Origin of the sequence: Billgrantia desiderata, assembly GCF_900108215.1 — a bacterium.
Taxonomy (GTDB): Bacteria; Pseudomonadota; Gammaproteobacteria; order Pseudomonadales; family Halomonadaceae; genus Halomonas; species Halomonas desiderata.
Window position 1 is genome coordinate 1 of record NZ_FNVC01000026.1, and the last position, 56079, is coordinate 56079.

General features: G+C 66.9%; 52 protein-coding genes, 1 tRNA gene and 1 pseudogene (1 of these 54 only partly in view). 22 read left to right on the forward strand and 32 right to left on the reverse strand.

The genetic code is table 11. The annotated features are described in order from the left end of the window. Window positions 1-280 (forward strand): group II intron maturase-specific domain-containing protein (locus C4S71_RS18660; protein WP_304481819.1); only part of this gene is annotated, 280 nt, incomplete at its 5' end. A 180-nt stretch (window positions 281-460) separates the two neighbouring features. Here C4S71_RS18660 and C4S71_RS18665 read toward each other — a convergent pair. Further along, complete coding sequence (locus tag C4S71_RS18665; RefSeq protein ID WP_103970174.1) at window positions 461-1363, reverse strand: LysR substrate-binding domain-containing protein; 903 nt, start codon at window positions 1361-1363, stop codon at window positions 461-463. An 88-nt stretch (window positions 1364-1451) separates the two neighbouring features. Here C4S71_RS18665 and C4S71_RS18670 point away from each other — a divergent pair. Then, window positions 1452-2306: pseudogene (locus C4S71_RS18670) on the forward strand (DMT family transporter); the annotation flags it as partial. 10 nt (window positions 2307-2316) lie between these two features. Here the strand turns inward: C4S71_RS18670 and trmB are convergent. The 3 genes from trmB to thiS are packed head-to-tail and all read right to left on the reverse strand — an operon-like array spanning window position 2317 to window position 4133. Further along, entirely contained in the window at window positions 2317-3057 is a 741-nt protein-coding gene (gene trmB, locus C4S71_RS22800) for a tRNA (guanosine(46)-N7)-methyltransferase TrmB (protein ID WP_103970176.1), read from the reverse strand. A gap of 24 nt (window positions 3058-3081) precedes the next feature. Next, window positions 3082-3876, reverse strand: coding sequence for a thiazole synthase (locus C4S71_RS18680; protein ID WP_103970177.1), 795 nt, complete (start codon window positions 3874-3876; stop codon window positions 3082-3084). A 56-nt stretch (window positions 3877-3932) separates the two neighbouring features. Then, complete coding sequence (gene thiS, locus C4S71_RS18685; protein WP_086509171.1) at window positions 3933-4133, reverse strand: sulfur carrier protein ThiS; 201 nt, start codon at window positions 4131-4133, stop codon at window positions 3933-3935. A gap of 104 nt (window positions 4134-4237) precedes the next feature. On the opposite strand from thiS, the gene C4S71_RS18690 reads away from it, so the two are divergent. Further along, the gene (locus C4S71_RS18690; protein WP_086509170.1) at window positions 4238-4642 is read left to right on the forward strand and encodes a DUF423 domain-containing protein; all 405 of its coding nucleotides are present in this window, start codon (window positions 4238-4240) and stop codon (window positions 4640-4642) included. Here C4S71_RS18690 and C4S71_RS18695 read toward each other — a convergent pair. Then, on the reverse strand, window positions 4618-5031 hold the full coding sequence (locus C4S71_RS18695) for a PaaI family thioesterase (RefSeq protein WP_010625792.1): 414 nt from the start codon (window positions 5029-5031) through the stop codon (window positions 4618-4620). The genes C4S71_RS18690 and C4S71_RS18695 overlap by 25 nt on opposite strands. Before the next feature lie 132 nt (window positions 5032-5163). Further along, the gene (locus C4S71_RS18700) at window positions 5164-7350 is read right to left on the reverse strand and encodes a malate synthase G (protein WP_086509169.1); all 2187 of its coding nucleotides are present in this window, start codon (window positions 7348-7350) and stop codon (window positions 5164-5166) included. Window positions 7351-7655: 305 nt separating this feature from the next. Here C4S71_RS18700 and C4S71_RS18705 point away from each other — a divergent pair, with 305 nt between their 5' ends. Both C4S71_RS18705 and C4S71_RS18710 read left to right on the forward strand, forming a co-directional pair. Then, window positions 7656-8639: an alpha/beta hydrolase gene (locus C4S71_RS18705; protein ID WP_086509168.1), complete on the forward strand. Its 984-nt coding sequence runs from the start codon at window positions 7656-7658 to the stop codon at window positions 8637-8639. Beyond that, the gene (locus tag C4S71_RS18710) at window positions 8633-9112 is read left to right on the forward strand and encodes a hypothetical protein (RefSeq protein ID WP_103970178.1); all 480 of its coding nucleotides are present in this window, start codon (window positions 8633-8635) and stop codon (window positions 9110-9112) included. The genes C4S71_RS18705 and C4S71_RS18710 overlap by 7 nt, the downstream gene beginning before the upstream one ends. A 173-nt stretch (window positions 9113-9285) precedes the next feature. On the opposite strand, the gene C4S71_RS18715 is transcribed toward C4S71_RS18710, so the two are convergent. Continuing rightward, window positions 9286-10791, reverse strand: a complete 1506-nt coding sequence (locus tag C4S71_RS18715; RefSeq protein ID WP_086509166.1) for a YifB family Mg chelatase-like AAA ATPase — start codon at window positions 10789-10791, stop codon at window positions 9286-9288. Between the two features lie 221 nt (window positions 10792-11012). Next, window positions 11013-11342: an accessory factor UbiK family protein gene (locus C4S71_RS18720; protein ID WP_086509165.1), complete on the reverse strand. Its 330-nt coding sequence runs from the start codon at window positions 11340-11342 to the stop codon at window positions 11013-11015. Window positions 11343-11627: 285 nt separating this feature from the next. On the opposite strand from C4S71_RS18720, the gene C4S71_RS18725 reads away from it, so the two are divergent. The 3 genes from C4S71_RS18725 to glnK all read left to right on the forward strand — a co-directional run bounded on the left by C4S71_RS18725 (window position 11628) and on the right by glnK (window position 13796). Next, a complete protein-coding gene (locus C4S71_RS18725) occupies window positions 11628-11966 on the forward strand; it encodes a P-II family nitrogen regulator (protein WP_010625805.1) in 339 nt (112 codons plus the stop codon). Window positions 11967-11996: 30 nt separating this feature from the next. After that, window positions 11997-13322, forward strand: a complete 1326-nt coding sequence (locus tag C4S71_RS18730; protein WP_103970179.1) for an ammonium transporter — start codon at window positions 11997-11999, stop codon at window positions 13320-13322. Window positions 13323-13457: 135 nt separating this feature from the next. Further along, window positions 13458-13796, forward strand: a complete 339-nt coding sequence (gene glnK / locus C4S71_RS18735) for a P-II family nitrogen regulator (protein WP_086509163.1) — start codon at window positions 13458-13460, stop codon at window positions 13794-13796. Between the two features lie 85 nt (window positions 13797-13881). Here the strand turns inward: glnK and C4S71_RS18740 are convergent, their stop codons facing one another. Next, window positions 13882-14658: a ferredoxin--NADP reductase gene (locus tag C4S71_RS18740; protein WP_103970180.1), complete on the reverse strand. Its 777-nt coding sequence runs from the start codon at window positions 14656-14658 to the stop codon at window positions 13882-13884. Between the two features lie 146 nt (window positions 14659-14804). Between C4S71_RS18740 and C4S71_RS18745 the strand changes: the two genes are divergently transcribed. Then, on the forward strand, window positions 14805-15731 hold the full coding sequence (locus tag C4S71_RS18745; protein WP_103970181.1) for a LysR family transcriptional regulator: 927 nt from the start codon (window positions 14805-14807) through the stop codon (window positions 15729-15731). Between the two features lie 20 nt (window positions 15732-15751). On the opposite strand, the gene C4S71_RS18750 is transcribed toward C4S71_RS18745, so the two are convergent. The 6 genes from C4S71_RS18750 to phnD all read right to left on the reverse strand — a co-directional run bounded on the left by C4S71_RS18750 (window position 15752) and on the right by phnD (window position 21965). After that, on the reverse strand, window positions 15752-17815 hold the full coding sequence (locus tag C4S71_RS18750; RefSeq protein ID WP_103970182.1) for a methyl-accepting chemotaxis protein: 2064 nt from the start codon (window positions 17813-17815) through the stop codon (window positions 15752-15754). 133 nt (window positions 17816-17948) lie between these two features. Further along, on the reverse strand, window positions 17949-18377 hold the full coding sequence (locus C4S71_RS18755; RefSeq protein WP_086509159.1) for a host attachment protein: 429 nt from the start codon (window positions 18375-18377) through the stop codon (window positions 17949-17951). Between the two features lie 103 nt (window positions 18378-18480). After that, window positions 18481-19290 (reverse strand): phosphonate ABC transporter, permease protein PhnE, encoded by an 810-nt coding sequence (phnE, locus tag C4S71_RS18760; RefSeq protein ID WP_103970183.1) that lies wholly within the window; start codon window positions 19288-19290, stop codon window positions 18481-18483. Beyond that, entirely contained in the window at window positions 19284-20093 is an 810-nt protein-coding gene (gene phnE / locus C4S71_RS18765) for a phosphonate ABC transporter, permease protein PhnE (protein WP_103970184.1), read from the reverse strand. Before phnE (C4S71_RS18765) ends, phnE (C4S71_RS18760) begins: the two co-directional genes overlap by 7 nt. Then, window positions 20080-20889, reverse strand: coding sequence for a phosphonate ABC transporter ATP-binding protein (gene phnC, locus C4S71_RS18770; protein ID WP_086509156.1), 810 nt, complete (start codon window positions 20887-20889; stop codon window positions 20080-20082). The genes phnE (C4S71_RS18765) and phnC overlap by 14 nt, the downstream gene beginning before the upstream one ends. A gap of 74 nt (window positions 20890-20963) precedes the next feature. Next, window positions 20964-21965 carry a phosphate/phosphite/phosphonate ABC transporter substrate-binding protein gene (phnD, locus tag C4S71_RS18775; protein ID WP_086509155.1) on the reverse strand — a complete coding sequence of 334 codons (1002 nt, stop codon included), beginning with the start codon at window positions 21963-21965 and terminating at the stop codon, window positions 20964-20966. A 188-nt stretch (window positions 21966-22153) separates the two neighbouring features. Between phnD and C4S71_RS18780 the strand changes: the two genes are divergently transcribed. From C4S71_RS18780 to C4S71_RS18790, 3 genes are all read left to right on the forward strand, one after another. Further along, entirely contained in the window at window positions 22154-22744 is a 591-nt protein-coding gene (locus C4S71_RS18780; RefSeq protein WP_103970185.1) for a histidine phosphatase family protein, read from the forward strand. 119 nt (window positions 22745-22863) lie between these two features. Then, complete coding sequence (locus C4S71_RS18785; RefSeq protein WP_103970186.1) at window positions 22864-23292, forward strand: hypothetical protein; 429 nt, start codon at window positions 22864-22866, stop codon at window positions 23290-23292. A 105-nt stretch (window positions 23293-23397) separates the two neighbouring features. Continuing rightward, window positions 23398-24933 carry a sensor domain-containing diguanylate cyclase gene (locus C4S71_RS18790; RefSeq protein WP_103970187.1) on the forward strand — a complete coding sequence of 512 codons (1536 nt, stop codon included), beginning with the start codon at window positions 23398-23400 and terminating at the stop codon, window positions 24931-24933. On the opposite strand, the gene C4S71_RS18795 is transcribed toward C4S71_RS18790, so the two are convergent. The 10 genes from C4S71_RS18795 to C4S71_RS18840 all read right to left on the reverse strand — a co-directional run bounded on the left by C4S71_RS18795 (window position 24911) and on the right by C4S71_RS18840 (window position 36850). Next, window positions 24911-25639, reverse strand: a complete 729-nt coding sequence (locus C4S71_RS18795) for an amino acid ABC transporter ATP-binding protein (protein WP_103970210.1) — start codon at window positions 25637-25639, stop codon at window positions 24911-24913. The two genes, C4S71_RS18790 and C4S71_RS18795, sit on opposite strands and share 23 nt — an antisense overlap. Before the next feature lie 50 nt (window positions 25640-25689). After that, window positions 25690-26790 (reverse strand): amino acid ABC transporter permease, encoded by a 1101-nt coding sequence (locus tag C4S71_RS18800; protein ID WP_086509149.1) that lies wholly within the window; start codon window positions 26788-26790, stop codon window positions 25690-25692. 10 nt (window positions 26791-26800) lie between these two features. Beyond that, window positions 26801-27991 carry an amino acid ABC transporter permease gene (locus tag C4S71_RS18805; protein ID WP_086509148.1) on the reverse strand — a complete coding sequence of 397 codons (1191 nt, stop codon included), beginning with the start codon at window positions 27989-27991 and terminating at the stop codon, window positions 26801-26803. 109 nt (window positions 27992-28100) lie between these two features. After that, the gene (locus tag C4S71_RS18810) at window positions 28101-29129 is read right to left on the reverse strand and encodes an amino acid ABC transporter substrate-binding protein (protein WP_103970188.1); all 1029 of its coding nucleotides are present in this window, start codon (window positions 29127-29129) and stop codon (window positions 28101-28103) included. 297 nt (window positions 29130-29426) lie between these two features. Next, window positions 29427-30983, reverse strand: coding sequence for an alkyl hydroperoxide reductase subunit F (gene ahpF, locus C4S71_RS18815; protein WP_103970189.1), 1557 nt, complete (start codon window positions 30981-30983; stop codon window positions 29427-29429). A gap of 174 nt (window positions 30984-31157) precedes the next feature. Then, a complete protein-coding gene (gene ahpC, locus C4S71_RS18820; protein WP_010625824.1) occupies window positions 31158-31721 on the reverse strand; it encodes an alkyl hydroperoxide reductase subunit C in 564 nt (187 codons plus the stop codon). Between the two features lie 128 nt (window positions 31722-31849). Then, window positions 31850-32254: a ribonucleotide reductase subunit alpha gene (locus tag C4S71_RS18825; RefSeq protein WP_103970190.1), complete on the reverse strand. Its 405-nt coding sequence runs from the start codon at window positions 32252-32254 to the stop codon at window positions 31850-31852. A gap of 110 nt (window positions 32255-32364) precedes the next feature. Next, window positions 32365-34317, reverse strand: coding sequence for a M1 family metallopeptidase (locus C4S71_RS18830; RefSeq protein ID WP_103970191.1), 1953 nt, complete (start codon window positions 34315-34317; stop codon window positions 32365-32367). A gap of 8 nt (window positions 34318-34325) precedes the next feature. After that, window positions 34326-35495, reverse strand: a complete 1170-nt coding sequence (locus C4S71_RS18835; protein ID WP_103970192.1) for a ChaN family lipoprotein — start codon at window positions 35493-35495, stop codon at window positions 34326-34328. Between the two features lie 53 nt (window positions 35496-35548). Beyond that, a complete protein-coding gene (locus C4S71_RS18840; protein ID WP_103970193.1) occupies window positions 35549-36850 on the reverse strand; it encodes an MFS transporter in 1302 nt (433 codons plus the stop codon). Window positions 36851-37040: 190 nt separating this feature from the next. Here C4S71_RS18840 and C4S71_RS18845 point away from each other — a divergent pair, with 190 nt between their 5' ends. The 9 genes from C4S71_RS18845 to C4S71_RS18885 all read left to right on the forward strand — a co-directional run bounded on the left by C4S71_RS18845 (window position 37041) and on the right by C4S71_RS18885 (window position 46853). Then, on the forward strand, window positions 37041-37460 hold the full coding sequence (locus tag C4S71_RS18845; RefSeq protein ID WP_086509141.1) for a hypothetical protein: 420 nt from the start codon (window positions 37041-37043) through the stop codon (window positions 37458-37460). A 137-nt stretch (window positions 37461-37597) separates the two neighbouring features. Continuing rightward, window positions 37598-38191 (forward strand): molybdopterin-dependent oxidoreductase, encoded by a 594-nt coding sequence (locus C4S71_RS23075; RefSeq protein WP_086509140.1) that lies wholly within the window; start codon window positions 37598-37600, stop codon window positions 38189-38191. 12 nt (window positions 38192-38203) lie between these two features. After that, a complete protein-coding gene (fdnG, locus tag C4S71_RS18855; protein WP_103970194.1) occupies window positions 38204-40666 on the forward strand; it encodes a formate dehydrogenase-N subunit alpha in 2463 nt (820 codons plus the stop codon). A 22-nt stretch (window positions 40667-40688) separates the two neighbouring features. Continuing rightward, a complete protein-coding gene (gene fdxH / locus C4S71_RS18860; RefSeq protein ID WP_086509138.1) occupies window positions 40689-41636 on the forward strand; it encodes a formate dehydrogenase subunit beta in 948 nt (315 codons plus the stop codon). After that, window positions 41633-42322 carry a formate dehydrogenase subunit gamma gene (locus tag C4S71_RS18865; RefSeq protein WP_103970195.1) on the forward strand — a complete coding sequence of 230 codons (690 nt, stop codon included), beginning with the start codon at window positions 41633-41635 and terminating at the stop codon, window positions 42320-42322. Before fdxH ends, C4S71_RS18865 begins: the two co-directional genes overlap by 4 nt. Further along, window positions 42319-43257, forward strand: coding sequence for a formate dehydrogenase accessory protein FdhE (gene fdhE / locus C4S71_RS18870; RefSeq protein ID WP_200825328.1), 939 nt, complete (start codon window positions 42319-42321; stop codon window positions 43255-43257). Before C4S71_RS18865 ends, fdhE begins: the two co-directional genes overlap by 4 nt. Window positions 43258-43384: 127 nt before the next feature. Next, complete coding sequence (selA, locus tag C4S71_RS18875; RefSeq protein WP_217873797.1) at window positions 43385-44827, forward strand: L-seryl-tRNA(Sec) selenium transferase; 1443 nt, start codon at window positions 43385-43387, stop codon at window positions 44825-44827. Beyond that, window positions 44824-46749 carry a selenocysteine-specific translation elongation factor gene (selB, locus tag C4S71_RS18880; protein ID WP_103970196.1) on the forward strand — a complete coding sequence of 642 codons (1926 nt, stop codon included), beginning with the start codon at window positions 44824-44826 and terminating at the stop codon, window positions 46747-46749. Before selA ends, selB begins: the two co-directional genes overlap by 4 nt. An 8-nt stretch (window positions 46750-46757) precedes the next feature. Next, window positions 46758-46853: transfer RNA gene (locus tag C4S71_RS18885), tRNA-Sec, on the forward strand. A gap of 28 nt (window positions 46854-46881) precedes the next feature. Here C4S71_RS18885 and C4S71_RS18890 read toward each other — a convergent pair. The 6 genes from C4S71_RS18890 to C4S71_RS18915 all read right to left on the reverse strand — a co-directional run bounded on the left by C4S71_RS18890 (window position 46882) and on the right by C4S71_RS18915 (window position 53844). Beyond that, the gene (locus tag C4S71_RS18890) at window positions 46882-47541 is read right to left on the reverse strand and encodes a L,D-transpeptidase (RefSeq protein ID WP_086509121.1); all 660 of its coding nucleotides are present in this window, start codon (window positions 47539-47541) and stop codon (window positions 46882-46884) included. Window positions 47542-47789: 248 nt separating this feature from the next. Next, the gene (locus C4S71_RS18895; protein ID WP_086509120.1) at window positions 47790-48035 is read right to left on the reverse strand and encodes a formate dehydrogenase subunit delta; all 246 of its coding nucleotides are present in this window, start codon (window positions 48033-48035) and stop codon (window positions 47790-47792) included. A 7-nt stretch (window positions 48036-48042) separates the two neighbouring features. Then, complete coding sequence (gene fdhD / locus C4S71_RS18900) at window positions 48043-48867, reverse strand: formate dehydrogenase accessory sulfurtransferase FdhD (protein WP_103970197.1); 825 nt, start codon at window positions 48865-48867, stop codon at window positions 48043-48045. Next, the gene (fdhF, locus tag C4S71_RS18905) at window positions 48864-51779 is read right to left on the reverse strand and encodes a formate dehydrogenase subunit alpha (RefSeq protein ID WP_103970198.1); all 2916 of its coding nucleotides are present in this window, start codon (window positions 51777-51779) and stop codon (window positions 48864-48866) included. The genes fdhD and fdhF overlap by 4 nt, the downstream gene beginning before the upstream one ends. Window positions 51780-51796: 17 nt before the next feature. Further along, on the reverse strand, window positions 51797-53347 hold the full coding sequence (locus tag C4S71_RS18910; RefSeq protein ID WP_103970199.1) for a formate dehydrogenase beta subunit: 1551 nt from the start codon (window positions 53345-53347) through the stop codon (window positions 51797-51799). Continuing rightward, the gene (locus C4S71_RS18915) at window positions 53347-53844 is read right to left on the reverse strand and encodes a formate dehydrogenase subunit gamma (RefSeq protein ID WP_010625842.1); all 498 of its coding nucleotides are present in this window, start codon (window positions 53842-53844) and stop codon (window positions 53347-53349) included. Before C4S71_RS18915 ends, C4S71_RS18910 begins: the two co-directional genes overlap by 1 nt. A gap of 207 nt (window positions 53845-54051) precedes the next feature. On the opposite strand from C4S71_RS18915, the gene C4S71_RS18920 reads away from it, so the two are divergent. Next, complete coding sequence (locus C4S71_RS18920; RefSeq protein WP_086509115.1) at window positions 54052-55125, forward strand: substrate-binding domain-containing protein; 1074 nt, start codon at window positions 54052-54054, stop codon at window positions 55123-55125. An 18-nt stretch (window positions 55126-55143) separates the two neighbouring features. On the opposite strand, the gene C4S71_RS18925 is transcribed toward C4S71_RS18920, so the two are convergent. Then, window positions 55144-56079, reverse strand: the 3' portion of a protein-coding gene (locus tag C4S71_RS18925; RefSeq protein WP_086509114.1) for an FAD-binding oxidoreductase. The gene runs 171 nt beyond the window's last position; only the last 936 of its 1107 coding nucleotides appear in the window; its start codon lies off the right edge, out of view; it ends in the stop codon at window positions 55144-55146.

A 56079-nucleotide genomic window follows, 5' to 3' on the forward strand; every position in this document is an offset into this window, starting at 1 on the left:
CGACGTGAAGCGTCCACTGGAAGCGCTGGATGGTTGGATACGTCGCCGACTGCGCTGCGTGATCTGGCGGCAGTGGAAGCGCCCGCGGACCCGGCGTCGTAAGCTCTTGGCGCTGGGGCTGGACGACTATCGGGCGTGGAAGTCAGCGGGAAATGGGCGAGGCGCCTGGTGGAACGCCGGGGCCTCGCACATGAATCAGGCCCTGCCAAGGAAGTGGTTTGATGGACTGGGCCTGATCTCGGTACTCGATACGGTAAGAGGGCTTAGCCGTTCTTCATGAACCGCCGTATACCGAACGGTACGTACGGTGGTGTGGGAGGGCGCCGGGGGTGACCCCGGCCCCTACCCGATTTCAGCCCCCCCTCATTGCTGCTCTTTACCGGGTCAGGGTCTTGCCTGTGCCTCCTCTGGAGGCGCCTTTTTTGTGCAAAAAACACATCCCCTGTTTTTGTCCCCCGACTCATCCGGCTCCGCGCCAGGGGCCGCGTCCTCGCAGACGCTCGCGCAGCAGCTCGGCCAGGGCCTGGGCGGCAGGCTGCGAGGCGGGTGCAATGGCGCGGGCGAAATGCAGCTGCGCTTCGCAGCGGCCGAGAGCGGGCAGGCCTTCGGCCTCGCCCAGCTCGCGCATGGCAGGGGTCAGGCGTTCGCGGTCGAGCACGCTGATCGCCAGCCCCGTCTCCACCGCGCGCTCGATGGTGTGGATGCTGGTGCTGGTGAACAGCGCGTGCCAGGGCCTGCCGAGCCGCTCCAGGGCTTCGGTGGCCAACGCCCGGTAGGGGCAGTCGACCTCGTGCAGGGCCAGCGGCAGGCTGTCCCGCTCGGTCAGGTTGGCGGCACGCGGCGCGGCCCATACCGGTGTGGTGCGCCACAGCGGCTCGCCGCCGGGCAGTGCGATGGGCCGGTCCAGCACCACTGCCAGGTCCAGCCGCGAGCGCTCCAGTTGCCGCACCAGCTCGCCGCTGGTGGCCGTCACCGCCTGCAGCAGCACCTCGGGGTGGTGCGAGGTGAACTCGGGCAGCACGTCGCCGAGCAGCTCGCGGGCATAATCCTCGGGCAGGCCGAAGCGCACCTTGCCCCGCAGCCCGCGCCCGGCATAGCGGGCCAGGATTCCGTCGTGCATGCGCAACAGCTCCCGCGCCTCCTGCAGCAGTGCCGCCCCGGCGGTAGTGGGCACCACGCCACGCGGGTCACGCTCCAGCAGGCGGACGTCGAGCAACGCCTCCAGGCGCTTGATCTGCATGCTGATGGCGCTGACGGTGCGGTGCCGCTGCTCGGCCGCCGCCGCCAGCGAACCGAGCTGGGCCGCAGCCTGAAAACTGCGCAGCAGTTCGAGATCCAGCGTTGCCGACGAGACTTCAGCCATATTGAATCCTGCCTACAAAATATATCGCTTCATTGAAGCCGGGATGACCGTCAAGCTCAAGCATCGTTATCAATGAGGGAGCACGACGATGCCAGCACAGGTTCCTGCGCTACTGATCGCCATCGGCTTCGTGGTGTGCTGGAGTTCGGGCTTCGTCGGCGGTCGGCTGGCCAGCGAGCTCGACACGCCGGTGCTCGACCTGTTCGCCTGGCGCTTCCTGCTCGCTGCGCTGCTGGTGGCGCTGTGGTGTCGTCTGACGCTTGGCGCGCTTCCGGCAATACGCGACATGAGGCGCGAGATGCTCGTGGGCAGCCTGACCATGGGCGGCTATCTGCTGGGAGTGATCGTGGCCATCGATCTCGGCGTCAGCGCCGGCATCACGGCGCTGATCGCGGCCCTGCAGCCGCTGCTGGCGGCAGCCCTGGCCGGACGCTGGCTGGGCGAGCGCCTGGGCGCATACGGCTGGCTGGGGATGGTGCTGGCCACCCTGGGCGTGGCGCTGTGCGTGGGCGACGACATGCAGCGATCGCTGGCTGCGCCGGGGTGGGCCTATCTGCTGCCGCTGCTGTCGGTCGCAGCAGTGACGCTCGGCAGCCTGCTGGCGGTGCGCCAGCCCTCGGTACTGCCGCTGCCGACGGCGCTGCTGGCCCAGCTGCTCGCGGCCGGCGGCATCTTCCTGGTGGCCGCCTGGGTGATGGGGGGCGGCAAGCTGACCGCCCCCGGCTTCGAACCTGCCGTGCTGGTGGCCATGAGCTGGCTGGTGGTGCTGTCGAGCCTGGGCGGCTACGGCTTCTTCGTCGCCAGCCTGCGCCGGCTGGGCGTCACCCTGACCTCGGCGCTGGTGCATCTGACCCCGGGAGTGACGCTGCTGTGGGCCGCGGCGATGTTCGGCGAACGCCTCGGCCCCACCGGCCTGGCAGGCATGGCGCTCGCCGGGGCGGGCGCCGGCCTGGCTATTCGCAGCGCTCGAAGATCAGGTCCCACACGCCGTGGCCCAGACGCTCGCCGCGGGCCTCGAACTTGGTCAGCGGACGAAACTCGGGACGCAGCACATAGGGCGCCGTCGCGGGCGTCGCCGTATTGACGTAGCCCGGCGCGGCTTCCATCACCTCGGCCATCCACTCGGCGTAGGCCTGCCAGTCGGTGGCCATGTGCAGCTTGCCGCCCAGCTCGAGTCGGGTGCGAATCAGCTCGACGAAGGCGGGTTGGACGATGCGCCGCTTGTGGTGCTTCTTCTTCGGCCAGGGGTCGGGGAAGAACAGCTGCAGAGTGCTGATGCTGGCCTCAGGCAGGCACTGCTCGAGCACCGCCAGGGCATCCTCACGGTAGACGCGGATGTTGGTCAGGCCGCGCTTGTCGGCCTCGTCGAGCAGCTTGCCCACGCCCGGAGCGTGCACCTCGATACCGATGAAGTCGGTATCGGGGTGGGCCTCGGCCTGCTCGATCAGCGAGGCGCCCATACCGAAGCCGATCTCCACCACCCGCGGCGCCCGGCGTCCGAACAGGGCGTCGAGATCCTGCCGCCCCTCGGCCAGGGTCAGGCCCAGCCGCGGCCAGACCTCTTCCAGGCCGCGGGTCTGGGCCTGGGTCATGCGGCCGGCGCGCAGCACGTAGCTCTTGATGCCGCGACGATGCAGCGGGGCGTCCGGCCCTTCCGGGCCGGTGGTCGAGGGGTCGCGTTGCGGGTCACTCATGGATTCGTTGCGGCTCCGGTGAATTCAGCCGTTGATGCGGCCGGCAAAGGGAGAGGAGGGATCGGCGCTCTGACGGCGCGGCATGCGTCCGGCGAGGAACGCCTCGCGCCCGGCCTCGACGGCCTTCTTCATGGCGCTGGCCATCAGCACCGGCTGGCGGGCGTGGGCGATGGCAGAGTTCATCAGCACGCCGTCGCAGCCCAGCTCCATGGCCATGGCGGCGTCGGAGGCGGTGCCGATGCCGGCATCCACCAGCACCGGCACGCTGGCCTGCTCGATGATCAGGCGGATGTTGTGCGGGTTCTGAATGCCGTGGCCGGAGCCGATCAGCGAGCCCAGCGGCATGATCGCGCAGCAGCCCAGGCGTTCGAGCTCCTGGGCCACGATGGGATCGTCGCTGGTGTAGACCATCACGTCGAAACCGTCGCGGATCAGCTCCTCCGCCGCCTTGAGGGTCTCGACCACGTTGGGGTAGAGGGTCGAGTCGTCGCCGAGCACCTCGAGCTTGACCAGCTTGTGACCGTCGAGCAGCTCACGCGCCAGCTTGCAGGTGCGCACGGCGTCCTTGGCGGTGTAGCAGCCGGCGGTGTTGGGCAGCAGGGTGAAACGCTCCGGCGGCACCACGTCGAGCAGGTTGGGGCCGGCCTCCTGGCCCAGATTGGTACGGCGCACGGCGAAGGTGACGACCTCGGCGCCCGAGGCGGCGATGGCCTCGGCGGTCTCGTCGAAGTCCTTGTACTTGCCGGTACCGACCAGCAGGCGTGAGGTGAAGGCGTGGCCGGCAATCCGCAGCGGCTGATCCTGGAAGAAGTCTGTCATCGCGTGGGCCTGTAGTTGTAGCGGGTCTTGTAGCGGGAACCGTCGGCGGGCGGCAATCAGCCGCCGCCGATGGCGTGAACGATCTCGATGCGATCGCCGTCGGCCAGGCGCGTGGCACCGTGCTCGCTCTTCGGCACGATCTCCTCGTTGCGTTCGACGGCGATGCGCCGACCGGTCAGGCCAAGGTCGTCGACCAACTGCGCCACCGTAAGGTCGGGGGCAAGGTCGCGGGGCTCACCGTTGAGCTGGATCTGCATGGCGTCCCTCTCCAGTTGACGAGTGTCGCGGGCCCATATTGTAGCCCCTTAACGCCTCCCGGGGTACGGTAGGCGGCAATCCCAATCCCCCGAAGGAGAAAGAGATGCGCGATCGCGGATGGTGGTGCCTGGCAGCGCTGTCGGGCGGAGTGGCGGTCATGGCCGGCGCCTTTGCCGCCCATGCCCTGCAGGGCCAATTGCCCGAGCGGCTGCTGGCCGCCTTCGAGACCGGCGTGCGCTATCAGATGTGGCACACCCTGGCGATGCTCGGCGTGCTCGCCTGGCGCGCCTCGCATCCGCGGCGCGGGTTCGGCATCGTGCTGGGCCTGTGGGCCGCGGGGGTGCTGCTGTTCTCCGGCTCGCTGTATGCCATGGCGCTGACCGGGCTGCGCGGCCTGGGCATGGTTACCCCGTTCGGCGGCGTGCTGATGATTGCCGGCTGGCTGACGCTGGCCGTGGGCGCCTTGCGCGCGGGGCGCGACGCTCAGTCGGAGTCGGGAATGGCGTAGGTGGCGGTGACGTGGGCTACCGGGCGCTCGTCGCCGGCAGAGAAGAGCTGCACCTCGCCCACCGCCAGGCGCCGGCCCAGTTTGATCACGCGGGCGTTGGCGATGAGGTCGCGGTCGCCGCGGGCGCGACGCAGGAAATGGCAGTTGAGATCGGTGGTCACGGCCATCGGCTCGGGGCCGATCTGGGCCAGGATGGCCACGTAGAGGCAGACGTCGGCCAGCCCCATCATGGTGGGCCCGGAGACACTGGAACCGGGCCGCAGGTGCTCGTCCTCGATGGCCAGGCTCATGGTCGCCCGCATGTGATCGACCGCCTCGATGGTGCCGGCGCGCTGGGGGAAGACCTCGTCGAGAAAATCCTCGATGGCGGCGGCAGTCATCACGGTCATCGTCGGGCTCCCTGCTGGTTGTGATCGCGGATAGCGGTGGTGATCGTGGAGCCCAACATAACCCAAAGCGCCCCGGGCGGGTACCCGGGGCGCAGTGGATCAGGCGTTGGCCCGAGGATGAGACCTCGAGGATCAGCGCGCCTTGTGCACCGCCCGCCAGTGGTGCAACAGCGGCTCGGTGTAGCCGGACGGCTGCACGCGGCCCTTGAAGATCAGGTCGCTGGCCGCCTTGAACGCGGTGGAGGCCGCAAAGTCGGCGCTCATCGCGGTGTAGGCCGGGTCGCCGGCGTTCTGCTCGTCGACCACCTTGGCCATGCGCTCCAGGGTCTTCTGCACGCGCTCGGCGTCGACCACGCCGTGGTGCAGCCAGTTGGCGATGTGCTGGCTGGAGATGCGCAGCGTGGCACGATCCTCCATCAGGCCCACGTCGTGGATGTCCGGCACCTTGGAGCAGCCCACGCCGTGCTCGACCCAGCGCACCACGTAGCCGAGGATGCCCTGGCAGTTGTTGTCGAGCTCCTGCTGGATCGCCTCGTCGCTCCACTCCACTCGCTCGGCCACCGGCACGGTGAGCAGCTTGTCGAGCAGCTCTTCCAGCAGGGCAGGCTCGCCCTGGGCCTCGAGCTCGCGCTGGATCTCGGCGACGTCGATCTGGTGGTAGTGCAGCGCATGCAGGGTGGCGGCGGTGGGCGACGGCACCCAGGCGGTGTTGGCGCCGGCCTTGGGATGGCCGATCTTCTGTTCCAGCATGGCCGCCATCAGGTCCGGCATGGCCCACATGCCCTTGCCGATCTGGGCCCGGCCGCGCAGGCCGCAGGCCAGACCGACCAGCACGTTGTTGCGCTCGTAGGCGCCGATCCAGGCAGCATTCTTCATGTCGCCCTTGCGGATCATCGGGCCCGCTTCCATGGCGGTGTGCATCTCGTCGCCGGTACGGTCGAGGAAGCCGGTGTTGATGAACACCACGCGCGAGGCGGCCTCGGCGATACACGCCTTGAGGTTGACCGAGGTGCGCCGCTCCTCGTCCATGATGCCCATCTTGAGGGTGTCACGGGCCAGGCCCAGCAGGTCCTCGACGCGACCGAACAGCTCGTTGGAGAAGGCGACTTCCTTCGGCCCGTGCATCTTCGGCTTGACGATGTAGACCGAGCCGCTGCGGGAGTTGCGCGGGTCGTTCTCGCCCTTCTTGAGATCGTGCAGGGCCAGCAGGCTGGTCACGATGCCGTCGAGGATGCCCTCGGGCAGCTCGTTGCCGTCGGCGTCGAGCACCGCCGGGGTGGTCATCAGGTGGCCGACGTTGCGCACGAACATCAGCGAACGGCCGGGCAGGGTCAGGCTGCCGCCTTCCGGGGTGGTGTAGCTGCGATCGGCGTGCAGGCGACGGGTGAAGGTCTTGCCGCCCTTCTCGATCGCCTCTTCGAGATCGCCTTTCATCAGGCCCAGCCAGTTGGCGTAGACGCCGACCTTGTCCTCGGCGTCGACCGCCGCCACGGAGTCTTCGCAGTCCATGATGGCGGTCAGCGCAGCCTCGACCAGCAGATCCTTGACGCCGGCCGGGTCGGTCTTGCCGATGGGGTGGCTGGGATCGATCTGGATTTCCAGATGCAGGCCGTGGTTGGAGAGCAGAATCGACTCCGGGTTTGCCGCATCGCCGCTGTAGCCGACCAGCTTGCCCGGCTCCTTGAGGCCGGTCTCGCGGCCGCCTTCGAGGCTCACCACCAAGCGGCCGTCGCGCAGCACGTACTTGACGGCATCGCGGTGGGAGCCGGTAGCCAGCGGTGCGGCCAGGTCGAGCACGCCGCGGGCGTAGGCAATGACCTTCTCGCCGCGCTTGGGATTGTAGCCCGAGCCCTTCTCGGCGCCGCCCTCTTCGGAGATGGCGTCGGTGCCGTAGAGCGCATCGTAGAGGCTACCCCAGCGTGCATTGGCGGCGTTGAGCGCATAGCGCGCATTGCTCACCGGCACCACCAGCTGCGGGCCGGCCTGAATGGCCACTTCGCGGTCGACGTTGGCCGTGGAGACCGTCACCTGTGCGGGGGCGTCCACCAGGTAGCCGATCTCCTCGAGAAAGGCGCGATAGACGCTCATGTCGCGCACCGGACCGGGGTTCTCACGGTGCCAGGTATCCAGTTGCGCCTGCAGCCGCTCGCGCTCGGCGAGCAATTCACGATTTTTCGGTGTCAGATCATGAAAGATGGCGTCGACCCCGGCCCAGAAGCTCTCGGCATCGATGCCGGTACCCGGCAGGGCCTGGTCGTTGATGAAACGGTCCAGTTCAGCGGCCACCTGGAGACGATGGCGAGTGACGCGTTCGGACATGGAAGAGTCTCCTCCTGCGTGGCGGCCGACTATCCTGCTCTCGGCTCGCCGCAATTCGTGGGGGTGATACCACTGCGAGGCGCCAATTTTGTGGAAAACTGTTCCATATGTAAACCCGAAGGAAGGGCTACCCTACTAGACATAGGGTTAAGAGTCGTTTTTCTGACCAAATGGTCAACAAATATCGGCTACCGCAGCGATTCTCTCCTCGACAGCATGGCCGGAAGTTATACTCACTGCACGCTCGGTGTCGCGACAGATGAAAGGAATCGAAGGGAAAGTGTCTTGATACGCTGGAGCACGTCATGACCGACTTTACGCCCCTGCAGGCGCTGGGACCGGTGGCGCCCTTCCGTGCCGAAGGCGAGCCTTCGCTGGCGGACTACTTGGCGCATTACGGCCTGGCGCCGCTGCTCACCGAGCACGTCGGACTCTACGTTGGCTATACCGGCACCCAGCGCTATCAGCTGTGGACCCAGGTATGGAGCCCCGCGGAGCCCATCGGCACGGCCTTCGTGGTGCACGGCTACTACGATCACCTCGGTCTCTACCGCCACCTGCTGCAGCGGCTGCTGGAGCGGCGTTGGCGGGTGGTGATGTGGGACCTGCCGGGACACGGCCTGTCCAGCGGCAAACGCGCCTGCATCGACGACTTCGCCCACTATGGGGAGTGTCTGAATGCCTTGCAGGAACAGCTGGAAGGTAGCGGGCTGGCCCCCCGACCCTGGCTCGGAGTCGGCCAGAGTACCGGGGCCGCCATTCTCGCCACCGACGCCCTGAGCCACCCCGACGAGGATCGCTGGGCCGGCCTTGCACTGCTCGCGCCCCTGGTGCGCCCCTTCGGCTGGCCCCAGGCGGGGTGGCTGCACAGCCTGGTGGGCCCCTTCGTCGAGTCCCTGCCGCGTCGCTTCGGCGCCAACTCCACCGACGCCGAGTTTGCCGCCTTCCTGCGCGAACACGACCCCCTGCAGCCGGAGCACCTTTCGCTCAACTGGGTCAGCGCCATGCGCCGCTGGATGCCTCAGCTGCTCGCCCTGCCCCCGCGTGACCTCCCCACCCTGATCCTTCAAGGGGAGCAGGACGTTACCGTCGACTGGGAGTGGAATCTGGCGGTATTGGAGCGAAAATTTCCCAAGGCCCGCATCGAGCGTCATCCGGAAGCGCGCCATCATCTGGTCAACGAAGCCGAACCCATCCGCGACGCTCTGTTCAGATCACTCGACGGCTTCGTCGAAGAGCTGGAGCAGCGCCTGGCACCGGCCGCTCAGGAGCCTAACATTCGATGCTGAGACACATCGCGCTGCTCGCTCTTCTCATGTTGCTGGCGGGCTGTGCCGCCCAGCCTCCCGAGCCCGATCCCATTCGCCGCGCCCTGCAGAACCTGAGCGACCGCGCCGTCGACCGGGTGATCCAGGTGGATGCCCTGCAGCCCCCTGCCGACCAGGTGCTGCTGCTGGTCTCCCCCCAGGTGGACGATAGCCTCGAGATCGACAGCGACCGCTTCCTCGAAAGCCTCACCCGCGCCCTGTTGGGCGTGAGCGACGGCCCTCAGGTGCTCGACTGGCGCCCGGCGATGGCCGGAGAGGGTGGCGCTCACCAGTGGCGCATGGAGAGCCGGCTGGAAGCCACCGCACCGCGCCTGCGCCTGACCGACCGCGACCTGCTGCCCTACCGCCTCACGCTGTCGCTGCACCGCCCCGACAACGACGGCGCCCTGTGGCAGACCGAGGTCGAAGGCGCCTTCGACGCCACGGCGCTGTAAAGATCATCAGCAAGTATTGGCTCATTAGGAGAGGGTGTTTACACGCGTTACGAGCGACGGCCAGGCAAGGCGAAATCAATCGAAAAAGCGGAGTTTACTGGTTTGTAAATGAGCAATTTGAGATTGATTTCAACACACAGCATGGCCTAGCGCAGTAGCGTGTAAGCAGCCTCTCAACCCTGGCGCAATTGGCGATCTAGCTGCCGATACCCAATCGCCTCCATCAGCTCGCCGCGCTCCGGGTGCGGCTTTTCGGCCAGATCGGCCAGGGTCAGCGCCACCCGCAGCACCCGGTGGTAGGCCCGCGCCGAGAGGCGCAGGCGTTCGAGCACCCCGGCCAGCCAGGCGCGGTCGGCGGTGGAGAGCGCACAGGCCGCCTCCAGCTCGCGCCCGCCCAGATGAGCGTTGAGTGCGCCGCGGGCGTACTGGCGTTCGCGGGCGGCCATCACCCGAGCACGCACCACGGCGGAGCTTTCACCCACCTCGCGTGAAGTCAGCTGTTCCGGAGGCAGCGCCGGCACCTCGATCTGCAGGTCGATGCGGTCGAGCAGCGGCCCCGAGAGCCGCGACTGGTAGCGCTGGATCTGCGCCGCAGTGCATTGGCAGGCCTGGCGCGGGTCGCCCAAATGGCCGCAGGGGCACGGATTCATCGCTGCAACCAGTTGAAATCTAGCGGGAAACTTACGTTCGTGGTTGGCCCGGGCGATATGAATGCGCCCCGACTCCATCGGCTCGCGCATCACCTCCAGCACGTGGCGACTGAACTCGGGCAACTCGTCGAGAAACAGCACGCCGTGATGAGCCAGGGAGATCTCCCCCGGGCGCGGCCAGGAGCCGCCACCGACCAGAGCCACGGCGCTTGCGGTGTGGTGCGGCGCGCGAAACGGACGGCGCCCCCACTGCTCGGCCAGCGGCAGGCCGCACACCGAACGGATGGCGGCGACCTCCAGCGCCTCCTCCTCGGTAAGCTCGGGCAGGATGCCGGGCAGGCGGCTCGCCAGCATGGTCTTGCCGGTACCGGGCGGGCCGGCGAACAGCAGGTTGTGCGAACCCGCCGCGGCGATCTCCAGCGCACGACGCGCCTGGTGCTGGCCGCGCACGTCGGCCAGGTCGCCCTCGCGGGTGGCGGCCACCGGCGGCGCCTCGAGGCGGTGCGCGGCGATGGGCTGCTGGCCCAGCAAATGCGCCATGACGTCGAGCAGGTGCTCCGCCGGCAGCACCTGCAGATCGCCGGCCAGCGCCGCCTCGTCGGCATTTTCCTTAGGCACGATCAGCTTGCGTCCGGCCTTGCGTGCCGCCAGCGCCAGCGGCAGCACACCGCTGATGGGGCGCAGCCGGCCGTCCAGCGCCAGCTCGCCGACGCTCTCGATACCCTCGAGCGCCTCGCCGGGAAGCTGGCCGGAGGCCACCAGAATGCCCAACGCGATGGGCAGGTCGAAACGCCCGCCGACCTTGGGCAGGTCGGCGGGCGCCAGGTTGAGCACGATTCTGCGCGTATTGGGGAAGTCGAAGCCGGCGTTGACCAGGGCGCTGCGCACCCGTTCGCGGCTCTCCTTGACGGCGGCCTCGGGCAGACCCACCAGGGTCATTCCCGGCAGGCCGTTGGCCAGATGTACCTCGACCTGCACCTCGGGCGCTTCCAGCCCCAGGCCGGCCCGTGTGGCAACGATCGCCAGCATCTTGCGGTCCCTCGCTTTCCATTTGAGAAACGCTGAATAAATTGGCGAGCGAGATGAAGCGCAAGGCGCACGGAGCACAGGAACCGGAGCCTATGGGGTATAGGTGAGGATTCTGAGCACCGCGCAACGCAGCGATTCGCTCGCGCAGACATTTATGCAGTGTTTTATTAGCGTAAGGGCTAGATACTAGCACTGTGCTGTAGCGAGCTCTCCACGCTGGCTCAGCGCTTGGCTTCGCCGGGTTCGCCGTCGTCCTTGGCCGCATCCTCGGGCAGCGTGAGAGTCGCTTGGGTCACCGGGGTCTCGCGGGCCGCCAGCGCCTTCTCCAGCGCGGCCACCTGCTGCTCCAGCGCCTCGACCCGGATGCGTGTGCGCTGCAGCACGTCCATCAGGATGTCGAAATCCTCCCGCGATACCAGCTCGAGACGGTCGAAGGCGCCGCGTACGACCTGCTGTATCCCCTTCTGCAACTCTTCCGGCGCCTGGGCCGCCCCCTGCAGGCGCTCGCCGAGCTGCTGCGCCAGTCGGCTGATGGGGTCCTGACTCGCCATGGTGCGCTTCTCCTTTCGCCTGGGCATGTTGCCTTACAGCATACGCAAGGCACTGCAACGACGCATTCCCTTCTCGCGCTCCGACATGGCGCACCTGCACCACGCTCAGGCACCAAGCTGGTGCATGGACGTGCAATGCCCCTCCCCCACTTGGTGAATCGAGCCTCTTCCGTCCTGAAAAATGGCTGTAGGGAAAGGTTTTTTTCGGAAATGGCACGTAATGCGCATAAGCAGGGTACAGCAGCTGGCAACCCATCGCCCCACTACCAGCATGGAGAGACGCTAATGAAGCTCATCACCGCCATCATCAAACCCTTCAAGCTCGACGACGTGCGCGAGGCCCTGGCCGACAACGGCGTGCAAGGCATCACCGTGACCGAAGTGAAGGGTTTCGGCCGCCAGAAGGGCCACACCGAGCTCTACCGCGGCGCCGAGTACGTGGTCGACTTCCTGCCCAAGGTCAAGGTCGAGGTGGCCGTGGACGACTCCCGCGTCGAGAGCGTGCTGGATGCCATCTGCGGTGCGGCCAACAGCGGCAAGATCGGCGACGGCAAGGTCTTCGTGACGCCGCTGGAGGATGTGATTCGCATCCGTACCGGCGAACGCGGCGCCGAAGCCGTCTGATCGTCATAACGAGAACAACGGAGAACACTCATGAGTGAACTTGCCGAGTTGAGCTATGCGCTCGACACCTTCTATTTCCTGATCTGCGGCGTGCTGGTGATGTGGATGGCCGCCGGCTTCTCCATGCTGGAAGCCGGCATGGTGCGCGCCAAGAACACCGCCGAGATCCTGACCAAGAACATCGCCCTGTTCGCCATCGCCTGCACCATGTATCTGCTGGTGGGCTACTCGATCATGTACTCGAGCGACGCCGGCGGCATCCTGCCCAACCTGGGCGTACTGATCGGTGGCGAGAACAGCGTCGATGCGGTCACCGCCGGTGGTGAAGACGCCCCCTACTACTCCATGCGCGCCGACTTCTTCTTCCAGGTGGTGTTCGTCGCCACCGCCATGTCGATCGTCTCCGGCGCCGTGGCCGAGCGCATGAAGCTGTGGGCCTTCCTCGCCTTCGCCGTGGTCATGACCGGCTTCATCTACCCCGTCTCCGGCTACTGGACCTGGGGCGAGGGCTGGCTCGACGAACTGGGCTTCTCCGACTTCGCCGGTTCCGGCATCGTGCACTTGGCCGGTGCGGCCGCGGCCCTGGCCGGCGTGCTGATCCTCGGCCCGCGCAGGGGCAAGTACGGTAAGGACGGCAGCATTCATGCCATCCCGGGTGCCAACATGCCGCTGGCCACCCTGGGTACCTTCATCCTGTGGATGGGCTGGTTCGGTTTCAACGGCGGCTCGGAGCTCAAGCTCTCCGACGTGGCCTCGGCCAACAACGTGGCCCAGGTGCTGGTCAACACCAACGCCGCGGCGGCCGGTGGCGTCATTGCCGCGCTGATCCTGGCCAAGCTGTGGTTCCGCAAGGCCGACCTGACCATGGCGCTGAACGGCGCCCTGGCCGGCCTGGTGGCGATCACCGCCGAACCGCTGGAGCCCACTGCGCTGGGCGCGACCCTGATCGGTGCCGTGGGCGGCATCATCGTGGTGGCCTCCATCGTTACCCTCGACAAGCTGAAGATCGACGATCCGGTCGGCGCCATCTCGGTGCACGGTGTGGTCGGCATCTGGGGCCTGCTGGTAGTGCCGCTCTCCAACGGCGACGCCACCTTCGGTGCGCAGATCATCGGCGGCCTGGCGATCTTTGCCTGGGTCTTCGCTACCAGCCTGGCAGTGTGGCTGATCATCAAGGCGATCATGGGCGTACGTGTCAGCGAGGAGGAAGAGTACGAGGGGGTCGACCTGGCCGAGTGCGGCATGGAAGCCTACCCCGAGTTCAGCGTCGCCCGTGTCTATGGCGGCAGCGGTGGACGTCCGCAGTCCGGCGGCTACGCAGCCGGCGCGCCGATCGGCCAGCCCCGCCCAGAATAAACGCTTACCCCTTCCGGGCTCCCTGCGGGGAGCCTTTTTTTCTTCCTGACGAGGGCGGTGTATGCTTGAGGCCAGCCGATTCGTACCCGCCCGGGTTCGAGCGAAGAACCCCGCACGACAACGAGGAAACAGACCATGAAACTGGTGACCGCCATCATCAAGCCGTTCAAGCTAGACGACGTTCGCGAGTCGCTTTCGGAGATCGGAGTGCAGGGTATCACCGTGACCGAGGTGAAGGGGTTCGGCCGTCAGAAGGGCCACACCGAGCTCTATCGCGGTGCCGAGTACGTGGTCGACTTCCTGCCCAAGGTGAAGGTGGAGATCGCCATCGACGATGACCTGGTCGAGCAGGTGATCGATGCCATCACCCAGGTGGCCAATACCGGAAAGATCGGCGACGGCAAGATCTTCATCACCCCGCTGGAGCAGGTGATTCGTATCCGCACCGGCGAAACCGGCAAGGACGCGGTATAAGCCCAGACATACAAAACCCACGACCGTAAGGCCGTGGGTTTTTTTGAAGCTCGGCAAGCACCGAAACGTGAGCGAGCGTCCCGTTTTACTTCTCGACGAAGGCACGCTCGATGACGTAATCGCCGGGTTCGCCCATGCGCGGCGAGATGTTGAAGCCCAGGTCGTCCAGCAGAGCGCTGGTCTCGTCGAGCATCGCCGGGCTGCCGCAGATCATGGCGCGGTCCTGCTTGGGATCCATCGGCGCAATGCCGGTGTCCTCGAACAGCTTGCCGCTGCGGATATGATCGGTGAGGCGGCCCATGGTGTGGAACTCCTCGCGGGTCACGGTGGGGTAGTAGACCAGCTTCTCGCGGATCTCGTCGCCCAGGTATTCGTGAGCCGGCAGCTCCTGCTGGATGAAGTCGGCATAGGCCAGCTCGCTGACGCTGCGCACGCCGTGCACCAGGATCACCTTCTCGTAGCGCTCGTACACCTCCGGATCCTGGATCAGGCTCATGAACGGGGCCAGGCCGGTACCGGTGGAGAGGAAGTAGAGATTGCGCCCCGGCAGCAGGTCGTCGGTGACCAGGGTGCCGGTGGGCTTGCGGCTGACCATGATCTGGTCGCCGACCTTGAGGTGCTGCAGGCGCGAGGTCAGCGGGCCGTCGGGCACCTTGATGCTGAAGAACTCGAGGTGATCCTCGTAGTTGGGGCTGGCGATGGAGTAGGCACGCATCAGCGGTTTGCCGTTCACTTCGAGACCGATCATCACGAACTGTCCGTTCTTGAAGCGCAGGCTGCGCTCGCGGGTGGTGCGGAAGCTGAACAGGGTGTCGTTCCAGTGGTGGACACTGAGAACCTCTTCCAACGCAAACTTGCTCATGCCGGCTCCTAGATATTCCTATATCGAATAAAGCATTGGGCTAGATGATTTGCTTGCATTATAAGAGCGCAAGGTTTATCTGTTAATTGGATTGTATGGATATCCTTTATCCAGATTCCTGATATAGATCAACATCGAGCCGTTTCATGCACTTCACCCTGCGCCAACTCGAGGTCTTCGTCGCCGTCGCCCAGCATGAGAGCGTCTCTCGCGCCGCGCGGGCGCTCTCCCTGTCGCAGTCGGCCACCAGTACCGCCCTGGCCGAGCTCGAGCGCCAGTTCGACTGCCAGCTGCTCGACCGCATCGGCAAGCGGCTGCGGCTCAACGCCCTGGGCTTTCAGCTGCTGCCCAAGGCGGTGGCGCTGCTCGACCGCGCCGAGGAGATCGAGGAGATCCTGCACGGTCAGCAGGGCATCGGTTCGCTCGACGTGGGCGCCACCCTGACCATCGGCAACTACCTGGCGACGCTGCTGATCAGCGATTTCATGCAGCGCCATCCGGGCAGCCGGGTGCGGCTGGCGGTACGCAATACGCGGGAGATCATCGACCGCGTGCGTCAGCACGAGCTCGACCTGGGGCTCATCGAGGGTCACTGCGAGGAAGAGGACGTGATCACCCAACCCTGGGTGGAGGACGAGCTGTCGGTGTTCTGCTCACCGCGCCATCCGTTGGCCGGCCAGGGTCCGGTGGAGCTGGAGCGCCTGCTGCGCGAGGCCTGGATCATGCGCGAGCAGGGCTCGGGCACCCGCATGACGCTGGAGCAGGCCGCGAGGCACCGTCGCGGGCGCTTCAATACGCTGTTGGAACTGGAGCATACCGAAGGCATCAAGCGCGCGGTGGAGTCGGGGCTCGGCATCGGCTGCGTGTCGAAGCTGGCGCTGCGCGACGCCTTCCGCCGCGGCAGCCTGGTGCCGATTCCCACTCCCGAACTCGACCTGAGCCGCCAGTTCGCCTTCATCTGGCATCGTCACAAGTACCTGGCCACCGGCATGCGCGAGTTCCTGCGCCTGTGCCGGCAGATGACCGAGGGGGCCAGGCGCAGCGACGAGATCGATCTGCCGCCGGTCTCCTGACCCTCCCCACCCTCTGCCCGTCAGCGATCGCGCAGACGGAAGCCGCCGACGACTTGCGCCAGACGGTCGGCCTGCTCGCTGAGCTGCTCGGCGGCGGTGGTCGACTCCTCCACCAGCGCGGCATTCTGCTGGATCGTGCGGTCCAGATCGGCCACGGCCACGCTGACCTGGCCGATGCCGTCGCTCTGCTCGCCGGCGGCCATGCTGATCTCGCCCAGCATGTTGGCTACCCGGTTCACGCTGGCCATCAGCTCGCCCATGCTCTCGCCGGCGCGCCCCACCAGCTCCGTGCCGGTGATGACGCGCTGGCTGGAGGCCTCGATCAGCGCCCGGATGTCGCGCGAGGCTTCGGCACTGCGGGTGGCGAGCTGGCGCACCTCGCCGGCGACCACGGCAAAGCCGCGGCCGTGCTCGCCGGCCCGGGCGGCTTCGACCGAAGCGTTGAGCGCCAGCAGGTTGGTCTGGAAGGCGATGCCGTCGATGACCTTGACGATCTCACCGATCTGCTTCGACGAACGGCTGATCTCCTGCATGGTGTCCACCACCTGGCCGACCGTGTCGCCGGAGCGCTGGGCGACCTCGGCGGCCGACTTCGACAGGCCATTGGCTTCACGCGAGGAGGCCGAGGTGTGCTCCACCGTGGCCGAAATCTGCTCCATGGAGGCGGAGGTCTGCTGCAGGCTGGCAGCGGCCTGCTCGGTGCGCCGCGACAGATCCTCGCCGCCGCTGGCGATCTCGCTGGCCGCCAGGCGCACCGATTCGCTGCTGGCGCGCACGTCGAGCAGCACGTCGTGGATCTTGTCGACGAAGGCATTGAACTGGATGGCGAGTTCGGCGCTCTCGTCGCGCCCCCGCACCGGCAGGCGCTGGGTCAGGTCGCCGTCGCCGGAGGCGATGTCACGCATGCGGTCGGCCAACAGCCGCAGCGGGCGCGACACGCGGGTGCCGACCCACCACAGCGCGGCGAGCCCCAACGCCGCCAGCAGCAGGCCGACCACGGTCATGCCCAGGGTATCGGCCCGGCGCTGCTCGTTCATCATCGTCTGCAGCGCCGTGAGCTCTGCCATCACCGCCGCTTCGGGCAGCCGGATCATCAGCGTCCAGGGCTGCTCGCTGGCACCGATGGTAAAGGGCTGATAGCGCTCCAGCATGCCGTCGCGTACCAGGCTCACGCTGGTGCCCTCCGCCTGAGCCTGCTCGAGGGCCGACAGCACCTGAGCGTCGAAGGCTTCGCTTGCGGCATCGCCCAGCCGCTCGGCATTGGCGGTGTAGGCCACCAGCCCCCCGCGTCCCGCCACCAGTGCCATCTCGCCTGCGCCGCCGTAAAGTTCTCCGTTGGCCTGCAGCAGCAGCTCCTGGATGAAATCCAGCGAGAGATCGACTCCCGCCACGCCGCGAAACGCCCCCTCGACCAGGATCGGCACGTTGAACGAGGTCACCAGCAGCGTCTCGCCAGCGAAGTCGTAGGGCGCCGGGTCGATGATGCAGGGGGCGAGGGTCTCCCGCGGGCAGAGGTAGTATTCGCCCTCACGCACGCCGTTGGCGAGCTGCGCCGTGCTCTCCATGGTCTCTCCCAACGGCAGCACCTCGACGCCGCCCTCCCCGGTGCGATACCACCAGGGCATGAAGCGACCGCTGCCGTCGTAGCCGTCGCTTTCGCCAAGATCGGCATACAGGGCATCGCGGCCGAAGGCATCGGGCTCCCAGCCGATGAAGGCGTCCAGCAGCGAGGGGTTCTGCACCACCGTCTCGCGCACCAGGTTGGAGAGCTCGCGGCGGCTCAGGCCAAGGGCGGTGCGACCGCTGCCGTCCCGCTGCCCCATCAGCGCATTGGTATCGGCCAGTTGGGTGGCCAGGGTCAGGGCATGCTCGAGTTCGCGCTGGATCCTGCCGGCCTCGGCGTCCGCCAACACCGCCAGGCGCTCGTCTACGGCCCCTTCGAGCAGTTCGCGGGTGTGGGTCTCGACGGTCTGCTGGGTACGTGCCGAGGAGAACAGGGCATAGACGACCAGAGCCACGACCACTGCCAACAGGCAGGGCCCAGCCAGCAGGACCACGAATTGGCGGATCGATCTGAGGTGCATGGGCGTTCTCGCTGAAGTGGGTAGCATGTTTGCAGCGAAGTAAACTTCACAGCCATGCTCCTTCTATCGGCAAGAACGCCCCTATCTTGAATGCGCGCTTGAGTCCAAGCTCGAGTGCGAGGCTAAGATCGCTTCAGCGCATGTCGCTGACGGCCTTCTGGATATCGTTCAGCGGCGCCTTGGAGAGATCCTTGTCCAGGGTGTGGATGATCAGCTTGCTGGTCGGCCCGTCGATCTTGTCACGCAGCACGCCCAGGAAACGCGGTGGCGCGACGAGGATCAGCTTGTCCAGATGGTTGTCGACCCGAGCCTTGTAGATGCGTTCGGCAATCTGCTTAGCGAAGATCTCCGCCTCGTGATCCAGCGCCACGCTGTCACCGCGGCTGGAACGCCGCGTATGGGAGGTCGACTCGTCGACGGCTCCCGTCTCGCCGGTGACCAGGTCTCCCTCGTGCAGACGCCCTTCGGCGTGCACCAGGCTCTCCTTCTCCTCCAGCTTTAGCGCGTCGCGGGTGAATACGCGCGCCCTAGCCGCATCGGCCACCACGATATACGTTGTCATAGCCTCTCCTTGATGCAGTGAATGGAGCCCCATTGCGGGCCTTCGATTTCAACATGGCAAGGGCTGCCGGGAAGGTCAACCGGCCAACTCGCCGTCGCCCGCCTCAGAGCACCTTGCGTCGCAGCAGCCCCGTCACCGCCTCGCCGATCAGCACCAGCACGATGATGGCGATCAGAATGGTGGCCACCGTGGGCCAGGCGAAGGTGTCGATGGCGCCCTGCAGGATCACCCCGATACCGCCGGCGCCGACCAGACCCAGCACCGTCGATTCACGGATGTTGATGTCCCAGCGCAGGATGACGATGGCGAAGAAGGCCGGCATCACCTGAGGCACGACGGCGTAGACGATGACCTTGGCCTTGGAGGCGCCGGTGGCTTCCATGGCCTCCACCGGGCGACGGTCGATCTCCTCGATCGCCTCGCCCATCAGCTTGCCGATGAAGCCGATGGAGCGAAACATGATGGCCAATATTCCCGCCAGCACCCCGGGGCCGAAGATGGCCACGAACAGCAGCGCCCAGATGATGGTGTTCACCGAACGGCTGGCCACCAGGATGAAGCGCCCCAGCCACAGGCAGGCACGGTTGGGGGTGGTGTTCTGCGCGGCGATGTAGGAAACCGGCAGGGCGATGAAGATCGTCAGCAGGGTCGCCAGGGTGGCAATGTGCACCGTCTCCAGCAGCGCATTGGTGATCGCGGCAAGTCGCGAGGGATCGGGCGGCCACATGCGCGCGCCCAGGCTCGAGATCTGGTTGGGGGCGTCCCACACCCAGGGCCAGAAGATGTCGATGTCGCGTATCGCCCAGTAGACCACCATCACGGTGGCCAGCAGCACGCCATAGCGGATCAGTTGCTGCTTGCGGTCGTAGCGCCGCCAGACGCGATCGGCCAGGGCTCCGGCATGATCTACCATATCTTCTTCCTCACCCAGCCGCTGATGCCTTCACTGACCAGAATCACGGCGATGATCATGAGCAGGATGGCAAAGGCGAAATCGTAGTCGTAGCGGCCGAAGGCATTCATCAGGGTACCGCCGATGCCGCCGGCGCCAACGATGCCGACCACCGCCGAGGCGCGCAGGTTGCTGTCGAGCTGATACATGGAGAGCCCCACCTGGCGCGGCAGGATCTGCGGAAACACGGCATAGATCAGGGTTGCCAGGTAGCCCGCCCCGGCGGCTTTCATCGCCTCGACCTGACCCCAGTCGATCTCCTCGATCTCCTCCGCCAGCAGCTTGCCGACGAAGCCGATCGAATAGATCGTCAGGGTGAGGATGCCGGCCAGCGGACCGAAGCCCACCGCGGCCACGAACAGGATGGCGACGATCACCGGATGAAAACTGCGCGAGACGATGATTACCGCCCGCCCGAGCAGATAGATGGGCTTGGGCGCCACGTTCTTGGCCGCCATCACGGCGAAGGGAATCGACAGTGCCACCCCCATCAGCGTGGCCAGAATGGCGATCTGAAAACTCTCCTTGAAGCCGGTGATCAGCAGCCCGCTGCGCTCGAAGCTGGGCGGAAAGCCGCCGCCGAAGATACGCGCCGCCCGTGGCAGGCCCTCGCTGATGCGCGCCCAGTTGAACGGCAGCGAGCCGAAGGCCCACACCAGGTAGACGATCACCACCAACCACAGCCCATAGCGCAGCAGCGGGTTGGCGATGAAGGGCGGCTTGCGCCAGGTACGTGGCACGGCGGCCTGGTCAGGTCGAGTCATGGGCCACCCCCTGCTGCGCCGGGCGGCCGGGCTCCTCGGTGATCTCGTCCTCGGCCGTCTCGATGCCGCCGTAGATGGCGTCCAGCGCCTCCTTGCCGAAATCGGCCGGCGCGCCGTCGAAGATCATCCGGCCGTGGCGCAGGCCGACGATGCGTTCGGTATAGGCCTTGGCCTGGGCCACGTTGTGAATGTTGATCAGCACCGGCAGCGAGAGCTCGCTGGCCAGGCTCTGCAGCAGCTTCATGATCTGCTCGGAGGTGCGCGGATCGAGCGAGGCCGTGGGCTCGTCGGCCAGCAGGATTTCCGGTTCCTGCATCAGCGCTCGCACCACGCCGACCCGCTGGCGCTCGCCGCCGGAGAGTTCGTCGGCCCGCTTGTTGGCATAGTGGGCGATGCCCACCCGCTCCATCAGCGTGAAGGCACGCTCGATATCGCTCTGAGGATAGCGGCGGGTGATCGCCTGGTAGAGATTGACGTAGCCGAGCCGCCCCGCCAGCACGTTCTCCATCACCGTGAGACGGTCGATCAGGTTGAAGCCCTGAAACACCATGCCAATCTTGCGCCGGGCACGGCGTAGTTCGCGCCCGCGCAGGTGAACCAGTTCATTGCCGTTGAGCTTGATCGAACCCGAGGTGGGCTCCACCAGGCGGTTGATACAGCGCAGCATGGTACTCTTGCCGGCCCCGGAGGCGCCGACGATGGAGACCACGCTGCTGCCTTCGACCGTCAGGTCCAGCTCCTTGAGCACCGGCTCGTCACGGCCGTAACGCTTGACCAGCTTTGAAATTTCCAGCATTCACCCCACCTCGCGAAAAAAGAAACGGAGACGCCCCCGGCGAAGCCGAGGGCCCCGGCTGCTCGCTGCCAGGTTTACTCCTGCTCCAGGTCCTCGCGGGTGTAGCGCACGTCGTTGGCGGCCTGGATGGTGCGGATCACCTCCCAGTGCTCCTGGTAATTGATGGGAATGAACTTCTCTACGCCTTCGAACTCGTCGCCCAACGCCGTGCCCGCGAAGTCGAAGCTGAAGAAGGCTTCCTTGATCTTCTCGACCAGGTCAGGGTGCAGATTATGCGCATAGTTATAGGAGGTGGTGGGGAAGCGGTCGGACTCGTAGATCATGCGCACCTCCTCCTCATCGTAGAGTCCTCGCGCCGCCATACGCTCGATGACTTCTGAGGCCACCGGCGCGGCGTCATAGTCACGGGCGACCACGCCCAGCATCGACTGGTCATGGCTGCCGGAGTAGACCACCTCGTAGTCTTCGTCGGGCACGATGCCGAGCTCCGGGAACAGCGCCCTAGGTGCCAGATTGCCGGAGTTCGACGTGGGCGAGGTGTGCGCCACCCGCTTGCCACGCAGATCCTCCATCTCTTCGATGTCGGAATCGACGTGGGTGTAGACCTGCAGGGTGTAACCGAACTGACCGTCGTCGGAGCCCATCAGGGCGAACGGTACCGCGCCGGCCAGGTTCACCGCGAACGGCGTCGGGCCGGTAGAGAAGCCGGCAATGTGCAGCCGCCCGCTGCGCATGGCCTCGACCTGAGCCGAGTTGGACTGCACGGCAAAGAAGCGTACGTTACGCTCGGTCACCTCCTGGAGGTGATCGATGAAGGGCTGCCAGATGTCGGAGTAGATGGCAGGATCCTCCACCGGGGTATAGGCGAAGATCAGCGTATCGGGATTGGCCCACTCGGATTCGTCGGCGGGCAGATCGGCGACCATGTCGCCATCCTCATCGCAATACAGAGTGTCCAGGTCGCCCCGGGGGCAGTCGGCCTGGGCCTGCGCCGAGATCAGCAGGGCCAGAGGCAGCAGGCTGGAGAGAGCGAGGGCGGCGAAGGGCGGGCGGACGATGGATTTACTGGTTGTCATTGGCGTGTCTCTCTAATCGCTGTAGTTATGTGTACAACATTCCGTATGTAACGCCTAAGCAGACCTTGACACAAGGCAGCGGGATGACCTGACGCATTTTCCCGCCTATCCTGCTCGGAAGCGAACATACCAAAGCCTTCATGATCGCAAACGAAACTAACTCTCAATCTAGGTAGTATGACAAGACGATGTCAAACCGATTTCACCGCGCCTCGGGTTCGCGCCACAATCGCTACCTGCTGATGCGGCATGGTCATAGTGAAGCCAACGAGCGGCACCTGATCATCAGCACCCCGGCCAGGGGGCTCTCGGCGTTCGGCCTCTCCCACCGGGGCGAGGCACAGCTGCAAGAGCTGCTCGCCGACTGGCGCTGGCCGACGCCGACCCGCATCCTGCACTCCGACTTCCTGCGCACCACCGAAACCGCCACCCGAGTGGCCATGCACTTCGGTCTCGCGTTGCAACCCGAACCGCGCCTGCGCGAGCGTGCCTTCGGCGATTTCGAAGGCGGACCGGACAGCCACTATCCCGACGTCTGGGCGCTCGATGCTCACGACCCGGCGCATCGAGAGCATGGCGTGGAGAGCGCCGCCAGCGTCGCCGCTCGCATGCAAGGGGTGATCGCTTCGCTGGAGCAATCGCTGCGCCAGGAGACCGTGCTGTTGGTAAGCCACGGCGATCCGCTGCAGATCCTGCTGACCGCTCTCCAGGGCCGCCCGCTTGGTGAGCATCGCGCCCGTGACGCGCTGCTACCGGCCAGCATCACCTTGCTTGACTGAGCGGTGAAACGTTTCCCGACGTGACGGCTGACGCCGGCCGCGATCTGGGGTAGCATCGAACCGCCGGCAGGGATGTCGGCACGTTCATCGTATGCCGATGTGCCCTAGGGAGGAGCCCGATGCGTCAGTTTCTGTTTCCCCGCCGCCCCATGTCCCGCGGCGTTCTGCTCTTCTTCCATCTCCTGTTGCAGATGGGGCTGCTCGTCGCCGCCGCACTATGGCTGCTGCCACGCACCCCCTGGTTCGCTGCCACCGACTGGTACCTGGCCTGGCCCGAGCTGGCGGCGGGTGCCGGGCTGTGGCTGGCCGCAGCGTTCACGCTGCGCCTGCTCGTCGAACTCTGCCTGCTGCCTCATCACCTCGCCGCTCGTGCCGGCTTCGCGCCCGGCGACGTGGTGACGCGCTCCTTCGAGCGCCGCCCGGCAGTGCACGATGCCCAGGCCGCCTGGACCAGCGAGGCACGCTCGGTCGAGATCGAACCCAGCGTGCTGGGCAGTGCACGAGTGACGCGCCCCGCCGAGTCCCTCAAGCCTCAGGGCAGCATCTGACCTTCAACCGGCCAGGGTTCGGCATTGCCACCGAACACGTCATGGTGTAACCGCAATGTAAGGCTCTGTTATGATCGGTCTACCGCCCGATGGATGAGTCGACCCATGCCGGTTCCGATCCAGCCCGACGCCATGCGCCTCCTCGCCGCTCTCGCCAAGGGCAGCCGGGCCTTGATGAGGGGGCGCTTCTGGGGCGACGGCGTCGATGCACTGCTGGGCGAGATCGGCCAGGCTTCGGGGGCCAGCCGGGTATGGATCTTCCAGTTGCTGGAACTGCAGGACGAGGCGGTCATTCAGGACTATGTGTTCGAGTGGGCCGCCAAGCCAAGCTATCGTCAGCTCACGCAGAAGCGCTTTCGCTTCTTTGCCAGCGTTTTCGATGACCCCACCTATCGCCGCATGGTCGCCGAGCGCCAACGCGGCATGTCGCAACGCTTCATCACCGAAAGGATGGCGCCGGGGCCGCTGCGTGAGAACCTCGAGAGCCAGCAGATACTCTCGATGGTCACGGTTCCCATCATGGTGGACGGCCGCTGGTGGGGCACGCTGGGAATCGATGACTGCGAGCGCCCCCTCGACTGGGAGGGCGCCGGGCTCGACGCACTCGTCATCGCCGCAGAACTGATCGCCTCGTCACTCTATCGTCACCAGCTCGCCAGCCGCCGACGTCAGTTCGAGCTGTTTCAACAGGTCGCCGAATGCGGTATCTGGGAGATCGACCTGCATAGCGGCTCGACCTGGTGCTCTCGCGCCCTGCTGCGCACGCTGGGCTATCCCGACGACTATGCCCGCCTGCCGCTGCGACGGTTGCTGGCCCATATGCTCAGGGCCGACCGACAGCGCCTGTGGAAGCGGATGCGCCAGTGTCTGAGCGACTCAGGCGCAGGCCAGAGTTTTCGCCTGGACGTGCGGCTGCAGCGCCCTGAAACCCCGGCACGCTGGCATGAGATCGTCGCCGAACTGGCTTGCGACACCAGCGACCGGCCCAGCGTCGTATCGGGACTGGTCATCGACATCAGCCGTCGCAAGCAGGGAGAGGAGCGAGCCATGCTCGCCGCCGAGTACGATGAGCTCACCGGCGTGATGAACCGGCGCGGCCTGACGCGCCATCTGCAGACGACGCTGAAGCGCACCTCGACGACGCACTGCCATCTGTTGATGCTCGATATCGACCACTTCAAGCAGATCAACGATCGCTACGGACATCCCGCCGGCGATGCCCTGCTCAAACTGGTCGCCACACGGCTGGACAACGAGCTACGCGGCCAGGACGTGCTGGCCCGCATGGGCGGCGAGGAATTTGCGGTATTCGTCAGCGGGCTCGACGATGCTCAGGCCTGGCAGCTGGGCGAACGTCTGAGGACCAGCATCGCCGATACCCCCTTTTTGCTTCCCCCGCTGGCGGGCATGGCCGCAGCGCCGCCCGTCACCATCACGATCAGCATCGGTATCGCCCGGCTGATGCCCGGCCAGGATCAGGAGCACGCCCAAAGCCTGGCCAGCACTCAGGCCGACCAGGCGCTCTACGCCGCCAAGCGCGCGGGACGCAACCGCGTCATGGCGTATCCTCAGGCGACGCCGGCGTCGCAGCAAGCCACGCCGCCGGCGACCTCCCATCCTAGTGGCCGAGGATCTGACTGAGGAACAGCTGGGTACGCTCGGACTGCGGATTGTTGAAGAAGGGCTCCGGCGCGTTCTCCTCGATGATCTGCCCCTGGTCCATGAAGATCACGCGATCGGCCACGGTCTTGGCGAAGCCCATCTCGTGGGTCACGCAGAGCATGGTCATGCCCTCGTTGGCCAACTCGACCATGACGTCGAGCACCTCCTTGATCATCTCCGGATCGAGCGCCGAGGTGGGCTCGTCGAACAGCATCACCTCGGGGTGCATGCACAGCGAGCGGGCAATCGCCACGCGCTGCTGCTGGCCGCCGGAAAGCTGGCCCGGGTACTTGCGCGCCTGCTCGGCGATACGCACCCGCTCCAGGTAGCGCATGGCCTGCTCCTCGGCCTCGCGCCGCGGTTTCTTCTGCACCCACATGGGCGCCAGGCAGCAGTTTTCCAGCACGGTGAGGTGCGGGAAGAGGTTGAAGTGCTGGAACACCATGCCGACGTTGCGGCGGATCTGCTCGATGCGCTTGACGTCCTGGGTCAGCGGAATGCCGCCGACCACGATCTCGCCGGCCTGATGTTCCTCGAGGTGGTTGATGCAGCGGATCAGCGTCGACTTGCCCGAGCCCGAAGGGCCGCAGATGACGATACGCTCGCCGCGCTTGACCTCGAGATCGATGTCACGCAGCACATGGAAGTCGCCGTACCACTTGTTGACGCCGCGCATCTCGACCATGGGGGTCTCGTTGCCGGCCTTGGTTGCTTGTTCAGTCATTGTTCTCATTCCTATCTCTTATGGCCGGTGTGCAGCTTCCGCTCCAGGTACTGGCTGTAGCGCGACATGCTGAAGCAGAAGATCCAGAACATGAACGCGGCGAACACGTAGCCCTCCAGGGCGAAGCCCAGCCAGCGGGAATCCGACAGCGCCGCCTGGACGATGCCCAACAGGTCGAACAGACCGATGATCATGACCAGGGTGGTGTCCTTGAACAGCGAGATGAAGGTATTGACGATGCCGGGGATCATCATCTTCAGCGCCTGAGGCAGCACGATCAGGCCCATGCGCATCCAGTAGCCCATGCCCAGCGCCGCCGCCGCCTCTTCCTGGCCGCGGGGAATCGCCTGCAGGCCGCCACGGATGACCTCGGCCATGTAGGCGCTCTGGAACAGGGTGATCCCGATCAGCGCCCGCACCAGACGGTCGACGCTGACGCCGGTGGGCAGGAACAGCGGCAGCATGACCGAGGCCATGAACAGGATGGTGATCAGCGGCACGCCGCGCCAGAACTCGATGAACACCACGCAAAAGCTCTTGACGATGGGCATCTGCGAGCGCCGCCCCAGGGCCAGCAGGATACCGATCGGCAGGGCCGCCACCATGCCCACCACCGCCAGGATAAGGGTCAGCATCAGCCCGCCCCAGCGATGGGTTTCCACCACACGCAGCCCGAAGTAGCCGCCGTAGAGCAGGAAGAAGGCAAACACCGGGAAGGCCACCAGCGTCGCCAGGGCCACCCAGCGCTTGAGGGGCAGGCGCGGGATGGCCAGCCAGGCGATCAGCACCGCGAAAGTCGCGAACACGATGTTGACCCGCCACAGCTCAGTACGCGGATACAGGCCATAGATGAACTGTGTCAAACGCGCGTTGACGAACACCCAGCAGGCCCCTTCGCGAGAGCAGTCGTCACGGCTGGTACCGACCCAGTCGGCATTGATGAAGGCCCACTGGATCGTGGGTGTCAGCAGCACGTACAGCAGGTAGAGCCCGAGCAGCGTAAAGACGGTGTTCACCGGCCCGCTGAACAGATTGATGCGCAGCCAGGCGATGGGCCCGACCGTATTGCCGGGCGCCGGACGCGCCTCGATCATCTTGTGTTGAACAGTCATGGCGCCTCTCCTAGCGTTCCACCAGCGCCACGCGGGCGTTGAACCAGTTCATGAACATCGACACCAGCAGACTGATGATCAGGTAGACCGCCATGGTCATGGAGATCACCTCGATCGCCTGACCCGTCTGGTTGAGCGTGGTGCCGGCGAATACCGAAACAAGGTCCGGATAGCCGATGGCGGTGGCCAGCGAGGAGTTCTTGATCAGGTTGAGATACTGGCTGGTCAGCGGCGGAATGATCACGCGCAGCGCCTGCGGCACCACTACCAGGCGCAGCACGAGTTTCTGCGGCAGGCTCAGCGCCTGGGCCGCCTCGGTCTGGCCATGGGGAATCGCCTGGATGCCTGAGCGCACGATCTCGGCAATGAACGACGCCGTATAGATCGAGAGTGCCAGCCACAGCGCCAGGAACTCGGGAATGATGGTGATGCCGCCGCGGAAGTTGAAACCGCGCAGCTCCGGTACGTCCCAGGTGACGGGCACGCCGGTCGCCACCAGCACCAGCATGGGCAGGCCGAGAATCAACGCCAGCGAGATCCAGCCGGCCGGCAGGCGCTTGCCGGTGGCCTCGTGACGGCGCTTGTTCCAGATGACCAGGGCGATGCTGGCCACGATGGCCACGACAAAGGTCAATGGAATCAGCCCGAAACCCGATTCGAACAGCGGCTCCGGCAGGTAGAGGCCGCGCACGTTGAGAAAGATGACCTCGCCGAGCGAGTAACTGTCCCGCGCCGCAGGCATGGCGCGCAGCACGGCGAAGTACCAGAAGAAGATCTGCAGCAGCAGAGGAATGTTGCGGAATATCTCGATGTAACCGCTGGCCAGCCGCGCAATGAGCCAGTTGGGCGAGAGCCGGGCGATACCGACGATGAAGCCGATGATGGTGGCCGCAATGACCCCCAGGGCGGAAACCAGCAGGGTATTGAGCAGGCCTACCACGAAGGTGCGGCCGTAGGTGCTCTGCGATGAGTATTCGATCAGGCTCTGGCCGATGCCGAACCCGGCGGTTCTGTCCAGAAAGCCGAAGCCGGTGGTGATGCCACGGGCGGCCAGGTTGTCCTGGGTGTTGCCGATGATGTAGAGCAGGAAGGCGGCAACGGCGGCAATCAACAGAACCTGAAATAATAATGCGCGCTTGGCGCGGTCACGCCAGAAGGGCGGCTTTGGGCCCAATGTATGGGCCTTGGGACGAACGGACATGAAGGGACTCTCCGCCTGGATCCGTCAAGCAATCTTCAAGCCCCGGCCCGGGGTGACCGGGCCGGGGCACAGTTGGATCGAGGCACCTCAGGTGACTCGGGCGGTTGGATCAGCGGATCGGCGGAGCGTACTGAATGCCGCCGTTGGTCCACAGCGCATTGATACCGCGCTCGATCTGCAGCGGTGAACCCATACCGACGTTGCGCTCGAAGCTTTCGCCGTAGTTGCCCACTTGGCTGATGATGTTGTAGGCCCAGTTCGCATCGAGGCCCATGCCTTCACCGTAGTTGCCGTCCTGTCCCAGCAGACGGGCGATATCCGGATCGTCGGAGTTGCGCATCTCATCGACGTTTTCCTGGGTGATGCCCATCTCTTCGGCGTTGAGCATGGCGAACAGCGACCACTTGACGATGTTGAACCACTGATCGTCGCCCTGACGTACCACCGGTCCCAGCGGCTCCTTGGAGATGATTTCGGGCAGGATCACGGACTGGTCGGGATCGGAGAGCTGGATGCGCAGCGCGGCCAGCTGTGAGGTATCGGAGGTCAGCACGTCGCAGCGACCGGCCTCGTAGCCACCCACGGTCTGCTCTGAGGTGTCGAAAACGATGGGATCGAACTCCATGCCGTTGGCGCGGAAGTAGTCGGCCACGTTGAGTTCGGTGGTGGTCCCGGACTGCACGCAGATGGCGGCGCCGTCGAGATCCAGGGCGCTGGAGACACCAAGATCGCGGTTGATCATGAAGCCGATGCCGTCGTAGAACGTCACACCGGTGAAGTTCAGACCCAGGGTGGTATCGCGAGTGGTGGTCCAGGTGGTGTTGCGCGAGAGCACATCGACCTCGCCGGACTGCAGCGCCGTGAAGCGCTCCACGGCGTTAAGGGAGATGTAGCGTACGGCATCGGCATCGCCGAACACCGCGGCCGCCACGGCACGACAGACATCGACGTCCAGGCCCTGCCATTCGCCCTGATCGTCCGGCGCGGAGAAACCGGGCAGGCCGTCGCTGACGCCACACTGCACGGCACCACGTTGAATGGTGTTCTGCAGGGTGTTCGCCGAAGCCAGGGAGGCAGTACCCAGTGCCAGTACCGCTGCGGAAGTGGCCAGAAGCCACTTGTTCTTGTTGTCGCGCATGGAAAAAACCCTCGTTGGTTCTTGGTGTTCTTGAACGATGCATGCCTGAGCATGTGCCCAGCACCTTAGCAAGGTTTGTTCCAGGACGGGGATAGTGCAGGCAAAACTATTATTCAACGGTCGTAGAGAAGGCGATCCGGCCTGCAGTCATGCCTCATTTTGGTGCCCCAGGGGAGATATCGGCACGCCGCTGGCGCACGACGTTCAACGCCAGACGGCGCAAGCAAAAACGCCCCGCAGGTACGACCTGGGGGGCGCGAGATGGTGGATGCCTGCAGCGGGTCGCAGGCACCTGGGTCAGTGGCGAATCAGATAGTCGAAGGCGCCGAGGGCGGCCTTCGAGCCCTCGCCCATGGCGATGACGATCTGCTTGTAGGGCACGGTGGTGACGTCGCCGGCGGCGAAGATGCCGGGCACCGAGGTCATGCCGCGCTCGTCGATCACGATCTCGCCGCGCTGAGACAGCTCGATGGGCGAGTCGGTGAGCCACTCGGTGTTGGGCACCAGGCCGATCTGCACGAAGATGCCTTCCAGCTCGAGCCGCTTGATCTCGCCGCTGGCTCGCTCTTCATAGGTCAGGCCGTTGACCCGGGTACCGTCGCCGTTCACCTCGGTGGTGCGCGCGCCGAGGATGATCTCGACGTTGGGCAGGCTCTTCAGCTTCTTCTGCAGCACCGCGTCGGCGCGCATCTCGTCCATGAACTCGATCAGCGTCACGTGGCCGACGATGCCGGCCAGGTCGATGGCCGCCTCGACGCCGGAGTTGCCGCCGCCGATCACCGCCACGCGCTTGCCCTTGAACAGCGGACCGTCGCAGTGGGGGCAGTAGGCCACGCCCTTGTTGCGGTACTCGGCCTCGCCGGGCACGTTCATCTCGCGCCAGCGGGCACCGGTGGAGAGAATCAGCGTCTTGCTCTTGAGGCGCGCGCCGGATTCGAACTCCACCTCGTGCTCGCCGCCCTGGTCGGCGGCCGGGATCAGCTTGACCGCACGCTGCAGGTTCATGATGTCGGCCTCGTACTCCTTGACGTGCTGCTCGAGGGCCGCGGCCAGCTTGGGGCCTTCGGTGTAGGGCACGGAGATGAAGTTCTCGATGGCCATGGTGTCGAGCACCTGACCGCCGAAGCGCTCGGCCGCCACGCCGGTACGGATACCCTTGCGCGCGGCGTAGATGGCCGCCGCGGCGCCGGCCGGACCGCCGCCCACCACCAGCACGTCGAAGGCATCCTTCTCGTTGAGCTTGGCCGCCTCGCGCTGGGCCGCGCCGGTGTCGACCTTGGCCAGGATCTGCTCCAGGCTCATGCGCCCCTGATCGAAGGGCTCGCCGTTGAGGTAGATGCTCGGCACCGACATGATCTGGCGCTCTTCGACCTCACCCTGAAACAGCGCGCCGTCGATGGCGACGTGGCGCACGCCCGGGTTGAAGATGGCCATCAGGTTGAGCGCCTGCACCACGTCGGGGCAGTTCTGGCACGACAGCGAGTAGTAGGTCTCGAAGTGGAACTCGCCTTCGAGCGCCTTGATCTGGGCGAGGGTGTCGTCGCTGACCTTGGGCGGATGGCCGCCCACCTGCAGCAGCGCCAGCACCAGCGAGGTGAACTCGTGGCCCATGGGTATGCCGGCGAAGACCACGCCGGTCTCCTCGCCGGGACGGTTCAGGGCGAAGGAGGGCTTGCGCGCATCCATACCGTCCAGGCGCAGGGTGATCTTGTCGCACAGGGCGACGATGTCCTTCAGCAGCCCATGCAGCTCCTGGGATTTCGCGCCGTCATCGAGGGATGCGACGATCTCGAACGGCTGCGTGACCTTCTGCAGGTAGGCTTTTAGCTGACTTTTCAGATTGTCGTCCAACATGACAGCGGTTTCCTTCATGTCTGGGCTGGAAAATGGCAAGACGATGCTCTCAGCGCTGACGTGGCGTCGGCGCAGGCACGGGCTTGCACGTATCGGAAAATCGCCCGGGCAGCACATGCCCGGGCGGGAACATACACGGGATCGGAAGCGAGCCCGCGGGTCAGGAAAGATCGATTAGATCTTGCCGACCAGATCCAGAGAGGGCGCGAGGGTCTGCTCGCCTTCCTTCCACTTGGCCGGGCAGACTTCGTTCGGGTTGTTGCGCACGTACTGAGCGGCCTTCAGCTTGCGCAGGGTCTCCGCGACGTCGCGGGCGATGGCGTTGTCGTGGATCTCCAGGGTCTTGATCACGCCTTCCGGGTCGATCACGAAGGTGCCGCGCAGAGCCAGACCGGCTTCTTCGATGTGCACACCGAAAGCGCGGGTCAGCTGGTGAGTCGGGTCACCGACCAGCGGGAACTTGGCCTTGCCCACTGCCGGGGAAGTCTCGTGCCACACCTTGTGCGAGAAGTGGGTGTCGGTGGTGACGATGTAGACCTCGGCACCGGCCTTCTTGAACTCCTCGTAGTGCTCGGCAGCGTCCTCGACCTCGGTCGGGCAGTTGAAGGTGAACGCGGCCGGCATGAAGATCACCACGGACCACTGACCCTTCAGGTCTTCATTGGAAACTTCGACGAACTCGCCGTTGTGGAAAGCAGTGGCCTTGAACGGCTGGACTTCGGTGTTGATCAGGGACATTCAGTAATGCTCCATGTCATTTGATGGGTGATCCGAATACGGGGCATATCTTATCCATCGCAACCCATAGGCGAAAATTGATTGCCGCCATGGTTCCGATAAGGGTTCTCTATGGTGTCACCGAAACGCTATTGCAAGGCTATCGCCTCGCCCTGACGATTCAGCGCCAGGAAGCTCTGGGTATTGCCCATCTGCAGCGACTGCACCATACGCTGCAGATGGTTCTCGGCCTCTTCACTGGTGGGCGCCTCCCGGCCGCGGCCGGACAGCGCGCCGACGAAGACGACGTCCCACTCGATACCGGTGCGCTGCGACTCGGCCACCAGCGCGGCCATGTCGCTGAGCTCCTCGGGCGTCTTGTCGACGCACAGCACCGGGGTCAGCACGCCACCCTCGCCCTGCTCGAAGCGCGCGCGCTGCTCCTCGGTGGGGTTGTCCGGCAGCTCGGCGCGGGTGAAGACGAACAGCAAACGCTGCGGCTCGGGCTGACGACGCGCCTCGTCCAGCAGATCGGCAAAACGGGAAATGGCCAAGGCTCTCCTCCAGCAGATTCGGTGCGCTTTCGCGACATGATCGAGTCGTACGCCGGGCATCCGGCGGCTCCCGATACGATAGCGCATCGAGCAGCGCTGCGTGCAAGCGGTCAGGGCGACCAATCGACGCGCAGGGCCGTCTCCTCGAACGGCCAGGCGCCGGTGGTCGTCTCGTCGCCGTCCACGATCAGGTAGCCATGCGCCAGCTGGTGGCGCAGGCTGCCCAGCAGGCGCATGAGGGTCTCCCGGTCGTCAGCGCTGATTGCCGTCACGGCGGTGCCGGGCAGGGTCCAGGCCCGCGCCTGGCCACGTTGCCCCATGCTCCGAGCAACCTCAGCGACCCCCTGGTCTTCGAGCCAGTCAGCCACTTGCCCGGTCGAGCCCGCCACCAGCAGAGGCCGCGCATCCTCCGCCAGCGATGGCGTCTCGCTGGCCGCAGTCAGCGGCGCACCCAGGGCCTGCCTGACCGGCTCGGCCAGTGAAGCCTCCAGCGCCAGCAGCCGACTGGCGGGATCGAGCGTCACCCGGCGCAGGATCGGCGGGCCGTCCACCCGGCGCAGCAGGTCGAAGTCGGGGTCGACGAGAAGCGCGAGCGGCTCATTCTCCAGTCGCAGCGAGAAGCCGGCTCGCGCCTCTTCGAGCGCCACTCGGTGCCGCTCCACGCCGGCGGCGGTCTCGACCGTGAGCGGCACCTGGAGCGGCCAGGGTGCACCCGCCCCGCTCTGCTCGAGCACCCCCGCTATCGTCCAGCCATCCGATGTCTCGCGGCGGGTGGCCTCGACGGCCAGCGCCGGACGTCCCGGCCGCTGCACCCAGGCCTCGACGGACGCCTGCAGCGGCTCGCCGGCGGCCTCGCTCAGCGCCGCCGCGAGGTCGTCCCAGCCGGCCCGGCGATGCATATGGCGCTCGGCGAAGCGGCGCAGCCCCTCGTCGAAGGCCTCGTCGCCGATACGCTGGCGCAGCATGTGCAGCAGCATGGCGCCGTGCTGGTAGCCCAGCAGCCGCATGGCCGGGTCGCGCTGGCCGCGAAAGTCGGCCAGCCGGCGGTCGAAGTCATCCGGCAGCGCCGCCAGGTCGAGCAGCCAGCGGCGGCGGGTCTCCCGCGCCTCGCCGCGGGCCTCGTCGAGGGCATAGTCGGCCAGATAGGTGGTCAGCGCCTCGGACCAGTTGCCGCCGATCCCTTCGTGCCGGGAATAGTCGACCAGCACCCCGGCGCCCCACCAGGCGTGCATCAGCTCGTGGGCCAGCGAAGTGCGGGGGATGAACGGCAGCGGGATGACCCGCTCGCCGAGCAGGGTGAAGCCGGGATAGGCCAGCCCCACCGGGGCCGGCGAGGCGGCAATGGTAAAGCTGGCGTAGGGATAGGGGCCGACGCGCCGGGCAAAGCGCTGCAGGTAGTCGGCGATGTGGTCCAGGTAGGTTTCGGCGTGGGCTGCGTCCAGCGCCTCGGGGAACAGCGTGCGCAGGCGCACGCCGTCGACCTCGCGGCTGCGCTCCACCCACGGGCCGGCTGCCAGCTCCACCACCGCCGTGCGCGGATGCACGTGACGCACGCGATAGCCCTCCTCGTCGGCCCGGGGCTCGCCCTGCAGCGAGCCGGTACCCACCGCGCGCTGCCCCGGCGGCAGCGTGATCTGCAGGGTCAGCGAGAAGGGGCGGAGGTCGTCGAAGCGCGGATACCAGCCGCCGTGGGCCGGCAGCAGGCTGCCGCCGGGCGAGACCAGCAGCCGCTCGCCGTCCTCCAGCCGCCCCTGCCAGCGCAGCGTCAGCGACTCGGTACCCGACGGCCAGGCGAGCCGATGGCGGCCGTCGTCGTCAGCCTCGGCCGCGATGGCGTCGCCATCGGCCTGCGCAGCGACGAGCTCGAGGCCGGGCAGCAAGGTGAAGCCGTTCGACGCGGGCGGCGGCACCAGGGTCATCTCCCCCTCCAGGCTGCCGCTGCCGGGGTCGAGGGCGATATCGAGGCTGACCTGGGGCAGCGCTTCGGCCCGCGCCGCTACGATACCGAAAAGCAAGGCGAACGCTATCAGCCCGACAAGAAGCGAGCGCAGCGCGTTCGGCATGGCCCGGCTCATGGCGTGCCGTTGCCGTCGTCACGTGGCGGGAAGCGCGCCAGGATCTCGCGCCGCTCGCCGTTCCGCTCCACCTCCAGCGGCAGCAGGGTACCGGGGGGCTGACGCTGCACCAGATGGGTCAGGTCCGCAGGCCTCGTCAACACCTCACCGGCGGCCCGCAGAACGATATCCCCCTCCTCCAGGCCGGCCTGCTCCGCCACCGAGCCCTCTACTACGCCGTGTATCGCCACGCCCCGCTCGCCGGGCATCAGGTAGACCCCGAGCTGCATGGGTGGCTGCAACGCCCTTGGCGTCTCGGCCAGGGTGAACACGGCCTGCGCCAGCCCTTCAGGCGGCGGCTCGCATCCCTCCTCCACCGCCCAGGGCAGCAGGGTGGCATGGGCCTCCACACCCAGATCGTCGAGCTGATGGGGCACGCCGTGTTCGTACTGCAGGTGCCCTTGGCCGATCAGCCCCACCGTCAGCGCCCCCTCGGCGGCGGCCTCGGCCAGTCCGGCGGCCATGGCGCGGTCCCACACCAATTGCGCAGCGATGAAGCGCTCGAGGCTCTCCTCGTCGCCTGCGCTGGGGTGCTGGGCATGCACGGCGGCCAGGCGCTCGCGGTAGCCGGGCAGCGCCTCGGCCGGCGCGGTGATGCCGAAGCGCTCGTCCTCCGGCACTGCCTCCCAGCCATTGCCGGCCAGCCTGCCGCGCAGCTCGGGGGTAACGTTGATGGCCTTGAGCGGCACGCGGTGGAGACGCGCGAAGTGCAGGATCGGCAGGTAGAGCCCCGGGTCGAAGCCCCAGGCGCTGCGCCAGTGGCTGGCGGCGAGAAATTCCGCCTCGTCGAGCTCTCCCGCCACCCAGGCGTCCAGCGCCGGCTGGGCTTCGCGGGGCAGCATCTCCAGGCCGATCACCATGTTCGGGCGCAGGGCGTGCAGGCCAGCCAGGGTGTGCAGCTGCCAGCGGTGGTGATCCATGCGGTCGTGCTGCTCGCCGAGCAGCACCACGTCGCGCTCGGCGAGTTCGGCGAACAGCGCCGCCGAATCGAGCCGCTCGCCGCCGGGCTGGAGCCACTGGCCCGGCGGCGGGCAGCTGTCGGCCTGCACGGCCATGGGCAGCGACAGAGAAGCCAGCAGGCCCAGCGCATGGCCCAGCACATGGGACAGGGCGAATGAACGTCGCATCGGTCTTTTTTCTCCCTCCGAGGGCGTTCCCCATGATGGCGCATTCGCCGGCTTCAGGCAGCCTCTTCCCGCCTCGTCTCCGCCGCTTCCTCGAAGTGGAACTCCATCTGGGTCGGCTCCAGGCGCGGATCGAGCTCGGTGAAGTGCGGCGTCTCCAGGGTCGGCACCGCCACGAAGGGCTCCTGCTCGACCTCCTCCACCGGCTCACCGGGACGACGGCGCAGGCGCAGCGCCACGAACAGCGCCAGTGCCAGCGAGGCGCCGCCGAGGAACATCCACAGCCCGTCGGGGCCGATCGCCTGCATCACCAGCGAGGCCGAGAAGGGGCCGATGATCGAACCGATGCCGTACCAGATCATCAGCTTGGCATTGGCGGCAACGATCTCGCCGGGCTCCAGCCAGTCGTTGGTGTGGGCCAGGCTCAGAGCATAGAGGGTATGCAGCATGGCGGTATGGAAGCAGGCCACCAGCACCAGCAGCCAGAAATCGATACGCACCAGCATCGATACCAGCACGCCGGAGATGGTCATCACCACCGCCATGCCGAGGATCACCTTGCGCCGGTCGATATGGTCGGAGAGCCGCCCGAGCCCCCACTGGGCGAACAGCGCCACCATGGTGGTGATGGCCATGAAACGCGCCGTCTCACCGGTGGTGAGGCCGATCTCCTGGCCGTAGAAGGGCGTCATGGCGAAGAAGGACTGCACCATCAGCCCGGCGGTGAAGGCCCCTACCAGCCCCACCGGCGCGCGCTTGAACAGCGTCTTGAGGGGGATCTTCTGCGGCTGGATGTCGTGGGTCTGGCGCGGGCCGTGAATGCGCACGATCGACAGCGGCACCAGCGCCAGGGCGAACAGTATGCCGACCAGAGAGAACAGCGCCGGGCCGGCCGGGTCGGCCAGATTGAGCATCCACTGCCCGCCGGCCAGCGACAGGGTCGAGATGATCATGTAGATCGCCAGCACCTGCCCGCGATTGTCGTTGGTCGACTCCCCCGAGACCCACGACTCCATCACCATCAGCATGCCCGCCGTGGCCACCCCGCCGAGCAGGCGCCAGGCCAGCCAGGCCCAGGCGTCGACCCACAGGCCGTGGAGCATGGCGGTCACCGCCAGGATGCCGGCGCAGGCGGCGAACACGCGGATATGGCCCACGCTGCGGATACGCTTCTCCAGCAGATAGCTGCCCAGCACGAAGCCGAGCGAGAAGCTCGACATCAGCAGCCCCGCCATGTGCGAGGGGAAGCCCTCAATGGACATGCGTACCCCGAGCAGGGTCATGATCAGGCCGTGACCGAGCAGGAAGCTGATCTCGCAGACGAAGAGGATCGGAAGGGTGGCCGGTAAACTGCGCAAGACGTCACTCCATTGACGATGCCGGACGCGAAACGACTGCGACCGCCTCGGCATCCCACCGGGGCGGCCTGGCTCCAGTGTAGAAAGGCAAGGCGCGAGATTGCCACCATCGAGCCAAGGCGCCTCGCTGTCGGCCTCATTCGTCAGGGTCTACGCTGGGGGTGAGAGAGCGGCAGGCAAGGAGGCAAGCATGACAGCCAAGACGTTCGTCCCTCTGCTGGGGGCAACCATGCTCTGGTCGGCCACGGCACTGGCCACCGACCCGGCCACACCGGACGAGAGCGCCGCCGGCATGGACCCGGCGGAGATCACCGAAGCGCCGGACGTCACCACCGGACGAGCCGGCACCACCAGCGGTATCACCGGTGCCGACATGGAGGAGGAGGATCAGGGCAGCGGCAGCGGCGAGACCCAGGGCGACGAGCTGTTCCAGACCCCACCTGCCGCATCCGACGCCGGCCCGGCCTACGAGACACAGTCGCCCGAGCGCGAAGAGGACGGCGAAGAGAACGACAACGACGAAGTCATGCCCGACGAACCGCTGGGCGCCGACGACACCGGCCGACAGGAAGACGGCGAGCCCCAGGCCAGCGGCGACCAGTCGCCCTGAGCGAACCGTAGATCCGGCGCGTTACCGACGGAAACAAACCCGCCGCAAGCATGCGGTGAGAAGTCGCTACGCTTGTAAGAGACCGCTAGCAATAGACCATAACGACAGCATTGGGTAGGAACCAGGCAGGAGGCCTCATGACCCTCAGGGTTTCGCGCAGACAGTTCTTCAAGCTCGGTGCGGCGGGGATGGCCACATCCAGCATGGCGATGATGGGCTTCGCCCCGGACCCCGCCATCGCCTCGATCCGCCACTTCAAGCTCACCGGCGCCAAGATCACCCGCAGCAACTGCACCTACTGCTCGGTGGGCTGCGGCGTGCTGATCTACGCCCGCGGCGACGCCGCGATCAACAACATCGATGACATCTACCACGTCGAGGGCGACCCGGATCACCCGGTGAGTCGCGGCTCGCTGTGCCCCAAGGGCGCGGGGCTGCTCGACTACATCCGCAGCGAATCGCGACTGCGCTACCCTCAGGTGCGTGAGGCCGGCAGCAGAGAGTGGAAGCGGATCAGCTGGGACGAAGCCTTCACCCGCATCGCCCGACACATGAAGGACGACCGCGACGCCAACTTCATCACCGAGAACGAGGAAGGTCAGACCGTCAATCGCTGGACCACGACGGGCATGCTGGCGGCCTCGGCCTCGACCAACGAGACCGCCTACTGCACCCACAGAATCGCCCGCAGTCTGGGCATGGTGGTATTCGACAATCAGGCGCGCGTCTGACACGGACCGACGGTGGCAGGTCTTGCCCCAACATTCGGTCGCGGTGCCATGACCAACCACTGGGTCGACATTCGCAATGCCGACCTGATCATCGGCATGGGGGGCAACCCTGCCGAAGCGCATCCCGTGGGCTTCCGCTGGGTAATGGAGGCGCGCGAGCACAACGACGCCCGGCTAGTAGTGGTCGACCCGCGCTTCACCCGCACCGCCGCGGTAGCGGACTACTTCGCCGAGATTCGCACCGGCACCGACATCGCCTTCCTCGGCGGGCTGATCCACTACCTGATCGAGAGCGGTCGCTTCCAGCGCGACTACGTGCTCGCCTACACCGATGCCAGCCTGCTGGTGGCCGACGAGTTCGGCTTCGAGGACGGCCTGTTCAACGGCTACGACGCCGACAACGGCGAATACGAGATGGAGGGCTGGCAGTACCAGTACGACGAGGACGGTCACGCCCTGCGCGACGAGACGCTGCAGCATCCACGCTGCGTGTTCCAACTGATGCGCCAGCATTACAGCCGCTACACCCTCGACGTGGTCTCGTCGGTGTGCGGCACGCCGCGCGAGAAGATCCAGCACGTGTGGGACATGGCCGCCGAGACGGCGGCCCCCGACAAGACCATGACCTTCCTCTATGCGCTGGGCTGGACGCAGCACTCCATCGGCTCGCAGATCATCCGTACCGCGGCCATCGTCCAGCTGCTGCTGGGCAACATGGGCATGCGCGGCGGCGGGGTCAACGCCCTGCGCGGCCACTCCAACATCCAAGGCCTGACCGACCTGGGGCTGCTCTCCGACCAGCTGCCCGGCTACCTGACCCTGCCCGACGACGACGAGCAGGACTACGAGGACTTCATTCTCGAGCGCGCCCGCCCGCCGCTGGTGCCCGAGGAGATCTCCTACTGGCGCTACTACGAGCGCTTCCACGTCAGCCTGATGAAGGCGTGGTACGGCGACGCCGCCACCGAAGCCAATAACTGGTGCTACGACTGGCTGCCGAAGATGGGCGAGGACCTCTACGACATCCTGCACACCTTCGAGCGCATGCATCATGGCGAGATCAACGGCTACCTGTGCCAGGGCTTCAACCCGCTGGCGGCCTTCCCGCACAAGGCCAAGGTCACCGAGGCGCTGTCGCGGCTGAAGTTCCTGGTGGTGATCGACCCGCTGAGGACCGAAACGGCGGAATTCTGGATGAACCACGGCGAGTATCACGACGTCGATCCTGCCGCCATCGACACCGAGGTGTTCCGCCTGCCCACCACCAGCTTCGCCGAGGAGGACGGTACCATCGTCAACAGCTCGCGCTGGCTGCAGTGGTTCTGGCAGGCGGCGCCGCCGCCGGGTGAAGCCAAGCCCGACACGGCGATCCTGGCCGGCATCTTCCTGCGCATGCAACGGCTCTACCAGGAGGAGGGCGGCGCCTTCCCCGACCCCATCCTCAACCTGCACTGGCCCTACCGTCGGCCGGAGGAGCCGAGCCCCGAAGAGCTGGCCCGGGAGTACAACGGCTGGGCGCTGGAGGACGTCTTCGACGAGGACCGCAACCTGGTGGTACGCGCCGGCGAGCAGATCGAGGACTTCGGCTTCCTGCGCGCCGACGGCTCCACCGCCTGCGGCTGCTGGATCTTCGCCGGCTGCTGGACCGAGGGCGGCAACCAGATGGTGCGCCGCGACAACTCCGACCCCTACGGCACCGGGCAGACGCTGGGCTGGGCGTGGTCGTGGCCGGCCAACCGCCGCATCCTCTACAACCGCGCCAGCGCCCGCCCCGACGGCACGCCCTGGGCGGCCAACAAGGCCGTGGTGTGGTGGGACGGCGAGCGTTGGGTCGGCAACGACGTGCCCGACTTCCCCGAGGACTCGCCGCCCGAGGCGACTCAGGGCCCGTTCATCATGAACCAGACCGGACGCGGCCAGCTGTTCGCTCGCGACCGCATGAAGGAGGGTCCCTTCCCCGAGCACTACGAGCCCTTCGAGACGCCCATCGCCAGCAATCCGCTGCATCCGGACAACCCCCTGGCCAAGCACAACCCGGGGGCGCGCATCTTCCCGCAGGATCGCGAAAACCTCGGCACCTTCGAGGAGTTTCCCCACGCCGCGACCAGCTATCGCCTGACCGAACACTTCCACTACTGGACGATGCACAACCGGCTCAACGCCATCGCCCAGCCGGAGAAGTTCGTCGAGATCGGCGAAAGCCTGGCCCAGGAGCTGGGCATCGCCAAGGGCGACCGGGTGCGGGTCAGCTCCAAGCGCGGCCACATCGACGCGGTGGCGGTGGTGACCAAGCGCATTCGCCCGCTGCAGGTGGCCGGCAAGACGGTGCATCAGGTGGGCATTCCGCTGCACTGGGGCTTCCTCGGCGAAACCAAGAAGGCCCATCTGACCAACACGCTCACGCCCTCGGTGGGCGACGCCAATACCCAGACACCCGAGTACAAGTCGTTCCTGGTGCGCGTCGACAAGCTGTAGGCACAGGGCAAGGAGGCCAAAGATGAGAGGCGAACAGGTCAATCTGCAGAACATCATCGCCCGCTCGGCGACCACGGTACCCTCGCCCCAGGAGCGAACGGGCGGCATCGACCCGGTGACCAAGCTGATCGACGTGTCGCGCTGCATCGGCTGCAAGGCGTGCCAAGTCGCCTGCGCCGAGTGGAACGACCTGCGCGACGAGGTCGGCAACAACGTCGGCGAATACGACAACCCGCTCGACCTCACCCCCAACACCTGGCAGGTGATGCGCTTCGACGAGTACGAGAACGAGCAGGGCAACCTGGAGTGGCTGATCCGCAAGGACAACTGCATGCACTGTGCCGACCCCGGCTGTCTCGAGGCGTGCCCGGCCCCCGGCGCCATCGTGCAGTACGCCAACGGTATCGTCGACTTCAACTCCGAGCACTGCATCGGCTGCGGCTACTGCGTCACCGGCTGTCCCTTCGACGTGCCGCGCATCTCGGAGGTGGACGGCAAGTCCTACAAGTGCACACTGTGTTCCGACCGGGTGTTCCACGGCCTGGAGCCGGCCTGCGTCAAATCGTGCCCCACCGGTTCGATCATGTTCGGCACCCGCGACGACATGCTCGACCTGGCCGAGACCCGCACCAACTTTCTCAAGAGCCGCGGCTTCGACAACGCCGGGGTCTACAACCCCGAGGGCGTCGACGGCACCCACGTGATCTACGTGCTGCAGCACGCCGACAAGCCGGGGATCTACAGCGCCCTGCCGGAGAACCCCAGCATCAGCCCGATGGTCAGCGCCTGGAAGGGGGTGACCAAACCGCTGGCCTCGGCAGCCATCGGCCTTGCCGCCCTGACCGGCTTTCTCCACTACGCCACCGCCGGGCCCAAGGAGCACGGCGAGGATGACGAACAGGCGGTGCGCGACGACGAGGCCCGCCAACGAGAGCGGGAGGCAAGCGACGAGCGGGAGGAGCGACCATGAGCCTGGCCAAGACGGACCCACAGCTGCTGCGCTACGGCGTCTGGACACGCCTGCTGCACTGGCTCGTCGCCATCAGCTTCGTGCTGCTGGTGCTCAGCGGGCTGCCCTTCTTTCACCCCTTCTTCTGGTCGCTGACGGGGCTGTTCGGCGGCCCTACCATGACCCGTATCCTGCATCCGTGGATCGGCCTGTTCATGTCGCTGCTGTTCGTGCTGATGGCGATCCGCTTCTTCAAGGAGAGTCTGTTCAAGCGTCATGACGTGCAGTGGCTCAAGCAGATCGACGACGTGCTGGCCAACCGCGACGAGAAGCTGCCACCGGTGGGCAAGAACAACGCCGGCCAGAAGCTGGTGTACTGGGTCATGCTGCTGTGCGTACCGCTGCTGCTGATCACCGGCGTGCTGATGTGGCAACCGCTGGTCGGCGAGGAGGTGCCGCTCACCCTGCGCCGGCTGGCGTCGATGGGCCACGCCTACCTCGCCTTCCTCGCCATCATCACCCTGATCATCCACATCTACTCCGGCATCTGGGTCAAGGGCTCGTTCCAGGCCATGGTTCGCGGCCGGGTGAGCAAGGCCTGGGCCCGCCACCATCACGACCTGTGGTACGAGGAGGAGATGGAGAAGGAGCGCAAGCACCGCGAGATCAGCCGCCGCCACGAAAGCCGCAAAGGGGAATCGCCGTGAACCACGCCTATGGCAATGCCCCCATGGGGATCATGCAGCCGCCCGAGGTCCGCCTGCCCGCCGACGACCACTTCGCCCGGCGCGCGCGGCGTCTGCAGGCGCTGGCCGAGCGCAACGCACCGCTGGGGGAGTTTCTCGGCTTCATGGCCCAAGTGGCCACCGCCCAGCAGGTGGCGCTGGAGCGCGCCACGGGCTGGCAGCCCGAGCCCGAGGCATTTCGTCTGGCACTCGAGCACGGCATGCCGCCCCTGAATGCCCAGGCGCTGCAGGACGACATCGACATCCCGGGCGAACTGGCGGCCCTGCTCGGCGCGCTGGAGCTGCACGTGGGCGCAGCACAGCGCCCCCTCATCGCCGCCCTGCGCGAACTGCCCGACGCCACGCTGAAGCAGCTGGTGGCCCAGCTGCTTGCCGGTGAGGCCGGTGACGAGCAGCACCGTGGCCTGATGCCGCTGATCGCCGCGGCCCTGCAGGTAGCCTGGCAGCGGCTGGTGCAGGCGCTGCCGCACGCGCCGGCTCGCCCCAGCGGCGAGATACGCACCCTGTGCCCCTGCTGCGGTTCGCCGCCGGTGGCCAGCGTGATCGAGAGCGAGGCCAGCTGCAGCGGCGTGCGCTACCTGCAGTGCGGCCTGTGCGCGACCCAGTGGTACTTCGAACGCTCCCTGTGCAGCGTGTGCGAGCAGAGCGGCAAGCTCGGCTACCTGAGCCTGGCGCCGCAAGCGAGCGCAGAGGAAGACGAGGCGACTGCCGAGGTGGCCCAGGCCGAGGCCTGCGGCGACTGCGGCAGCTATCTCAAGATATTCCCCCGCACGCTGGACGCCGAGGCCGAGCCGCTGGCCGACGACCTGGGCAGCCTGGCGCTGGACCTGCTGCTGGGCGAGGAGGGGCGCTACCGGCGCAGCGGCTATAACCCGCTGCTGATCGCCGAAGGCTGAGCCGGCGGTTGGACGCCGCGCGGTCGGACATGCTATGCCATAGGGAGCCACAGTGCGCTTAGGCGCCTGGCAACGCCACCCTCGCTGACCGAGGGATGATCGCTCCGACATGGACATGAGCACGACAATGGACGTTCGACGCAGCCTGCCCGCAGTGGATACCCTGCTGGCCCACCCCGCCGTGGCCGCGGCCCGTGCCCGCCATGGCCACCGCCTCGTGCGGCGTGCGGTGCGCCAGACCCTGGACGAGGCCCGTGAGCAGCTCACCGGTGACCGGAAGGCCGGCGAGATTGCCGACGGCGACGTCCTGGCCGCCACCGCGCTGGCGCGGCTCACCGAGCTGGCCCGCCCGGCTTCCCGCGCGGTGTTCAACCTCACCGGCACCGTGATCCACACCAACCTGGGCCGCTCCACCCTCGCCGAGGCCGCCATCGCCGCCATGACCGATGCCGCGCGCCACCCCACGGCGCTGGAATACGACCTGGAGGATGGCGGGCGCGGCGACCGCGACCGCCTGGTCGAGGACCTGCTGTGCGAGCTGACCGGCGCCGAGGCCGCCACCGTGGTCAACAACAACGCCGGTGCCGTGCTGCTGGCGCTGGGCGCCCTGGGGGCCGGACGCGAGGCGCTGATCTCCCGCGGCGAGCTGATCGAGATCGGCGGCGCCTTCCGCATGCCCGACATCATGCAGGCGGCCGGCTGCCGGCTGCGCGAGGTGGGCGCCACCAACCGCACCCACCCACAGGACTTCGCGTCCGCCATCGGCGAGCACACCGGGCTGATCGTCAAGGCCCACACCTCCAACTACGCCATCACCGGCTTCACCAAGAGCGTGCCGGAGTCCACGCTGGCCGAGATCGCCCACGCTCACGGCGTCCCCCTGCTGGTCGACCTGGGCAGCGGCGCGCTGGCCGACTTCACCGCCCTGGGGCTGCCCTACGAGGCGCAGCCGAATGACGCCATCGCCGCCGGCGCCGACGTGGTCACCTTCAGCGGCGACAAGCTGCTCGGCGGCCCCCAGGCAGGCATCATCGTCGGTCGCCGGGAAGCCATCGCCACCATCAAGCGCCACCCGCTCAAGCGCGCCCTGCGCCTGGACAAGCTCACCCTGGCGGCGCTGGAGGCCACCCTGCGCCTTTACCGCGACAGCGACGCCCCCGAGCGCGACATCCCCACCCTGGCGCTGCTGTCCCGCGCCGAGGCGGAGATCGTCGCCACCGGCGAGCGCCTGCTGCCCCATGCGGTCGATCTACTCAGCGACTTCAAGGTGACGCTCGCCCCCTGCGCCAGCCAGCTCGGTAGCGGCTCGCTGCCGGTGGATCGGCTGCCCAGCCGGGCCCTGACATGGCGCCCCCGCGCCGAGCAGCGACGCCAGCGCGAGCGTCAGCTGCAGCGCCTGGAAGCCGCCCTGCGCCGGCTGCCGCGCCCGGTCATCGGGCGCCTCAACGACGGCGCCCTGCTGCTCGACCTGCGCTGCCTGGCCGGCGAGGCGGAAATCGCCGCCTTCCTCGGTCAGTTGGAGCAGCTGCCCCGCCTCTATGGCGCGGCCCCGCCGGGAGGCCAAGCGTGATCGTCGGCACCGCCGGCCACGTCGACCACGGCAAGACCGCCCTGATCCGGCAGCTCACCGGTATCGATACCGACCGGCTGAAGGAAGAGAAGGCCCGCGGCCTGACCATCGAGCCCGGCTTCGCCTATCCCGAGGTGGCCGAGGGCGTCGAGCTCGGCTTCGTCGACGTGCCCGGTCACGTGCGCTTCCTGCATCACATGGTGGCAGGCAGCGCCGGGGTCGATACGGTGCTGCTGGTGGTGGCTGCCGACGACGGCGTGATGCCGCAGACCGTCGAACACCTGCAGATCCTCTCTCTGCTGGGACTCGACCGCGGCCTGGTGGCACTGACCAAGGTCGACCGGGTCGATGCCGCGCGCCGCCGCCAGGTACGCGAGGAGATCGCCGCCCTGCTGGCCGATACGCCGCTGGCCGAGGCACCGCTCCACGAGGTGTCGAGCACAAGCGGCGAAGGGGTGGATGCCCTGCGCGAACGGCTGTGGGCGATGGCCGCGATGCAGCGCGACACCGCCGTGCGCGGCCATTTCCGCTTCGTCGTCGACCGGGTCTTCACCAAGCGCGGCGCCGGCGTGGTGGTGACCGGTACCGCACTGGCCGGCCAAGTGAACGAGGGCGACACGCTACGCCTGGCCCTCGGCGGCCATAAGGCCAGGGTGCGCGGCCTGCGCCGCCAGCACCGCGAGAGCGACCGGGCGCACCAGGGCGACCGCGTGGCGCTCAACCTGGCCGGCGCCGACATCGACCGCGATCTCATTCGACGCGGCGACTGGCTCGTTGCCGAGGCGCTCGACGCACCGCCACTGCGACGCCTGGACGTGGCGCTACGACTGCTCGACTCGGCCCCCGGCGTGAAGCACTGGACGCCGGTGCAGGTGCACCTGGGCGTGGGCCGCTATAGCGGGCGCCTCTCGTTGCTGGAAGGCCAGCAGCTCGCCCCCGGCGAGAGCATGCTGGGCCAACTGGTACTGGAGGAACCGGTACACGCCTGCCTGGGCGACCGCTGCGTGATTCGCGATCCTGCCGCAGGCATCACCCTGGGCGGGGCCACGGTGCTGGAGGGCGACCCGCCGCGCCGCGGCCAGCGCCGTCCCGAACGGCTGGCCTGGCTCGCCGCCCTGGCCCGCTGCGCCGACAGCACGCCGCTCGACCTGGCACCGGCGCTGGAAGCCGGGCTACGCCTGCAGCCTGCCGGCATCGATCTCGACGCCCTGGCGCGCAACGCCAACCTCGAGCCGGCGGCGCTGGTCGACGCGGTGGCGGCACTGGGCGGCGTTACGCTGCCGAGTCGAGGGCAGCTCCGCGCCTTCTCCGCCGAAGCCATCGCGGCCCTGGAAGCCCGACTGCTCGACAGCGTGGCTGCCAACCACGAGCGCGAGCCCTCGATGCTGGGCACCGAGCGCGGCCGGCTGACTCGCCAGGCCGCGCCGCAGCTGCCCGAGACGACGGGCCGGCAGCTGATCGAGCGGCTGGTGGCCACCGGCAAGCTGGTCGCCCACGGCCCCTTCGTCGCCCAGCCCGGCCACCACGCCAGCCTGAGCGAGGCGGACGAGGCGCTGTGGCAGCGGCTCGCGCCGCGCATCGTCGCCGCACGCTTCCAGCCGCCGCGGGTGCGCGACCTGGCAACGAGCGAAAGCCTAGACGAAGGCCGCATCCGCGAGGCGCTCAACGCCTGCGCCCGCCTCGGCCGGCTCTACCAGGTACGCCGCGACCACTTCTATCCGGCCGCCACGGTGGCCGAGATGGCCGCCATCGTGCAGGCGCTGGAGCGCGAGCACGGCAGGATCCGCGCAGCCGCCTTTCGCGACCGCGTCGGCACCGGCCGCAAGCTGGCCATACACATACTCGAATTCTTTGATAAGGTAGGCTACACGCGCCGTATCGGAGACGAGCGCGTGATACGCAACGCCGAGATGTGGCGTTAACGACTCAAGGAAGAGGATCGACCCCCGGTGGGGCGGCCAGACTTCAAATCTGGCAGGGGCTGCCAGCGGTCCCTGGTGGGTTCGACTCCCACGCTCTTCCGCCAGCTCCCCCTATTGACGCAAGGCTTGGCGCTAGCCCTTGATCACCACCCGCGTGCCGATGCGCAGCCACGGGTCGAGCGCACGAATCTCCTCGTTGCTGACCGCCACGCAGCCCTCGGTCCAATCGAAGCTGCGATGGATCTCGGGGTCGCCCTGCCCCAGGCCATGAATCCCGATCAACCCGCCCAGCGCCGTGGTATGCGGTGCCCGCCCGTGGCGTGCCCGGTAGTTCTCGATGTACCAGTACTCCTGCATGGTGATCTTGCCGCTGCGCAGGGCTTCTTCGGCGACCTGGGCGTTGGGGTAGTCGAAGCCGAAGAACAGGCCGAAGCGCGAGGCACGGTTGATGCGGTCGACGCGGAACTCGCCGATCGGCGTCATCGAGCTGCCCTTGGCGCGCAGCGGCGCCGCCCCGCCGGCACCGAAGGCGAGATGCTCGATGCGCTTGATCTCATGCTCGCCGCGCATCACCCGCACCCGGCGGTTGCGCAGGTCGATGCTGAGCCACACCTCGTCGGCGGTCAGCCCTTCGGGCTGCGCCACCGCGTCCAGCACCTGCCACAGCGTCGGCGTGTCCGGCATCACGCCATTGAGATTATGAGAAGATTCGGGAATATTGGCTTGGGCCGCCGGCCCAAACGCGAAGAAGCCTGCCGTCAAGGCGGCAGCCTGGAAGAATGGCCTGTTCATGAGCCCCTGCCCGTGCGTAGTGGAGTTATCGTCGACTCGAGCCGATCGAATTATTCGGACCCGCCATGGCCCGTACCATGAAGATATGGCATGCCTCCCTTCGAGGGGATCTCGTCACATGGGGCTGGGAACAAGGTCGCCAACCGAACCATGAGACGCATGGGCCGAATATACCATAGGCACGCTAAGGCAAAAGAGGGGCTCGCCTCCTTTCGTTGAAAAAGCGCGGGAAAGACCGGTATCGGGCGTCAGGCGCTCGCCGAATGCGTCTCGCTCTGGCTCTGTGCCAGCCGCTCGATGGCCTGCCGGGCCAGGGGCGACAGCTCGCTGCCGTCCTGCTGGAGATAGTCGACGATCTGGCGCTTCATGCTGCGCGCCCAGAACTTCTTCAGGTGGGTATACACGCGCTCGGCGGCATCATCGCCGTAGTGCGCATTGTTGGCGGCGATCTGATTCGCCATGTGGATCAGGGTATCGAGCTGACTGCGGCTCATGGCGACTTCAACCTCCGCTGACTTGAACGACCGGCACGGCTTCGCGTGCCGGCTGATGATAGATGACGTGGCGCCCCGTGCGGGCGAAGCCGACCAGCAGCAAGCCGGCCTGGCGTGCCTGCTCGATGGCGAGCGAGGTGGGGGCCGAGACGGCGACGAGGCAGCCGATGCCGGCGCTGGCGCACTTCTGCACCATCTCGTAACTGGCCCGGCTGGAGACCAGCGCAAAGCCGTCCCCCACCGAGAGACGACGACTCAGCATGGCGCCGATCAGCTTGTCCAGGGCGTTGTGGCGACCGACGTCCTCACGCGCCAGTTGGATCTGCCCGCCGAGGTCGCACCAGGCGGCGCCATGGGTGGCGCCGGTTTCGCGCTGCAGCGGCTGGTGCCACTTCAGCGCTTCCAGCGCCTGCTGAATGGCACCGTCGGAGACCACCGGTGCGGTCACCGCGGCCACCGGACGGATCGCCTGCTCCAGCGACTCGGTGCCGCACAGTCCGCAGCCGGTGCGCCCGGCCATGCTGCGGCGGCGCTGCTTGAGCTCCATGAAGCGCTGGGTGGCGATCTCCAGATGGACAGCAATGCCGCCGTCCTCCTGGCGCACCTCGATGGCGTAAAGCTCATCCGGCGTGTGCAGGATGCCCTCGGTGAGGCTGAAGCCGAGGGCGAAGTCGTCGAGATCGTCCGGCGTGGCCATCATCACCGCATGGGAGATGCCGTTGTAGACCAGCGCCACCGGCGTCTCCACCGCGATGCTGTCCTCCAGTCGCTCGGCGCTGCCAGCCCGGCGCACGTCCACCGGAACCCGGCAGCGGCTGTGGTCGTCACTCATTCACGCGCTCCGCTGAGAGCCTGGCCCGCTTCGTCCTTGTTCCCACCGCGCAGCAGCTCGAGCTGCAGCCGGTCGAAGGTCTGGAACTGTTGCTGCCAGGCGGACGGCTGGCTGACCTTCTCGACCTGCACGGCGGTCACCTTGTACTCCGGACAGTTGGTCGCCCAGTCGGAGCTGTCGGTGGTGATCACGTTGGCTCCGCTGCCCGGATGGTGGAAGGTAGTGTAGACCACCCCCGGCGGCATGCGGTCGCTGATCCGCGCACGCAGCACCGTCTGGCCGGCGCGGCTGGTGATGCCGACCCAGTCGCCGTCGCGCACGCCGCGCAGCTCGGCGTCGGCCGGGTGCAGTTCGAGCACGTCCTCGTCGTGCCAGGCCTGGTTGTGCGTGCGTCGGGTCTGGGCGCCGACGTTGTACTGGGAGAGGATCCGCCCGGTGGTCAGCAGCAGCGGGAAGCGGCGGTTGCTGAGCTCGTCGCTGGCCACGTAGTCGGTGATGGCGAACTGACCCAGGCCGATGGGGAAGTCCTCGATGTGCATGGTCGGGGTGCCCTCGGGGTGCGCCTCGTTGCACGGCCACTGAATGCTGCCCAGCGCGTCGAGCCGCGCATAGCTGACCCCGGTGAAGCTCGGCGTGAGGCCGGCGATCTCGTCCATGATCTGCGACGGATGGTCGTAGTGCATGGGATAGCCCAGCGCATTGGCCAGATCCACGGTCACTTCCCAGTCCTGCTTGCCGGCCAGCGGCGGCATCACCTTGCGCACCCGGTTGATGCGCCGCTCGGCGTTGGTGAAGGTGCCGTCCTTCTCCAGGAACGAGGAGCCCGGCAGCAGCACGTGGGCGAACTTGGCCGTCTCGTTGAGGAAGATGTCCTGCACGATCAGGCACTCCAGCGAGCGCAGCGCCTGCTCGACGTGCTGGGTATTGGGGTCGGACTGGGCGATGTCCTCGCCCTGCACGTAGAGCGCCTTGAATTCGCCGGCCACGGCGGCATCGAACATGTTGGGGATGCGCAGGCCCGGCTCGTCGTCGATGGGCACGCCCCAGGCCGCCTCGAAGCGCTCGCGCACGGCGGGATCGCCGACGTGCTGGTAGCCAGGCAGCTCGTGGGGGAAGGAGCCCATGTCGCAGGAGCCCTGGACGTTGTTCTGCCCGCGCAGCGGGTTGACGCCCACCCCTTCGCGGCCGATGTTGCCGGTGGCCATGGCCAGGTTGGCGATGCCCATCACCATGCTCGAGCCCTGGCTGTGCTCGGTGACGCCGAGGCCGTAGTAGATCGCGCCGTTGGGCGCCTGGGCATAGGTGCGCGCGGCGCGGCGCACCTGCTCGGCGGGCACCCCGGTGATCGCCTCGACGTTCTCCGGCGCATGGCGCGGGTCGAGGATGAACTCGCGCCAGGCCTGATAGCCCGCCGCGTCGCAGCGCTTGGCGATGAACTCGCGATCCTCGAGCCCTTCGCTCATCACCACGTGGGCCAGGGCGTTGATCATCGCCACGTTGGTGCCGGGGCGCAGGGCGAGATGCTGGGCGCCGCGATGATGCGGGGTCTTGAGCAGGTCGATGCGGCGCGGGTCGACGACGATCAGCTCGGCGCCCTGGCGCAGGCGACGGCGCATCTGCGAGGCGAACACCGGGTGGGCGTCGGTGGGGTTGGCGCCGATGACCACGATCACGTCGGCCTGCATCACCGAGTCGAAGGTCTGGGTGCCGGCGGACTCGCCCAGCGTCGTCTTGAGGCCGTAGCCGGTGGGCGAATGACACACCCGGGCACAGGTGTCGGTGTTGTTGTTGCGGAAGGCCGCACGCACCAGCTTCTGCACCAGGTAGGTCTCCTCGTTGGTGCAGCGCGACGAGGTGATGCCGCCGATGCTCTCGCGGCCGTACTTGGCCTGGATCGCCTTGAGCCGCTGGGCGGCGAAAGCGATCGCTTCCTCCCAGCCCACCTCACGCCAGGGCTGATCGATCGACTCGCGAATCATCGGCGTCTTCAGGCGGTCGGGGTGGGTGGCGTAGCCGAAGGCGAAGCGGCCCTTGACGCAGGAGTGGCCGTGGTTGGCGTCGCCGCCCTTGTACGGCACCATGCGCACCACCCGGTCGCCCTGCATCTCGGCCTTGAACGAGCAGCCCACGCCACAGTAGGCGCAGGTGGTCACCACGCTGTGCTCCGGCTGGCCCTGTTCGATCACCGATTTTTCCATCAACGTCGAGGTCGGGCAGGCCTGCACGCAGGCGCCGCAGGAGACGCATTCGGAATCCATGAACGCCTCGCTCTGGCCGGCGGCGACCTTGGACTCGAAGCCGCGCCCTTCGATGGTCAGGGCGAAGGTCCCCTGTACCTCTTCACAGGCGCGCACGCAGCGCGAGCAGACGATGCACTTGCTGGGGTCGAAGCTGAAGTAGGGGTTGGAGTCGTCGGTCTCGGCGTCCAGGTGATTCTCGCCGTCGAAGCCGTAGCGCACCTCGCGCAGCCCCACCGCACCGGCCATGTCCTGCAGTTCGCAGTCGCCGTTGGCCGGGCAGGTCAGGCAGTCCAGCGGGTGGTCGGAGATGTAGAGCTCCATCACGTTGCGCCGCAGCTTGGCCAGCCGCGCGTTCTGGGTGGTGACCTTCATACCGGCCGCGACCGGCGTGGTGCAGGAGGCCGGCAGGCCGCGCCTGCCCTCGATCTGCACCGCGCACAGGCGGCACGAGCCGAACGCCTCGAGGTTGTCCGAGGCGCACAGCTTGGGAATGTTGATGTCGGCCAGCGCCGCGGCGCGCAGCACCGAGGTGCCTTCGGGCACGGTGATCGCGACGCCGTCGATCTCGAGGCTGACCAGCGTCTCGGAGAGCCGCGCCGGGGTGCCGTAGTCGCGCTCCGGCAAGAAGTGCTGCGGAGCGGGCGTCTGCTTGGGATCGTAATAGTTCAACATATCGGGCCTCCTCCCGCTCAATGCGGCTGCGCGTCGCGCTGCAGATCGTCGGGAAAGTGTTTCATCACGCTCTGCACGGGGAACGGCGTCATGCCGCCCATGGCGCAGAGTGAGCCGTCCACCATGGTCTCGCACAGGTCGGCGAGCAGTATGAGATTGGCCTCACGACGCTCGCCGGCGCGGATGCGGTCGATCACCTCGACGCCGCGCACCGCACCGATGCGGCAGGGAGTGCACTTGCCGCATGACTCCACCGTGCAGAACTCCATGGCGAAGCGCGCCTGCTCGGCCATGTCCACCGTGTCGTCGAACATCACCACGCCGCCATGACCGAGCACTGCACCGACCTCGGCGAAGGCCTCGTAGTCGAGCGGCAGGTCCCACTGGCTCTCGGGCAGGTAGGCGCCCAAGGGGCCGCCTACCTGCACCGCACGCAGCGGTCGTCCGGTGAAGGTACCGCCGCCGAATTCCTCCATCAGCTGGCGCAGGGTGGTGCCGAAGGCCAGCTCCACTAGCCCGCCGCGCTGGACGTTGCCGGCCAGCTGCAGCGCCAGGGTCCCGCGTGAACGGCCCATGCCGTAGTCGGCGTAGGCTTGCCCGCCGTCGCTGAGGATGAAGGGCACCGCCGCAAGCGACAGCACGTTGTTGACCACGGTGGGCTGACCGAACAGGCCTTCGATGGCCGGCAGCGGCGGCTTGAAGCGCACCATGCCGCGTTTGCCTTCGAGGCTTTCGAGCAGCGAGGTCTCCTCGCCGCAGATGTAGGCGCCGGCCCCCAGACGCACCTCGAGGTGGAACGTCCGGCCGCTGCCGAGGATGTCGCCACCGAGATAGCCGGCGGCCTCGGCGCGGGCGATGGCCTCATTGAAGATCTCCTGGGCCAGCGGATACTCCGAGCGCAGGTAGACGTAGCCCTGGGTGGCACCCACGGCGAGGCCGGCGATGGCCATGCCCTCGATCAGCAGGTAGGGGTCGCACTCCATCACCAGGCGGTCGGCGAAGGTGCCGGAGTCGCCCTCGTCGGCGTTGCAGACGATGTACTTCTGCGCGGCAGGGGCGTCGAGCACGGTCTGCCACTTGATGCCGGTGGGGAACGCCGCCCCGCCGCGACCGCGCAGGCCGGAGGCCTTGACCTCGTCGACGATGGCCTGGGGAGCGAGACCAAGCGCCCGGCGCAGGCCGCGGAAGCCGTCGTGGGCGCAATAGTCCTCCAGCGACAGCGGGTCGGTGACACCGATGCGCGAAAAGGTCAGACGCTGCTGGGCCTGTAGATAGGGAATCTCCTCGGCCGGCCCCTGGCACAGCGACGATGCCTCACCGCCTTCGAGCAGGCCGGCATCGAACAGCCCGGCCACGTCCTCGGGGGCCACCGGCCCGTAGGCGATGCGCCCGGCGGTGGTCTCGACCTCGACCAGCGGCTCCAGCCAGAACAGCCCGCGGGAGCCGTTGCGCACCAGTTCGATCTCGACGCCACGGGCCTCGGCCTCGGCCTCGATGCGCTGGGCGACCTCGTCGGCGCCCAGCGCCAGCGCGGTGGTCTCGCGGGGAACGAAGAGTTTCGTGGTCATCAGCTCACCTTCAGCACTTGGGTGGTCAGTTCATCGACCAGCCGGTCGAAGCGCTCGGGGGTGACCCGGGCCAGGATGCGATCGTCGACGCGCAGCGACGGGCCGCAGGCGCAGTTGCCCAGGCAGTAGACCGGCTCCAGGGTGATCTCGCGGTCGGCGGTGGTCTGGTGGTAGTCGATCCCCAGGGTGTCCCGCGCGTGCATTTCCAGCGCCCGTGAGCCCCGCGCCTGGCATGCCTCGGCGCGACAGATCTGTACCACGTGGCGCCCCGGCGGCGTGGTGCGGAAGTGATGGTAGAAACTGATCACGCCGTGCACCTCGGCCCGGGTGAGCTGCAGCGATTCGGCGATGAGCGGCACCGCCTCGCGCGGCACGTAGCCGCAGCGGTCCTGGATCGCGTGCAAGATGGGGAGCAGAGCGCCGGGCTTGTGCTTCAGGGCGTCGATCTCGTCCTGAATCAGCTGGGGCGTCCATGAAGGGAATGGGCTGTTGAGCATGGCCTGGCCTCGAAGCGAACGTATGGAGCGCATCTTCTGGCGACTTGCGTCGGTACGTTCGAAGCTGCTGGTTACGGTCTAGTTATGTACCACTTATTTATGTACTACAGTGCATATATTGGATAAGGTGCCCGTAGCATCATTGATGGTGCGTATTTGTGAAGGTAGCAGTCCTGCCTGGGTTACGAAATATGAAAAACACATCATATGAAACGTATTAAAATCGAACCTGCCTGGTCCTTCACCGACGAGGCCGGCAACCGCCTGGATCCGCAGCTGTTCGGGCTGCTGCAGGGCATCCATCGCAGCGGCAAGCTGACCGAGGCCGCTGCCGAGGCCGGTATCTCCTACCGCCATGCCTGGAACCTGCTCAACAAGTGGGCGGAATTCTTCGGCGTTACGCTGGTGGAAATGCAAAAGGGGCGCGGCGCACGGCTCACTCCACTGGGCGACAAGCTGCTGTGGGCACGCCAACGGGTGGCCGCCCGGCTCGGTCCGCAGCTGGAGAGCCTGGGCTCGGAGCTCAATCTCGAGCTGCAGCAGCTGTTCGAGGGCGTCGAACCGGTGCTGCGCATGCACGCCAGCCACGGCTATGCAGTGGCGCTGCTGCCCAGGTTCGCCAGCGACTTTCAGCTCGATCTACAGTACTGCAGCCCGGCAGAGGCCCTGGCCGCGCTGAATCGCGGCGCCTGCGACGTGGCCGGCTACCACATGCCGACCTCGGCGACCCAGGGTCCGCTGATGCAGGGCTACCGCCGTCAGCTGCGGCCGCGCAGCCATTGCATCATTCGCTTCATCACCCGCTGTCAGGGGCTGATGCTCGCACCGGGCAATCCCAAGGGTGTGGCCGGCCTGGCCGATCTCGTGCGTGGCGACGTGCGCTTCATCAACCGCCAGCAGGCTTCCGGCACCCGGGCGCTGCTCGATATCCTGCTGCGGGAAGTGGGCCTCTCGGCGCAGCGCATCCGTGGCTTCGAGCTGGAGGAGTACACCCACTCCGCGGTGGCCGCCTACATCGCCGCCGGCATGGCCGACGTCGGCTTCGGCGTCGAGGCCGCCGCGCGCCAGTTCGGCCTGGACTTCCTGCCGCTGGCCAGCGAGCACTATCTGCTGCTGTGTCAGCGCAGCAGCCTGGCCGACCCCAGCGTCGTACGTCTGCTCGAGATGATCCGCAGCGCGCCGTTCCAGCAGGCCGTGCGCGAGCTGCCCGGCTATTCGCTGGACCGTTGCGGCGAGGTGTGCAGCGTCGACGAGCTGTTCGACGAGTCACGCCACGGCTGAGCCTCGCCGGTGCCGTCGTCAGTAGTCGACCACCACGTCGCCCAGGGGCTTGCTGCAGCAGGAGAGGATATAGCCCTCTGCCACGTCCTCGTCGGTGATGCCGCCGTTGTGCTCCATGTCCACTTGCCCGGACTTGAGCCCTACCCGGCACGTGCCGCAGATCCCCATGCCGCAGGCCTTGGGGATGTGCAAGCCGAGCTTGGCGGCAGCCGAGTGAACCGTTTCGCCAGGCTGAATGCGTACGCTCTTGCCCGAGCCGACGAACTCGACGCTGAGCATGTCGGCGTAATCGATCTCCTCCGCCTCGGCCTCGGCTTGCTCGGCCAGCTCCAGCACCTCCTCGCGCACGTCAAGCGGCGTGGCGCCGAAGGATTCCTCGTGGTAGCGGCTCATGTCGAAGCCGTTTTCGCGCAGGATGTGCTTGATCGCGTTCATGTACGGCGTGGGGCCGCAGCAGAAGATCTCCCGCTCGAGGTAGTCGGGCGCCATCAGCTCGAGCATCGGCTGGGTCAAATACCCGCGATAGCCGGCCCAGGCCTCGCCGATGTCGTCCTTCTTCTCACAGACGATATGCAGTTTGAACTCGGGGATCCGCGAGAACATGTGCACTAGTTCGCGATGGTAAATGACATCCCGCGGGGCGCGCGCACTGTGGATGAACTCGACGTCGACGTTGGCGTTGGTGTCGAAGAACCAGCGTGTCATCGACATCAGCGGCGTGATGCCCACGCCACCGGAGAGGAACAGCACCTTGTCGGCGGGAAAGTCGATCGAATTGAAGTTGCCCACCGGGCCATGCACCGCCAGTTCGTCGCCGACCTTCAGGTTGTCGTGCAGCCAGTTGGAAACCTTACCGCCGGGCACCCGCTTGACGGTGATCGAGAAGCTGTAGGGAATCGACGGTGAACTGGAGATCGTATAGGAGCGCATGATCGGCTCGCCGTCGATCTCAAG

What these genes read in the sequence shown, in the direction of transcription:
- C4S71_RS18665 (WP_103970174.1), bottom strand. Translation starts at nt 1,363, where the DNA reads ATGGCTGAAGTCTCGTCGGCAACGCTGGATCTCGAACTGCTGCGCAGT.
- trmB (WP_103970176.1), bottom strand. Translation starts at nt 3,057, where the DNA reads ATGAGTGACCCGCAACGCGACCCCTCGACCACCGGCCCGGAAGGGCCG.
- C4S71_RS18680 (WP_103970177.1), bottom strand. Translation starts at nt 3,876, where the DNA reads ATGACAGACTTCTTCCAGGATCAGCCGCTGCGGATTGCCGGCCACGCC.
- thiS (WP_086509171.1), bottom strand. Translation starts at nt 4,133, where the DNA reads ATGCAGATCCAGCTCAACGGTGAGCCCCGCGACCTTGCCCCCGACCTT.
- C4S71_RS18690 (WP_086509170.1), top strand. Translation starts at nt 4,238, where the DNA reads ATGCGCGATCGCGGATGGTGGTGCCTGGCAGCGCTGTCGGGCGGAGTG.
- C4S71_RS18695 (WP_010625792.1), bottom strand. Translation starts at nt 5,031, where the DNA reads ATGACCGTGATGACTGCCGCCGCCATCGAGGATTTTCTCGACGAGGTC.
- C4S71_RS18700 (WP_086509169.1), bottom strand. Translation starts at nt 7,350, where the DNA reads ATGTCCGAACGCGTCACTCGCCATCGTCTCCAGGTGGCCGCTGAACTG.
- C4S71_RS18705 (WP_086509168.1), top strand. Translation starts at nt 7,656, where the DNA reads ATGACCGACTTTACGCCCCTGCAGGCGCTGGGACCGGTGGCGCCCTTC.
- C4S71_RS18710 (WP_103970178.1), top strand. Translation starts at nt 8,633, where the DNA reads ATGCTGAGACACATCGCGCTGCTCGCTCTTCTCATGTTGCTGGCGGGC.
- C4S71_RS18715 (WP_086509166.1), bottom strand. Translation starts at nt 10,791, where the DNA reads ATGCTGGCGATCGTTGCCACACGGGCCGGCCTGGGGCTGGAAGCGCCC.
- C4S71_RS18720 (WP_086509165.1), bottom strand. Translation starts at nt 11,342, where the DNA reads ATGGCGAGTCAGGACCCCATCAGCCGACTGGCGCAGCAGCTCGGCGAG.
- C4S71_RS18725 (WP_010625805.1), top strand. Translation starts at nt 11,628, where the DNA reads ATGAAGCTCATCACCGCCATCATCAAACCCTTCAAGCTCGACGACGTG.
- C4S71_RS18730 (WP_103970179.1), top strand. Translation starts at nt 11,997, where the DNA reads ATGAGTGAACTTGCCGAGTTGAGCTATGCGCTCGACACCTTCTATTTC.
- glnK (WP_086509163.1), top strand. Translation starts at nt 13,458, where the DNA reads ATGAAACTGGTGACCGCCATCATCAAGCCGTTCAAGCTAGACGACGTT.
- C4S71_RS18740 (WP_103970180.1), bottom strand. Translation starts at nt 14,658, where the DNA reads ATGAGCAAGTTTGCGTTGGAAGAGGTTCTCAGTGTCCACCACTGGAAC.
- C4S71_RS18745 (WP_103970181.1), top strand. Translation starts at nt 14,805, where the DNA reads ATGCACTTCACCCTGCGCCAACTCGAGGTCTTCGTCGCCGTCGCCCAG.
- C4S71_RS18750 (WP_103970182.1), bottom strand. Translation starts at nt 17,815, where the DNA reads ATGCACCTCAGATCGATCCGCCAATTCGTGGTCCTGCTGGCTGGGCCC.
- C4S71_RS18755 (WP_086509159.1), bottom strand. Translation starts at nt 18,377, where the DNA reads ATGACAACGTATATCGTGGTGGCCGATGCGGCTAGGGCGCGCGTATTC.
- phnE (WP_103970183.1), bottom strand. Translation starts at nt 19,290, where the DNA reads ATGGTAGATCATGCCGGAGCCCTGGCCGATCGCGTCTGGCGGCGCTAC.
- phnE (WP_103970184.1), bottom strand. Translation starts at nt 20,093, where the DNA reads ATGACTCGACCTGACCAGGCCGCCGTGCCACGTACCTGGCGCAAGCCG.
- phnC (WP_086509156.1), bottom strand. Translation starts at nt 20,889, where the DNA reads ATGCTGGAAATTTCAAAGCTGGTCAAGCGTTACGGCCGTGACGAGCCG.
- phnD (WP_086509155.1), bottom strand. Translation starts at nt 21,965, where the DNA reads ATGACAACCAGTAAATCCATCGTCCGCCCGCCCTTCGCCGCCCTCGCT.
- C4S71_RS18780 (WP_103970185.1), top strand. Translation starts at nt 22,154, where the DNA reads ATGTCAAACCGATTTCACCGCGCCTCGGGTTCGCGCCACAATCGCTAC.
- C4S71_RS18785 (WP_103970186.1), top strand. Translation starts at nt 22,864, where the DNA reads ATGCGTCAGTTTCTGTTTCCCCGCCGCCCCATGTCCCGCGGCGTTCTG.
- C4S71_RS18790 (WP_103970187.1), top strand. Translation starts at nt 23,398, where the DNA reads ATGCCGGTTCCGATCCAGCCCGACGCCATGCGCCTCCTCGCCGCTCTC.
- C4S71_RS18795 (WP_103970210.1), bottom strand. Translation starts at nt 25,639, where the DNA reads ATGGTCGAGATGCGCGGCGTCAACAAGTGGTACGGCGACTTCCATGTG.
- C4S71_RS18800 (WP_086509149.1), bottom strand. Translation starts at nt 26,790, where the DNA reads ATGACTGTTCAACACAAGATGATCGAGGCGCGTCCGGCGCCCGGCAAT.
- C4S71_RS18805 (WP_086509148.1), bottom strand. Translation starts at nt 27,991, where the DNA reads ATGTCCGTTCGTCCCAAGGCCCATACATTGGGCCCAAAGCCGCCCTTC.
- C4S71_RS18810 (WP_103970188.1), bottom strand. Translation starts at nt 29,129, where the DNA reads ATGCGCGACAACAAGAACAAGTGGCTTCTGGCCACTTCCGCAGCGGTA.
- ahpF (WP_103970189.1), bottom strand. Translation starts at nt 30,983, where the DNA reads ATGTTGGACGACAATCTGAAAAGTCAGCTAAAAGCCTACCTGCAGAAG.
- ahpC (WP_010625824.1), bottom strand. Translation starts at nt 31,721, where the DNA reads ATGTCCCTGATCAACACCGAAGTCCAGCCGTTCAAGGCCACTGCTTTC.
- C4S71_RS18830 (WP_103970191.1), bottom strand. Translation starts at nt 34,317, where the DNA reads ATGCCGAACGCGCTGCGCTCGCTTCTTGTCGGGCTGATAGCGTTCGCC.
- C4S71_RS18835 (WP_103970192.1), bottom strand. Translation starts at nt 35,495, where the DNA reads ATGCGACGTTCATTCGCCCTGTCCCATGTGCTGGGCCATGCGCTGGGC.
- C4S71_RS18845 (WP_086509141.1), top strand. Translation starts at nt 37,041, where the DNA reads ATGACAGCCAAGACGTTCGTCCCTCTGCTGGGGGCAACCATGCTCTGG.
- C4S71_RS23075 (WP_086509140.1), top strand. Translation starts at nt 37,598, where the DNA reads ATGACCCTCAGGGTTTCGCGCAGACAGTTCTTCAAGCTCGGTGCGGCG.
- fdxH (WP_086509138.1), top strand. Translation starts at nt 40,689, where the DNA reads ATGAGAGGCGAACAGGTCAATCTGCAGAACATCATCGCCCGCTCGGCG.
- C4S71_RS18865 (WP_103970195.1), top strand. Translation starts at nt 41,633, where the DNA reads ATGAGCCTGGCCAAGACGGACCCACAGCTGCTGCGCTACGGCGTCTGG.
- selA (WP_217873797.1), top strand. Translation starts at nt 43,385, where the DNA reads ATGGACGTTCGACGCAGCCTGCCCGCAGTGGATACCCTGCTGGCCCAC.
- C4S71_RS18890 (WP_086509121.1), bottom strand. Translation starts at nt 47,541, where the DNA reads ATGAACAGGCCATTCTTCCAGGCTGCCGCCTTGACGGCAGGCTTCTTC.
- C4S71_RS18895 (WP_086509120.1), bottom strand. Translation starts at nt 48,035, where the DNA reads ATGAGCCGCAGTCAGCTCGATACCCTGATCCACATGGCGAATCAGATC.
- fdhD (WP_103970197.1), bottom strand. Translation starts at nt 48,867, where the DNA reads ATGAGTGACGACCACAGCCGCTGCCGGGTTCCGGTGGACGTGCGCCGG.
- fdhF (WP_103970198.1), bottom strand. Translation starts at nt 51,779, where the DNA reads ATGTTGAACTATTACGATCCCAAGCAGACGCCCGCTCCGCAGCACTTC.
- C4S71_RS18910 (WP_103970199.1), bottom strand. Translation starts at nt 53,347, where the DNA reads ATGACCACGAAACTCTTCGTTCCCCGCGAGACCACCGCGCTGGCGCTG.
- C4S71_RS18915 (WP_010625842.1), bottom strand. Translation starts at nt 53,844, where the DNA reads ATGCTCAACAGCCCATTCCCTTCATGGACGCCCCAGCTGATTCAGGAC.
- C4S71_RS18920 (WP_086509115.1), top strand. Translation starts at nt 54,052, where the DNA reads ATGAAACGTATTAAAATCGAACCTGCCTGGTCCTTCACCGACGAGGCC.